At 74.2% G+C, this 57,142-nt stretch carries 47 protein-coding genes and 3 pseudogenes; 19 read left to right on the plus strand and 31 right to left on the minus strand.

Features of this window, described 5'->3' with window-relative positions:
* Positions 1-350: 350 nt before the first annotated feature.
* The gene (locus tag C3492_RS31295; protein WP_181140650.1) at positions 351-1,034 is read right to left on the minus strand and encodes a chaplin; all 684 of its coding nucleotides are present in this window, start codon (positions 1,032-1,034) and stop codon (positions 351-353) included.
* Positions 1,035-1,319: 285 nt separating this feature from the next.
* Here C3492_RS31295 and C3492_RS31300 point away from each other — a divergent pair, with 285 nt between their 5' ends.
* Both C3492_RS31300 and C3492_RS31305 read left to right on the plus strand, forming a co-directional pair.
* Positions 1,320-2,924 (plus strand): alpha/beta hydrolase, encoded by a 1,605-nt coding sequence (locus C3492_RS31300; RefSeq protein ID WP_103816015.1) that lies wholly within the window; start codon positions 1,320-1,322, stop codon positions 2,922-2,924.
* A gap of 180 nt (positions 2,925-3,104) precedes the next feature.
* Positions 3,105-3,629, plus strand: coding sequence for a DUF4232 domain-containing protein (locus tag C3492_RS31305; RefSeq protein WP_103816016.1), 525 nt, complete (start codon positions 3,105-3,107; stop codon positions 3,627-3,629).
* Positions 3,630-3,633: 4 nt separating this feature from the next.
* Here the strand turns inward: C3492_RS31305 and asnB are convergent, their stop codons facing one another.
* A complete protein-coding gene (gene asnB, locus C3492_RS31310; RefSeq protein WP_103816017.1) occupies positions 3,634-5,475 on the minus strand; it encodes an asparagine synthase (glutamine-hydrolyzing) in 1,842 nt (613 codons plus the stop codon).
* Between the two features lie 611 nt (positions 5,476-6,086).
* Between asnB and C3492_RS31315 the strand changes: the two genes are divergently transcribed.
* Positions 6,087-7,181, plus strand: a complete 1,095-nt coding sequence (locus C3492_RS31315) for a chemotaxis protein (RefSeq protein ID WP_103816018.1) — start codon at positions 6,087-6,089, stop codon at positions 7,179-7,181.
* Positions 7,182-7,247: 66 nt separating this feature from the next.
* Positions 7,248-8,273 carry a Gfo/Idh/MocA family protein gene (locus C3492_RS31320; protein ID WP_103816019.1) on the plus strand — a complete coding sequence of 342 codons (1,026 nt, stop codon included), beginning with the start codon at positions 7,248-7,250 and terminating at the stop codon, positions 8,271-8,273.
* A 72-nt stretch (positions 8,274-8,345) separates the two neighbouring features.
* Here the strand turns inward: C3492_RS31320 and C3492_RS31325 are convergent, their stop codons facing one another.
* Entirely contained in the window at positions 8,346-8,759 is a 414-nt protein-coding gene (locus tag C3492_RS31325) for an SsgA family sporulation/cell division regulator (RefSeq protein WP_103816020.1), read from the minus strand.
* 347 nt (positions 8,760-9,106) lie between these two features.
* On the opposite strand from C3492_RS31325, the gene C3492_RS31330 reads away from it, so the two are divergent.
* Positions 9,107-10,537 (plus strand): PP2C family protein-serine/threonine phosphatase, encoded by a 1,431-nt coding sequence (locus C3492_RS31330; RefSeq protein WP_103816021.1) that lies wholly within the window; start codon positions 9,107-9,109, stop codon positions 10,535-10,537.
* 47 nt (positions 10,538-10,584) lie between these two features.
* Here C3492_RS31330 and C3492_RS31335 read toward each other — a convergent pair whose 3' ends face one another.
* Entirely contained in the window at positions 10,585-12,081 is a 1,497-nt protein-coding gene (locus C3492_RS31335) for a hypothetical protein (RefSeq protein WP_103816022.1), read from the minus strand.
* Positions 12,082-12,425: 344 nt separating this feature from the next.
* Between C3492_RS31335 and C3492_RS31340 the strand changes: the two genes are divergently transcribed.
* The gene (locus C3492_RS31340; RefSeq protein WP_103816023.1) at positions 12,426-13,571 is read left to right on the plus strand and encodes an aminoglycoside phosphotransferase family protein; all 1,146 of its coding nucleotides are present in this window, start codon (positions 12,426-12,428) and stop codon (positions 13,569-13,571) included.
* A gap of 263 nt (positions 13,572-13,834) precedes the next feature.
* Positions 13,835-15,808: an N-acetylmuramoyl-L-alanine amidase gene (locus C3492_RS31345; protein ID WP_181140651.1), complete on the plus strand. Its 1,974-nt coding sequence runs from the start codon at positions 13,835-13,837 to the stop codon at positions 15,806-15,808.
* A 9-nt stretch (positions 15,809-15,817) separates the two neighbouring features.
* On the opposite strand, the gene C3492_RS31350 is transcribed toward C3492_RS31345, so the two are convergent.
* The 6 genes and pseudogenes from C3492_RS31350 to C3492_RS31375 form a co-directional block, all read right to left on the minus strand.
* Positions 15,818-16,315, minus strand: a complete 498-nt coding sequence (locus C3492_RS31350) for a hypothetical protein (RefSeq protein ID WP_014670824.1) — start codon at positions 16,313-16,315, stop codon at positions 15,818-15,820.
* Positions 16,316-16,373: 58 nt separating this feature from the next.
* The gene (locus tag C3492_RS31355) at positions 16,374-17,843 is read right to left on the minus strand and encodes a 3-hydroxybutyrate oligomer hydrolase family protein (RefSeq protein WP_103816024.1); all 1,470 of its coding nucleotides are present in this window, start codon (positions 17,841-17,843) and stop codon (positions 16,374-16,376) included.
* Between the two features lie 139 nt (positions 17,844-17,982).
* Positions 17,983-19,251, minus strand: a complete 1,269-nt coding sequence (locus C3492_RS31360; RefSeq protein ID WP_103816025.1) for a PHB depolymerase family esterase — start codon at positions 19,249-19,251, stop codon at positions 17,983-17,985.
* 371 nt (positions 19,252-19,622) lie between these two features.
* Positions 19,623-20,524: pseudogene (locus tag C3492_RS31365) on the minus strand (universal stress protein).
* Positions 20,525-20,641: 117 nt separating this feature from the next.
* A complete protein-coding gene (locus C3492_RS31370) occupies positions 20,642-20,884 on the minus strand; it encodes a DUF397 domain-containing protein (protein ID WP_103816026.1) in 243 nt (80 codons plus the stop codon).
* Between the two features lie 251 nt (positions 20,885-21,135).
* Positions 21,136-21,972 (minus strand): alpha/beta fold hydrolase, encoded by an 837-nt coding sequence (locus C3492_RS31375; RefSeq protein ID WP_181140652.1) that lies wholly within the window; start codon positions 21,970-21,972, stop codon positions 21,136-21,138.
* Positions 21,973-22,144: 172 nt separating this feature from the next.
* Here C3492_RS31375 and paaK point away from each other — a divergent pair, with 172 nt between their 5' ends.
* The 3 genes from paaK (at position 22,145) to C3492_RS31390 (ending at position 24,954) form a co-directional block, all read left to right on the plus strand.
* Positions 22,145-23,449, plus strand: a complete 1,305-nt coding sequence (gene paaK, locus C3492_RS31380; protein ID WP_103816028.1) for a phenylacetate--CoA ligase PaaK — start codon at positions 22,145-22,147, stop codon at positions 23,447-23,449.
* Between the two features lie 140 nt (positions 23,450-23,589).
* The gene (locus tag C3492_RS31385; RefSeq protein ID WP_103816029.1) at positions 23,590-23,922 is read left to right on the plus strand and encodes a helix-turn-helix transcriptional regulator; all 333 of its coding nucleotides are present in this window, start codon (positions 23,590-23,592) and stop codon (positions 23,920-23,922) included.
* Positions 23,923-24,072: 150 nt separating this feature from the next.
* Positions 24,073-24,954, plus strand: coding sequence for a TIGR03620 family F420-dependent LLM class oxidoreductase (locus tag C3492_RS31390; RefSeq protein ID WP_103816030.1), 882 nt, complete (start codon positions 24,073-24,075; stop codon positions 24,952-24,954).
* A 107-nt stretch (positions 24,955-25,061) separates the two neighbouring features.
* On the opposite strand, the gene C3492_RS31395 is transcribed toward C3492_RS31390, so the two are convergent.
* Positions 25,062-26,558, minus strand: coding sequence for an acyl-CoA synthetase (locus tag C3492_RS31395; RefSeq protein WP_103816031.1), 1,497 nt, complete (start codon positions 26,556-26,558; stop codon positions 25,062-25,064).
* A 194-nt stretch (positions 26,559-26,752) separates the two neighbouring features.
* On the opposite strand from C3492_RS31395, the gene C3492_RS31400 reads away from it, so the two are divergent.
* Positions 26,753-28,540 carry a serine hydrolase domain-containing protein gene (locus C3492_RS31400; RefSeq protein WP_103816032.1) on the plus strand — a complete coding sequence of 596 codons (1,788 nt, stop codon included), beginning with the start codon at positions 26,753-26,755 and terminating at the stop codon, positions 28,538-28,540.
* A gap of 15 nt (positions 28,541-28,555) precedes the next feature.
* On the opposite strand, the gene C3492_RS31405 is transcribed toward C3492_RS31400, so the two are convergent.
* The 3 genes from C3492_RS31405 to C3492_RS31415 all read right to left on the minus strand — a co-directional run bounded on the left by C3492_RS31405 (position 28,556) and on the right by C3492_RS31415 (position 31,578).
* Entirely contained in the window at positions 28,556-30,118 is a 1,563-nt protein-coding gene (locus C3492_RS31405; RefSeq protein ID WP_103816033.1) for an NAD(P)/FAD-dependent oxidoreductase, read from the minus strand.
* Positions 30,119-30,172: 54 nt separating this feature from the next.
* Positions 30,173-30,970 carry an oxygenase MpaB family protein gene (locus C3492_RS31410; RefSeq protein ID WP_258056018.1) on the minus strand — a complete coding sequence of 266 codons (798 nt, stop codon included), beginning with the start codon at positions 30,968-30,970 and terminating at the stop codon, positions 30,173-30,175.
* A 236-nt stretch (positions 30,971-31,206) separates the two neighbouring features.
* Positions 31,207-31,578, minus strand: coding sequence for a ferredoxin (locus tag C3492_RS31415; RefSeq protein WP_103816118.1), 372 nt, complete (start codon positions 31,576-31,578; stop codon positions 31,207-31,209).
* Positions 31,579-31,709: 131 nt separating this feature from the next.
* Here C3492_RS31415 and C3492_RS31420 point away from each other — a divergent pair, with 131 nt between their 5' ends.
* The gene (locus tag C3492_RS31420) at positions 31,710-32,075 is read left to right on the plus strand and encodes a DUF6479 family protein (RefSeq protein ID WP_258056007.1); all 366 of its coding nucleotides are present in this window, start codon (positions 31,710-31,712) and stop codon (positions 32,073-32,075) included.
* Positions 32,076-32,146: 71 nt separating this feature from the next.
* On the opposite strand, the gene C3492_RS31425 is transcribed toward C3492_RS31420, so the two are convergent.
* From C3492_RS31425 to C3492_RS31500, 16 genes and pseudogenes are all read right to left on the minus strand, one after another.
* A complete protein-coding gene (locus C3492_RS31425) occupies positions 32,147-32,602 on the minus strand; it encodes an RpiB/LacA/LacB family sugar-phosphate isomerase (protein WP_103816036.1) in 456 nt (151 codons plus the stop codon).
* A 96-nt stretch (positions 32,603-32,698) separates the two neighbouring features.
* Positions 32,699-32,893 (minus strand): hypothetical protein, encoded by a 195-nt coding sequence (locus tag C3492_RS31430; RefSeq protein WP_103816037.1) that lies wholly within the window; start codon positions 32,891-32,893, stop codon positions 32,699-32,701.
* 100 nt (positions 32,894-32,993) lie between these two features.
* Positions 32,994-34,202, minus strand: coding sequence for an ANTAR domain-containing protein (locus tag C3492_RS31435; protein WP_103816038.1), 1,209 nt, complete (start codon positions 34,200-34,202; stop codon positions 32,994-32,996).
* Positions 34,203-34,381: 179 nt separating this feature from the next.
* The gene (locus tag C3492_RS31440; protein ID WP_103816039.1) at positions 34,382-34,885 is read right to left on the minus strand and encodes a hypothetical protein; all 504 of its coding nucleotides are present in this window, start codon (positions 34,883-34,885) and stop codon (positions 34,382-34,384) included.
* A gap of 124 nt (positions 34,886-35,009) precedes the next feature.
* Positions 35,010-35,942 carry a glycosyltransferase family 2 protein gene (locus C3492_RS31445; RefSeq protein ID WP_103816040.1) on the minus strand — a complete coding sequence of 311 codons (933 nt, stop codon included), beginning with the start codon at positions 35,940-35,942 and terminating at the stop codon, positions 35,010-35,012.
* A 159-nt stretch (positions 35,943-36,101) separates the two neighbouring features.
* Entirely contained in the window at positions 36,102-37,043 is a 942-nt protein-coding gene (locus tag C3492_RS31450; RefSeq protein WP_103816041.1) for a glycosyltransferase family 2 protein, read from the minus strand.
* Positions 37,033-37,994: pseudogene (locus C3492_RS31455) on the minus strand (glycosyltransferase family 9 protein). The gene C3492_RS31450 and the pseudogene C3492_RS31455 overlap by 11 nt, the downstream one beginning before the upstream one ends.
* 610 nt (positions 37,995-38,604) lie before the next feature.
* Positions 38,605-40,026, minus strand: coding sequence for a PfkB family carbohydrate kinase (locus C3492_RS31460; protein WP_103816042.1), 1,422 nt, complete (start codon positions 40,024-40,026; stop codon positions 38,605-38,607).
* A gap of 341 nt (positions 40,027-40,367) precedes the next feature.
* Positions 40,368-41,009 (minus strand): annotated as a pseudogene (locus C3492_RS46175) (SIS domain-containing protein); the annotation flags it as partial.
* Complete coding sequence (locus tag C3492_RS31470) at positions 41,006-42,238, minus strand: glycosyltransferase (RefSeq protein ID WP_103816044.1); 1,233 nt, start codon at positions 42,236-42,238, stop codon at positions 41,006-41,008. The pseudogene C3492_RS46175 and the gene C3492_RS31470, both read right to left, overlap by 4 nt.
* Positions 42,235-43,197, minus strand: a complete 963-nt coding sequence (locus C3492_RS31475) for a glycosyltransferase (protein ID WP_103816045.1) — start codon at positions 43,195-43,197, stop codon at positions 42,235-42,237. Before C3492_RS31475 ends, C3492_RS31470 begins: the two co-directional genes overlap by 4 nt.
* Positions 43,194-44,204, minus strand: coding sequence for a glycosyltransferase family 9 protein (locus C3492_RS31480; protein ID WP_103816119.1), 1,011 nt, complete (start codon positions 44,202-44,204; stop codon positions 43,194-43,196). The genes C3492_RS31475 and C3492_RS31480 overlap by 4 nt, the downstream gene beginning before the upstream one ends.
* The gene (locus C3492_RS46700) at positions 44,201-45,052 is read right to left on the minus strand and encodes an HAD-IIIA family hydrolase (RefSeq protein WP_308461168.1); all 852 of its coding nucleotides are present in this window, start codon (positions 45,050-45,052) and stop codon (positions 44,201-44,203) included. Before C3492_RS46700 ends, C3492_RS31480 begins: the two co-directional genes overlap by 4 nt.
* The gene (locus C3492_RS31490; RefSeq protein WP_103816046.1) at positions 45,049-46,044 is read right to left on the minus strand and encodes a glycosyltransferase family 2 protein; all 996 of its coding nucleotides are present in this window, start codon (positions 46,042-46,044) and stop codon (positions 45,049-45,051) included. The genes C3492_RS46700 and C3492_RS31490 overlap by 4 nt, the downstream gene beginning before the upstream one ends.
* Complete coding sequence (locus tag C3492_RS31495) at positions 46,041-47,675, minus strand: carbamoyltransferase C-terminal domain-containing protein (protein WP_103816047.1); 1,635 nt, start codon at positions 47,673-47,675, stop codon at positions 46,041-46,043. The genes C3492_RS31490 and C3492_RS31495 overlap by 4 nt, the downstream gene beginning before the upstream one ends.
* A gap of 32 nt (positions 47,676-47,707) precedes the next feature.
* Positions 47,708-48,715, minus strand: a complete 1,008-nt coding sequence (locus tag C3492_RS31500; protein WP_103816048.1) for an NAD-dependent epimerase/dehydratase family protein — start codon at positions 48,713-48,715, stop codon at positions 47,708-47,710.
* Positions 48,716-48,998: 283 nt separating this feature from the next.
* Between C3492_RS31500 and C3492_RS31505 the strand changes: the two genes are divergently transcribed.
* Together C3492_RS31505 and C3492_RS31510 are read left to right on the plus strand one after the other, a co-directional pair.
* Positions 48,999-49,892, plus strand: a complete 894-nt coding sequence (locus C3492_RS31505) for a polysaccharide pyruvyl transferase family protein (RefSeq protein ID WP_103816049.1) — start codon at positions 48,999-49,001, stop codon at positions 49,890-49,892.
* 101 nt (positions 49,893-49,993) lie between these two features.
* Entirely contained in the window at positions 49,994-50,557 is a 564-nt protein-coding gene (locus tag C3492_RS31510) for a hemerythrin domain-containing protein (protein ID WP_103816050.1), read from the plus strand.
* A gap of 235 nt (positions 50,558-50,792) precedes the next feature.
* On the opposite strand, the gene C3492_RS31515 is transcribed toward C3492_RS31510, so the two are convergent.
* On the minus strand, positions 50,793-51,143 hold the full coding sequence (locus C3492_RS31515) for a DUF3040 domain-containing protein (protein WP_103816051.1): 351 nt from the start codon (positions 51,141-51,143) through the stop codon (positions 50,793-50,795).
* 295 nt (positions 51,144-51,438) lie between these two features.
* Between C3492_RS31515 and C3492_RS44845 the strand changes: the two genes are divergently transcribed.
* The 5 genes from C3492_RS44845 (at position 51,439) to C3492_RS31535 (ending at position 57,057) form a co-directional block, all read left to right on the plus strand.
* Positions 51,439-51,582: a hypothetical protein gene (locus C3492_RS44845; RefSeq protein ID WP_181140653.1), complete on the plus strand. Its 144-nt coding sequence runs from the start codon at positions 51,439-51,441 to the stop codon at positions 51,580-51,582.
* 210 nt (positions 51,583-51,792) lie between these two features.
* Positions 51,793-53,007 (plus strand): cytochrome P450, encoded by a 1,215-nt coding sequence (locus C3492_RS31520; RefSeq protein ID WP_103816052.1) that lies wholly within the window; start codon positions 51,793-51,795, stop codon positions 53,005-53,007.
* Between the two features lie 138 nt (positions 53,008-53,145).
* Complete coding sequence (locus tag C3492_RS31525) at positions 53,146-53,889, plus strand: HAD family phosphatase (RefSeq protein WP_103816053.1); 744 nt, start codon at positions 53,146-53,148, stop codon at positions 53,887-53,889.
* Positions 53,886-56,282 carry a glycoside hydrolase family 65 protein gene (locus C3492_RS31530; protein WP_103816054.1) on the plus strand — a complete coding sequence of 799 codons (2,397 nt, stop codon included), beginning with the start codon at positions 53,886-53,888 and terminating at the stop codon, positions 56,280-56,282. The genes C3492_RS31525 and C3492_RS31530 overlap by 4 nt, the downstream gene beginning before the upstream one ends.
* 121 nt (positions 56,283-56,403) lie before the next feature.
* Entirely contained in the window at positions 56,404-57,057 is a 654-nt protein-coding gene (locus tag C3492_RS31535; RefSeq protein WP_258056009.1) for a class I SAM-dependent methyltransferase, read from the plus strand.
* The last annotated feature ends 85 nt before the right edge of the window (positions 57,058-57,142 follow it).

The raw sequence follows: 57,142 nt of genomic DNA on the forward strand, positions 1-57,142 counted from the left end.
GTGTCGGTCGCGCCTCGCACTGCCCCACACGGCCCGCCGGGCCGAGATCCGGTGGGGCCGGACCCTCCCGGCCGGAAACCGGCGGATACGGCCCCTCCTCGGCGGCCGGCTGACCGGGCCCGGCATCCGGTGTCGGTCGCGCCTCGCACTACCCCACACGGCCCGCCGGGCCGAGATCCGGTGGGGCCGGACCCTCCCGGCCGGAAACCGGCGGATACGGCCCCTCCTCGGCGGCCGGCTGCCCCGGCCCCGCATCCAGCGTCGGCCGCACCCCGAACCGTCCCCGAGGGGGCGCACGGCCCCGCCGGGCCGGGGTCCGGTGGGGCCGTGTGAGGGGTGGGTGGGGTGGGTCAGCGGGGGCGGCCGGGGCGGAAGCGGCGGTACAGGATCGCGCCGGTGAGGAGGAGCGCGGCGCTGCCGGCGACGGCCGGGGCCGTCACGTCCGCTCCCGTGTGGGCCAGCGTGGAGGTCGCCGGGTGCGGAGCGGGGTGCGACCGGACGGGGGCCGGCGGCTTCGGGGCCCGGTGCGTCGGGGCCGGGGTCCGCGGGGGCCGGGTCGGCTCGTCGCCGGGGCCGTTGACCGACTGGTTGCCGTGGGCCGGGTTGCCGATGCCGACGACGTCGACGCTGTTCCCGCTGACGTTGACCGGCAGGTCGACGGGGAGCTGGACGCCGTTGCCCGAGAGCACTCCGGGCGAGTCCTCGGTGGCGCCGTGGGCGGACGCCCCGCCGGACGTGGCCGGTGCCCCGTCCTTCCCCGTGCCGCCGCTCTTCGCTCCGCCGGTGTTCGCGCAGGTGTTGCCCGCGGCCGGGTTGAGCAGCCCCACGACGTTCACCGTGTTGCCGCAGACGTTCACCGGCACATGCACCGGCAGCTGGATGCCGTTGCCGGAGATCAGCCCGGGCGAGTCGGCCGCCGAGCCGTGGGCGTCGGACCCGCCCGCCGCGAAGGCGGTGGACACCGGCAGCGCCACGGCCATCGCGCCGGACGCGGCGGCGACGGCGATCACACCGTTTCGGGTAGCCCGTCTCATAGGTTCCCTGCCTTCCAGACATCATCGCGAGCACTCACCCGCACCACCTAGAACGGAGTCGAACCAGTCGGAGTTATGGCTAATCGGTCTTTCACCCCATCGAGCGGCACGGTTATCGAACTGCATGTAAAGCCGCTGAAAGATCACCAACGGGGCACGGAGGGCGCGGCGGAGTACCCCGGCGGCAGCCGCCCCGCTCGCCCGGAGGCGGGCTGTCCGGTGCCCGCTTAACCTGATCCGAGGGCGCCGACCCCGGTCCGTGGCGGGCGCCCCGGGAGGCGAACGATGCTGGCCAAGCTGTCCACACGGTCCGCCGTCCGGCGTTGCGCGGGCGCCTCGGCCCTCGCCCTCGCGCTGCTAGGAGCCGGGCTGCCCGCGGCTGCCGCCGACCAGCCGCAGCCCGACCTGTCCCGTTTCTACCGGCAGAAGCTCACCTGGACGGCCTGCCGGGGGGCGGACATGCCGAAGGACCTCCAGTGCGCGAAGGTCACCGTCCCGCTCGACTACGCGCGACCACGCGCCGGCACGCTCGACGTGGCGCTGGCCCGCTACCGCGCCGACGGGACGCCCCAGGGCTCCCTGCTGCTGAACTTCGGTGGTCCGGGCGGTGCCGGCATCCCCGCCCTGGCCGCCGAGGGCAAGCAGTTCATGGACCTGACCAAGGGCTACGACCTGGTCACGTTCGACCCACGCGGGGTCGGCCGGTCCTCCCCCGTCAGCTGTGGCGAGGGCAGCGACGCGGCCTCGGCCGTGGCGGAGAAGGACACCGACATCGCCCGTCCCCAGACGCTGTTCAAGCGGTTGCGGCAGGCCGCCGACCAGTGCGCCCGGTCCTCCGGCCCGGTGCTGCCGCACATCGGCACCGTGAACGCCTCCCGCGACCTGGACGTCATCCGTCAGGCGCTCGGCGACGGCCGGCTCAACTACCTGGGCTTCTCCTACGGCAGCCGGCTCGGCGCGGTGTACGCGGCGCAGTTCCCCGGAAAGGTCGGCCGGGTCGTCCTGGACGGCGTGGACACGCTGACCGAGTCGCCGGCCGAGCAGGGAGTGGCGGGGGCCGAGGGGCAGCAGACGGCGCTGGACGACTTCCTGGACTGGTGTACGACGGATCTCGGCTGTCCGTTCGGGCAGGACCGGCGCAAGGCCGGAGCCGAGGTGATCCGGCTGGTGCGCTCGCTCGACGAGAACCCGGTGCCCACGGGCTCCGGTGGATCGTTCTCCGGCCAGGACCTGGTGGGGGCCATCGGACAGGCCCTGTACAGCAGGGAGCTGTGGCCCTCACTGGAGCGCGCGCTGGCCTCGCTGATCGACGACGGCGACACCCGGCGTGTCCTGGCGTTCACCACGGGCGGCATCGGCCTGCCCCACGAGCGGCACCGGTCGGACGGCGGACTGGTCGACGCCCAGGACATCCCGGCGGACAACCTGCCGGCCGCGCTGATGGCGATCAACTGCGCGGACGACCCCGACCGGCCCACCGCGGCACGGCTCACCGAGGACCTGAAGGACCTGCGGGCCGCCTACGACCGGGCCTCACCGGTCTTCGGCCGCTACCGGCTCACCCAGCTGCTGCTGTGCTACGGCCGCCCCAAGGGCACCGACTTCATCCGCGACCGGGTGAAGGACGTGCGCTCGGCGAAGATGCTGCTGGTCGGCACGCGCGGTGACCCGGCGACGCCGTACCGGTGGACCGTGGAGACGGCACACCGGCTCGGCCCGTCGGCGGTGGTGCTCGACAACAAGGGTGAGGGCCACACCGGGTACTCGTCCTCCGTGTGTGTGCACCGCAAGGTCAACGACTTCCTGCTGTACGGCTCGCTGCCCGCGAGCGGCAGCTCCTGCCCGGCCGACGCGACCCGCCCGAGTGTCACCCAGGACAGCACCGGCTGAGGGCCGCACGTCGTCGGCCGCCGGTCCACCCCGCGCCGGCCGGCACCGGACGTGACGCATCCGGGTGAATGCCGCGCACCGGGGCAACCTCCCGGCCGCGCCGGCCGTCCCACTCGACAAGGCGCGCCGAGGCCGCTGTATCCCGCCCCATCCGAACGTGACCGCGACAGGGAGCCCGTCATGCGCATGCGTGCCGTCATCGCCGTACCCGCCGCCTCGGCCGCCGTGGCGGCCCTGCTGCTGACCGCCCCGCAGAGTCAGGCCGCCGCCGGACAGGACCGGCCGGCCCGCTGCGCCGAGAAGGCGCTGACGATCCGGGCGAAGGCCGTGACCGGCCACCCGACCGTGCTGCGCACCAGCGTCACCAACCGCGGCACCCGCGCGTGTGTCGTCGACCGGGTGCCCACGGTGACCTTCGGGGACCTGGACGGGATCGCGCTGCCGGTGCCGGAGGGCGGCGCGGGCAGCTACCGGCTCGCGGCGGGCGGCACGGCCTGGGCCGACGTGCGGACCATCGCCGATCCGGCGGACCCGGAGGCCCGCCGGGTGGTGGGGGTCGGGGTGGCGGCGTCGGCCGCGCACTGGGGCCGCTCCTTCACCGCGGGACGGCTCGGCACCGGGCGCCGGGTGCTGGTATGGGAGCCGGTGACCACGTGGTGGCAGCGGTCGGCGGAGGCCGCGGACCGCGCCATCGGGCTCGGCTGACCGCTCAGTCGAGCACCAGCTCGGGCGAGTAAAGGTCCAGCCACCCCGCGAGGTCCAGGGTGCGTTCCAGGCCCCGCCGGGCCGCCTGGGTGCTGACCGGCGCCTCGCGTTCGGCGGCCTGCCGGACCCGGTCCCGGTCGACGAGGTCGAAGACGGGGTGGGAGGGCCGGGCGAGCAGGTCCTTGGTCTGCTCCTGGAGGGCGCGGGCGTACCGGGGGTCCTGCGTGGACGGGTACGGGCTCTTGACGCGCTCGTACACCGAGCGCGGCAGGACGTCCGCCGCCGCCTCCCGGAGCAGGCTCTTCTCCCGGCCGTCGAAGGACTTCAGGGCCCAGGGCGCGTTGTAGACGTACTCGACCAGCCGGTGGTCGCAGAACGGCACCCGGACCTCAAGTCCGACGGCCATGCTCATACGGTCCTTGCGGTCGAGCAGCATGCGCACGAAGCGGGTCAGGTGGAGGTGGCTGATCTGCCGCATCCGGTACTCGAAGTCGCTCTCGCCGTCCAGCCGGTCGACGCCGGCGACGGCGGTGCGGTAGCCGTCGGCGACATAGCTCTCCAGGTCCAGGGACTTGGCGAGGTCGGCGCGCACCACGCCGGCGTCCTCGCCGAAGTGGCGGCCCATGGTCGTCAGCCACGGGAAGGTGTCGGCGCGGCGCGCCTCCTCGTCGAAGAACTGGAGGTAGCCGCCGAAGACCTCGTCGGCGGACTCGCCGGACAGGGCCACCGTGGACTTCTCCCGGATGGCGCGGAAGAGCAGCAGCAGGGAGCTGTCCATGTCGCCGAGGCCGGACGGCACGTCGCGGGCCCGGATGACCTGGGCGCGGACGGCGGGGTCGGCGAGGGCGTCGGCGTCGAGCACGATGTCCTGGTGGTCGGTCCCGGCGAGCCGGGCCACGTCGTGCACGAAGGGCGTGTCGGGGGTGCCGCGCAGTTCGTCGGCGACGAAGTTGTCGGTCTGGCCGACGAAGTCGACGGCGAAACTGCGCACCTTCTCGCCGTGCGCGGCGAGTTGCCGGGCGGCCAGCGCGGTCATGGCGGAGGAGTCGAGCCCACCGGAGAGCAGGGTGCAGCGCGGCACGTCGGCGACCAGCTGGCGGCGCACGATGTCGTCGAGGAGCGAGCGCACGGTGGCGATGGTGGCGTCGCGGTCGTCGGTGTGCGGGCGGGTCTCCAGACGCCAGTACACGCGGGTGGACAGGCCGGAGCGGTCGACGGTGACGACCGTGCCGGGCTCCACCTCGCGCATGCCGTCCCAGAAGGCGTGGCCCGGCGTCTTGACCATGACGAACAGCTCGCGCAGGCCGTCCAGCGTGACGCGGGGCCGGACCAGCGGGTTGGCGAGGATCGCCTTGGGTTCGGAGCCGAAGAGGACGCCGTCGGCGGTGGGCTGGTAGTAGAACGGCTTGATGCCCATGCGGTCGCGGATCATGACCAGCTTGCCGACGCGGCCGTCCCACACGGCGAACGCGTACATGCCGTTGAGCCGTTCGGCGACGGCGTCGCCCCACTCCAGGTAGCCGTGCAGCACGACCTCGGTGTCGGAGTCGGTGGTGAACCGGTGGCCGCGGTCCGTGAGTTCCCGGCGCAGCTCGGTGAAGTTGTAGACCTCCCCGGAGTAGACGAGGGCGACGGTGCCCTCGGGGGTCGGCAGGGACATCGGCTGACGGCCGCCGGGGAGGTCGATGATGGCGAGCCGGCGGTGTCCCAGCGCGGCGGGACCCTCGGTCCAGGTGCCGCGGTCGTCCGGGCCCCGGCAGGCCATCGTCTCGGTCATCGCATGCAATGTGGTGGCCTCGGCCGTCAGGTCACGGTCGAAGGAGACCCATCCGGTGATGCCGCACATGCGCTACCTCCTGCCTCCGGCTGCCCGTCGGCCCGCGTTCACCTGCGCTTTCGCGGTCGCGGAGGACCGGCCGGCAAACCAGTTGTATCGAGCACCTATATGACGAGCGTCCGTCAGGCGGTCGGCCGAGTCAACGCGGCTGTAACACGGCGCGGGCGCCCGCCCCACGGTTTCGGCCGTGTTTTGCCTCAGCAAAATCCGCAGACCGGCCCGTCACCGAGCAGAGGACGACATGAACCGGCCACAGGCAAAAACTTCCCCAAGCAACCCGAGCGGTACGCCTCGCCACGGCTTCGCGGTCAGAAACGGGTCCGGCACCCCGGTCGGTTCGGCCGGCTCCTCCACCGGCAGTTCGCAGGCCGGCGTCCAGGACGCGGACGACCGCGTCGGGGTACGCCTTGGCGTGCCCTCGCGCGGGTGGCCCGGCGCGAAGGCCGCCGAGGGAGCTGACCGGCACCATCCGCTCCGGCCCCGGTCACTGGCGAGTCCGCAACCGGCCGCGGGGCCCGCGTCACCGCCGGGCGCCGGGAACGGCGGCGGTGGTCAGCACAGGTATCGATGACCGGATTACCCCGAATGCCGTAATGGTGAATCCGCCCTATCGTCGTGTCATGGAGCACGCACTGAGTCCCGTGACCCTTGCCGAACTGCGGCGCCCGCGCCCCTATCCGGCAGTCTCCGTACTGACCCCGACGCACCGCCGGGAACGCGGGAGCGGCCAGGATCCGGTCCGGCTGCGCAACGCGCTGACCGAGGCGCGCAGGCGTCTGGAGTCCGACCCCGCCGTCACCCGTGAGCGGCGCGCCGACGTCGTGGCGCAGCTCGACCGCGCCCTCGCGGAGGTCGACCTGACGCATGCCGAGGACGGTCTGGTGATCTTCGCCGCCCCGGGTGAGCACCAGGTGTGGTCCCTGGCCCGGACCGTCCCCGAGCGGGTGGTGCTGTCCGACACCTTCCTCACCCGCAACCTGGTCGCCGCACACACCGCCGAGCGCCCCTACTGGGTGCTGTCCGTCGCCGCGGACCGCGTCACCCTGTGGAGCGGCGGCGCGGACCGGGTCGTGGAGGAACGCTGGGGCGGCTTCCCGCTGGAGCGCAGACGCGAGAACTTCGACGCGGAGCGCCAGATGCGGATCGGCGATCTGCCGAGCACCTTCCGCGACGAGGGCACCCGCCAGTTCCTGCGCGAGGCGGACACCGCCATGGCCACGGTCCTGCGCGAACAGCCCCGTCCGCTCTACGTCATGGGCGAGCAGGCGGCGCTGTCACTGCTGGACGAGGTCGGCAGCGTCGCCAAGTCCGCCGTCCACGTCCCGCGCGGCGGTCTCGGGCACGCCGGCCCGGAAGCGGTCTGGCAGGCGCTGCGCCCGGTGCTGGCGGAGGAGTCCCGCAAGGACACCGAGGCCGTGGTCGACGAGCTGACCTCGGCGCGCGGGCACCGCACGTACGCGGCCGGGCTGGACGAGCTGTGGCAGAGCGCCCGGGAGGGCCGGGTCCGGCTGCTGGCCGTGGAGGAGGACTTCCGGGCCACCGTCCGCGATCTCGGCGAGCATCTGGTGCCGGCCGAACCCGGCGACCTGGACGCCCGCGACGACATCGTGGACGAGATCGTCGAGCAGTGCCTGGAGACGGGCGCCGAGGTGCGCTTCGTGCCCGACGGCGCGCTCGGCGACGCCCACGGCATCGCGGGAGTGCTGCGGTACTGACCCTGAGGGCCCGCCCTTGCGTCGGCGTACGCTACGGCGTGATCGTCGGCGTAAGGGAGCGCACACATGGGTGACCTGCTGGGTGTGGCGGTGCTGGGTGCCGGACACATGGGGGCCGATCACATACGACGGCTTGACCAGGTGGTCAGCGGAGCCAGCGTCGCGGCGGTGGCCGACCCCGATGCCGAGCGGGCCGCGTCAGCGGTGGCCGGACTCGACAGGGTCAGCGTGCACACCGACCCGGTGGCCGCTCTCGACGCGCCCGGTGTGGCGGCCGTCCTGATCGCCTCCCCCGGCCCCGCGCACGAGGAGGCGCTGCTCGCCGCCTTCGCCCGCCGGCTGCCGGTGCTGTGCGAGAAGCCCATGGTGCCGGACTCCGCCGGCGCCCTGCGGATCGTGGAGGCCGAGGCGGCGCTGGGCCGCCGGCTGGCCCAGATCGGCTTCATGCGCCGCTACGACGCCGAGTACCGGCGGCTGAAGGCCCTGCTGGACGGCGGCAGCCTGGGCCGGCCGCTGATGCTGCACTGCACGCACCGCAACGTCTCCTCCCCGGCCGGCTTCACCAGCGCCATGCTGATCAACAGTTCCGTCTCGCACGAGATCGACGCGGCCCGCTGGCTGCTCGGGCAGGAGCTGACGGCGGTCACCGTGCTGCGGCCCACGCCGTCCTCGGCCGCGCCCGAGGGCCTGCTCGACCCGCAGTTCGTGCTGTTCGAGACCGAGCGGGGCGCCCTGGTGGACGTGGAGGTCTTCGTGAACAGCCGCTTCGGCTACCAGGTGCGCTGCGAGGCCGTGTGCGAGGCGGGCAGCGCCCGGATCGGCGACGAGCACACCATGGTGGTCACCACCCGGGGCGGCGCCCGGGAAGAGGTGGCGCAGGACTACCTCGTCCGCTTCGCCGACGCCTACGACCGTGAGCTGCAGGCGTGGGTCGACGCGACCCGGCGCGGGGAGGTCACCGGGCCGGACGTGTGGGACGGCTACGCGGCGTCCGCCGTCGCCGAGGCGGGGGTCCGTGCACTGGAGACGGGAGGCCGGGTGGCCGTCGACCTGGCCCCGCGTCCGGACCTGTACGCCCCCGCGAGCCGCTGACCGGCGGAGTGGGCGGCCGGCGCCGTCCGGCCGGTCGACGACCGAACGGCCGCCGCTCCGGGTGTCCCCGCCTCACACCCCGCCGAACAGCGCGCTCAGCCCCCGCTCCACCACGTCGGCCACGTCCTCCTGCCCGCCCGCCACCACCTCGTACGTCCGCACCAGGAAGCGCCGCAGCGACGACGCCGGGAACAGCAGCAGGGCCATGCCGTGCGGCGAGTGGAACTCCATGACCGTCCGGGTACGGCCGTACGGCCATATCTGCACGTCCCCGTGGCCAGCCGGGGCCCGCAGCCCCTGGTCGAGCAGGGCGCGCGCGAAGGTCCAGGTGACCTCCTCGCCGTGCAGCGCGGCCTCGGCCGGGAAGTCCACGAACACGGCGAGGGGGTCGTCGGCGGTGTAGCGAAGAGTGGCGGACACCGGGACCTCCTGGTCCTGGGCGGTGACGAGCCGGGCCTCGGCGAGCTGTTCGACGGTGATGTCCATGCTCTTAAGGAGTCCGCGCGGCCCTGTCGCATGCCGTCAATTCCGGTCAGACTTCGGCAGGTACCGGCCGCTCCGCACCGTCATGGAACACACGGGCGTCGAACACACGCTTGAACACCGGGGCCGGACCGCACCAACTGGCTCAACTCGCGTATCGGTGCTACGACTTGGCCACCCCGGCGCGTACGTCGTTCGTACCCGTGGATCCCTCCGGGAAGACTCTGGCATATGCCGGAAGCACCACCGTATCGTGTGTTGCCAAATCCCTTACAGGGCGTCGCGGGCTGTGCGACAGTCGTAGCGGTCCCCCGTCGTCCCCGCCGTACCGTCCCGCATCGGAGTGCGTCATGCCGTCCCCAGTCTCCGCGGACCACCCAGCCGCCCAGCCGCCCGGGCGCGGCTCGGTCGAGTCGTTGATAACGCAGGCGCGGCGGCTCAAGGGTGACGTGGACGCCGTACGGCGGGACACCCGGAGCGACGGTGCGGACCCCGAGGAACGCTGGCAGCGCGCCCTGTACGACCTCGCCCTGCACCAACTCGACTATCTGGACGCCCACTTGGCCCAGCTGCGGGACGGCCCGCAGCCCGCCCCGGCCGAGCCCGCGGCGCCTCTCGCGGCACCGCCCGCGCCGGCCGCCGCCCCGAGCGGCTCGCTGCTCAGCCGCGTGGGCAGCGCCGAGTGGGATCTGCTGACCGACGAGGCGAGCTGGTCCGGCGAGCTGTACCAGATCCTCGGCGTCGACCCGGCCCGTCCGGCCCTCACCCTGGACGAGCTGCCCAGCCTGGTCCTGGACGAGGACCGGCCGAAACTCACCGCGATGGTCACGGACTGCCTGGTCGACGCCAAGCCGATCGACGGCGAGTTCCGTGTCGTACGGCCCGACGCCTCCGTGCGGACCGTGCACATGATGGGCGAGCCGGTGCTCGGCGCCGACGGCGGCACGACCTCCATGTGGGCCGTGCTGCGCGACGTCAGCGAACTGCGCCGCAGCCAGCGGACGGTGCGCGAGACCCGTGACTCGCTGCACCGTCACCGCCGGCGGGAGCAGACCGAGCACCGGATCGCGGCAGAGCTGCAGGAAGCCGTGCTGCCGCCATGGCGCGGCTCCCTGCGGCTCCCGCGCCAGGGGCCGGGCGCACTGGACCTGGCGGCCCACCGTCTCCCGGCCGCGACCCCCACGCTGCTCGGCGGCGACTGGTACGACGCCCTGGAACTGACCGACGGTCAGACGCTGCTCAGCGTCGGCGACCTCACCGGACAGGGCGTCGCCGTCGCCTCCGGTATGGCCACGCTGCTCGGTGCCGTACGCGGGATGGCGATGGCCGGCACGGAGCCCGGTCAACTGCTCACCCTGCTCAACCAGTTACTCGACACCACCGTGCAGCCCGCCCTCGGCAGCGCCGTCTGCTGCCGCTACCGGCCCGAGACCCGCACCCTGGTCTGGGCGCAGGCAGGACACCCCGCCCCGCTGCTGTACCGCGACGGGACGGGGCGCGTGCTGAACGCACCGGACGGCGTCCTGCTCGGCGCCTCCTCGGGCGCCGTCTACGGACAGTCCGTCGTCACCCTGCGACCGGGCGACCTGCTCCTCCTGCACACCGACGGGCTGCTGTCGGGCCACAGCAGGACGGCGGCTGTGGACCGGCTCGTCGGCCTCGCCCCACGGTTCGGCGCGGCGCGCACCGCGCAGGACTGTGTGCGAACGGTCGTCGAGGAGTTCGGTGGGGCCGGGCGCGAGGACGACGCGTGCGTGCTCGTCGTCAAGGTCACGACCTGACGCTCACCACATGACCGACCCTCCGGGCCGGACGGCGCACAGGACCCCTACGCCTGTGCGCTGTTGCCGTCCCCCTTGGCCCTCGGCTTGGGCAGGGCGAGCCTGATCTCCTCCCGCAACTCGTGGATCCTCGGATAGCCGGCGTACTCCGCGGTCAGCCGGTACATCTGCCGCAGCCGGTCCCAGGTGCGCCGGGAGGAGTTCGAGCCCATGGACATCAGGGCCAGCCGGGCGTAGCGGTCGGCCTGTTCGGGGTCGTCGGCGATGAAGCAGGCCGACGCCATGGACAGATGGTCGAAGATCTTCGACCGCTCCCGCCCGTCGACGCGGAGGGCGAGGGCCTTCTCCGCGTAGTACTGGGCGTGCGCGGCGGCACCCGGGTCGAACTCCGCCAGCGTGCGGTACGCGAGCGCCTGCATGCCGTACAGATCCTCGTCCTTGAAGGTCTGCATCCAGTCCGGCGGTTCCACGTCCTGCCGGTCGGAGACGAAGAGGTCCTCCGCCTGCCCGAGCGTGCGGCGCATCGCCTGGCCCTTGCCCATCGACGCCTGCGCCCAGGCCTCGATGGTGTGGAACATCGCCTTCGTCCGTGGCTGCAAGCGGTCCCCGGCGCCGGACTGGGCGAGCTTCATCAGGTCCAGGGCGTCGTCCGGCCGGCCGAGGTGCACCATCTGCCGGGCCGCCCGGGACAGCGCCTCACCCGCGCGCGGCCGGTCACCGCCCTCTCTGGCGGCGTGGGCGGCGATGACGAAGTACTTCTGCGCCGTGGGCTCCAGGCCGACGTCGTGCGACATCCAGCCCGCGAGGACGGCGAGGTTGGCCGCGACGCCCCACAGGCGCCGCTGGAGATGGGGTGGGTGGTGGTAGGCGAGCATGCCGCCCACCTCGTTGAGCTGGCCCACGACCGCCTTGCGCTGCAGCCCGCCGCCACGGGCCGCGTCCCAGGCGCGGAACACCTCGACCGAGCGCTCCAGCTCCTCGATCTCCTGGGACCCGATGGGGGCGGCCTCGTAGCGGTCGAACCCGGCGGGGTCGGCGTGCAGGAGGTCGTCGAGGACAGGGGCGTCGGCCTTCAGGGCCGGGTCGGTGTGCAGCCAGTCGCGCATGGCGCTGCTGAGTGTGGATCCCGCGGCGAGCGCGGCACCCGCGCCCACCAAGCCGCGTCGGTTGAGCATGAGGTCCATTCCCGTGAATTCGGTGAGGACCGCGGCGGTCCGTTCGGGCGCCCACGGCACACCGTCGGGATGTTCCTGTATCCCGTCGCTCTGCCGTTTCCCCGTACGCCCGTGCCGTACCAGACCTAGGTCCTCGATGGTCACGACACGGCCGAGACGCTCGGTGAACAGGGCCGCCAGCACCCGCGGCACCGGATCGCGCGGGATCTCTCCCATGTCGATCCACCGCCGCACCCGGGAGGTGTCGGTCGACAGTTGGGGGTGGCCCATGGCCGCCGCCTGCCGGTTGACCAGCCTCGCGAGTTCGCCCTTCGACCAGCCGGCCAGGCCGAACAGGTCCGCAAGGCGGGTGTTGGGTTGTCCGCTCACGTCAAGCCCCCAGGTTCTCGGCTGAGTTGACAGTAGCCCGGTGCAAGTTGCCGGGCGACTATTCGCCACGGTTCGCCAGGGTCCGCCAGATGGTGTGCCACCAGCCATCGGGTGTCAGGTAGGAACGCGCCACCCCGACCCGGTCGCCACCCGCATATGACGGCCGTATACGGCCGAGCACTGCGGGCGATGACGGGCACATTCCCCAGGGTGTACCCGGACGGCCGGGCCGGGTGGGCGCACGCTCCCGGAACCACGCTCACGGGGCACGCAACGTGAGCATGAGTTCGGGACGCGGACGTACAGGCAGGCACCGCAGGCACACGAAGGGATCTGTTTCTCCCATGTACGCAGCATCGTCCTCCGTGTCCGCCCCGCCCCGGCCGCTGCGCCCCCGCCCGGCGGGCGGCGGGCCCTACCTCGACCCGGCGCCGCGTCCGGGCGGTCCCGTGCCGGTCGCGGGCCGGGCCCGGCGGGTCCCGGGCCAGCCCGGCACCCAACCGCTCAGCGGGAGGCTGGACCTGTCCGGCCCCCAGGGCGCGCAGCTGCGCACCGCGCTCGCCTCGGTGCACCGGATCTGCCCGGAGTTCGCCCCGGTGCAGGTCCTGCGGCGCAGCGGACGGTCCGTCCTCCTCGTCGGGACGACAGGGCGCAGCACGGCCGTCGCGAAGTGTCTCCTGGACCACTCGCCGGCCTGGGCGGAGCGGAGCCGCCAGGAAATAGCCGCATACCGCTCGTTCGTCCGGCACCGGCCGCCGGTCCGGGTGCCGCGGCTGATCGCGGCGGACCCGGACAACTGCACGCTGGTGATCGAGCGCATGCCGGGCCGGACGGCGTCGTTCCAGCGGCATCCGGCGGAGGCGCCGCCGCGCGCGGACATCCGGGCCGCGCTCGGCGCGATCTGCCGGCTGAACGCCTGGCGGCCCCCGGCGGGCACCTTCGACATGCCGCTGGACTACGCGGCCCGGATCTCGCGCTACCACGAGCTGGGCCTGCTCACCGACCGGGACTTGGGTGACCTGCAGAAGCTGCTGCACGGCATCGCCCATGAGGTGGGCCGGCACGGCATGCTCCAGTTCTGTCACGGCGACGCCCTGCTGTCGAACATCCTGTTGTCACCGGCCGGTCCAGTGCTGGTGGACTGGGAGCACGCGGGCTGGTATCTGCCGGGGTACGACCTGGCGACGCTGTGGCTGGTCCTCGGGGACGCGCCGGTGGCCCGGCGGCAGATCAGCCAGATCGCCCAGTCGGCGGGCCCGGCCTCCCGGGACGCCTTCCTGGTGAACCTGATGCTCCTGCTGACCCGGGAGATCCGTAGGTACGAGACGGCCGTGCAGCGTTCGATGCACGAGGCGGCCCCGGCGGCACCGGTCGCGGCCCACCCCGGTGCCATGCCGACCGGCGAGGAACAGCGGCTGCTGCTCAGGCGGTTGCACGACGACTGCCAGATGGCCCGCAAGGCCGTCCGCGCGGCGGTGGGCACTCGCTGAGGGGGTGACGGCTCCGCGGTGCGCCCTGAGCGGCGGCGCACCGCGGACCTTCTCCGCACGCCCGGACTTCGAGATCCACTGGTGTATGCCAGTGACGCCCCGCAGGCCCGCGCGCCGCCGCCGCGAAACTCGCCGGAAACCCTCCGTGACATGGGAAATCGGCCTTCGAAAGGCATCATTGACGGATCGTCGGCAAGCCGGTACCACTGACCCAGCTCGGCCCCGCACGCCCCGCCACGCCCCGCCCGTCACAGGAGGCCGCATTGCGAGGATCCGCCACCGACCCCACGTCCACCCCCGGCCACAGACGGCTGCGGCGGACCGCCTTCCCGCTCGCCTCCGCGGCCCTGCTGCTGCCCCTGCTCGGCGCCGCCCCGGCCCCCACCGCCGCGGATTCCCCCACGGACCGGTTGCAGCACGCGTTCGCCACCGCGGCGGCCGACTACCACGTGCCGCAGAGCGTTCTGCTGGCCGTCTCCTACCTCCAGTCCCGCTGGGACGCGCACGGCGGCGCGCCGAGCGTGACCGGTGGCTACGGCCCGATGCACCTCACCGACGCCCGGACCGCGCTCGCCACCGCGGAGCACTTCGCCGAGGGAACGGAGGACGCCCGGGGCGACAGCGCTCGTGCCGCACGGCACCCCGTCGTCGCCGAGGTGCCGGCCGAGTCGGCGGTCCCGGCCCGTCTGAGGACGCTGCCGAGGGCGGCGGAACTGACCGGCATCCGCGCCGAGGAGCTGCGCACCGACCCGGCGGCGAACGTGGCGGGCGGTGCCGCCCTGCTCGCCGCCACGCAGAAGGAGCTGGGCGAGCCGCTGAGCGCCGACCCGGCCGACTGGTACGGCGCGGTGGCCCGGTTCTCCGGCGCCGACGACACGGCGACCGCCGCCGCGTACGCCGACGACGTGTACGACGTGCTGCGCACCGGCGAGGAGCGTGTCACGGACGACGGCCAGCGCGTGTCCCTGGCCGCCCAGCCGCGGCTGACCGCCGACACCGGCCGGCTGGGCCGGACGGGCCTGCGCACGCTGCCCACGGACGGCACCGAGTGCCCCACATCGGTGTCCTGTGTGTCGGTCCCGGCGCCGTACGAGGAGTTCGGGGACAACGACTACGGCAACCACGACCTCGGCGACCGCCCGGCGTCGCAGAGCGTCAAGTACATCGTCATCCATGACACGGAGGGCGCCTGGGACGGGGTCATGAACCTCATCAAGGACCCCACCTATGTGTCCTGGAACTACACGATCCGCTCCACCGACGGGTTGATCGCCCAGCACGTCAAGGGCAAGGACGTGGCCTGGCACGCCGGCAACTGGTACGTCAACGCCAAGTCGATCGGCATCGAGCACGAGGGCTTCCTCACCTCGCCGGACGCCTGGTACACGGAGGCGATGTACCGGTCCTCGGCGCGGCTGGTGCGGTACCTGGCCCGGACGTACGACGTCCCGCTGGACCGGCAGCACATCCTGGGCCACGACAACGTGCCCGGTCCGACCGCGTCCACCGTCCCGGGGATGCACACGGACCCCGGCCCGTACTGGGACTGGCGGCACTACTTCCGGCTGCTCGGCCACCCGTTCCGGCCCACGGCCGGCCGGCACGCCGAGGCGGTGACGATCCTGCCGGACTACACCTCGAACCGGCCCGTGTACACCGGCTGCACCACCAAGGGCGAGCCGTGCGCGGCGCACGGATCCAGCGAGGTGCGGCTGTACACCGACCATGACGAGAACGCCCCGCTGGTCAAGGACATCGGCCTGAAGACCGACCCGACCGACGGGGTGAACGATCTGTCCTCACGGGTGTCCACCGGTCAGCAGTACGCGGTGGCCGATCGCTGGGGCGACTGGACGGCCATCTGGTACCTGGGGCAGAAGGCCTGGTTCCGGAACCCGGTCAAGGACCCGACGGCCGTACCGGCGAAGGGCGTCCTGGTGCGGCCGAGGGACGGACTGGCGAGCATCCCGGTGTACGGCCGCGCCTACCCGGAGAAGGAGGCCTACCCGGCGGGCGTCCCCGCCCAGTCGGTAGTGCCGCTGCCCTACACGATCCCGGCCGGGCAGAAGTACGTGGCCGGTGACGAGGTGCCGGGCGAGTACTACTACGCGGTCACCTTCACCCCCGACTCGCACCGGGTCGTGGTGGGCCAGGACCTGTACTACGAGATCCAGTACGGCCACCGGGTCGGGTTCGTCCGGGCGGCGGACGTGACGGTCGAAGGGGCGGCGCGCTAGCCCGGTCTCTCAGCCCTGCTGGAAAAGCTCCGCCGGGAGCGGCTTCAGCAGGGCGTACAGGTCGTCGGTGATCGGGCGGTCCCAGGCGGCGATGGTGACGAGGACGCCGTCGCTGCGGTCGAACTGGACGCAGGAGATACGGCTCTCGGAGAGCTTGAGCCGCCGCACGATGAGGAGGTTGTCGCCCTGGAGCACCGGGGTGTCCTCGACACCGACGACGGTGACCTCCTCGTCGTTCTCCAGCGCCAGCAGCAGCTGCCCCACCTCGAAGGGGATCTCCCCCTCGGCGACGTCACGGGCCGGGGAGCCCTCGGGGAGGTTGCCGATGATCATGGCGGGGCCGCGTCCGCCGAACAGGTCGTAACGCAGGAAGACGCCCTGGCAGGTGCCGTCGGGGGCGGGCAGCAGACCCGCGCCGAGGTTGCCCGGCCAGTCGCCCGGGTCCATGGCCAGCACGTCGAAGTCGGGTCCGGCAGGGGTCGCGCTGCGGCGGCGGAGGAACGACATGCGGCCATGGTACGTGCCTGGGCTCCGGTGGGTGACCTGTGGGCGCCCGGGAGATCGGCTAGCGCACCCGGGAGATCGGCTGGCGCAGGGGGCAGCTGGTGAGCAGGGTGGCCGGGTCCGCGCCGGCCGGGCGGGCGACGGTGCGGTCGGCGGGCGGGCGGCCGGCTCCGTCGAGCCAGCGTTCCAGGGCGGTGAAGGCGGAACGGTGGCAGGGCACCATCGGGCGGAGCCGGTCGGGGAAGAGGTCGGCCAGCGAGTCGGTGTGGGTGCCGTCCTCGATACGGTAGTAGCGCAGCAGCGAGCCGCGGCCGGCCTGGTGGACCATGCGGGCGTAGACGTCGGAGTCCTGGCTGATCGGCAGCAGGACGTCGAGGGTGCCCTGGAGGGTGATCAAGGGCTTGCCGATGCGTCCGGTCAGGGCGATGCGGTCGACCGCCCGGTGGACGGCGGCGGGCCGGTCCGGGTAAGCGTAGTCGGCGTCGCAGGCGGGGGTGCCGGAGGCGCAGTACGGGGTGCCCGCCTCGGTGTCACCGTCGTAGCCCGGGTCGAGTTCCTCACGGTAGATCCGCTGGGTGAGGTCCCAGTAGACCTGGTGGTGGTACGGCCACAGGAACTCGGAGCCGGCCGGGAAGCCGGCCCGGTGCAGCGCCGCCCCGGCCTCGGCCGCCCCGGGGCCGCCCGCGGCGTAGGCGGGGTAGTGGCGCAGCGCGGCCGGCAGGAAGGTGAGCAGGTTGGGGCCGTCGGTGCGCCAGAGGGTGCCCTCCCAGTCGACTCCGCCGTCGTACAGCTCGGGGTGGTTCTCCAGCTGCCAGCGCACCAGGTAGCCGCCGTTGGACATGCCGGTGGCGAGGGTGCGGGCCGGGGGCCGCTGGTAGCGCTGGGTGACGACAGCGCGGGCGGCGCGGGTGAGCTGGGTGAGGCGGGTGTTCCATTCGGCGATGGCGTCACCGGGACGGCGGCCGTCGCGGTAGAAGGCCGTGCCGGTATTGCCCTTGTCGGTGGCGGCGTAGGCGTAGCCGCGGGCGAGCACCCAGTCGGCGATGGCCCGGTCGTTCGCGTACTGCTCGCGGTTGCCCGGGGTGCCGGCGACCACCAGGCCGCCGTTCCAGTGGTCGGGCAGCCGCACGACGAACTGGGAGTCGTGGTGCCAGCCGTGGTTGGTGTTGGTGGTCGAGGTGTCCGGGAAGTAGCCGTCGATCTGGATGCCGGGGACGCCGCTGGGCGTGGGCAGGTCCTTGGGGGTGAGTCCCGCGTAGTCGGCCGGGTCGGTGTGGCCGGTGGCCACGGTCCCGGCGGTGGTCAGCTCGTCCAGGCAGTCGGTCTGCTGGCGGGCGGCGCCGGGGACGTGCAGCCGGGCCTGTCCCGCGCAGTGGGCGTCCGCCGGATCCGGGCCGACGGGTGCCGCGGTGGCGGGGGTGACCAGGAGCGAGCAGGCGGCGGCGAGCGAGAGGGCGCCCAGGGCGGTGCGCCGGGCGGCCCGGGTGAGCCGTCCGGCGCGGCCGAGTGGTGGCGTGGGGTGGGGAAGCATGGGGTTCCTCCGGCGGGTTGGGGACGCGCTGGAGGCTAGGGCTGGTGTGGGGGTTCCGGACATGTGTGGGGCCGCCATGATGACGGCGCGTTCGGCGGCGCCGGGCACCATGGCGGCCCTTCCGGTCCCTGACCGGCTGTCAGGGGCAGCCGGTGTCGGCGAGGGTGAAGTAGCCCGGGGGTGACTCCTTCAGGGTGTGGGTGACGAACGTGTTGTAGAGGCCCATGTTCTGTTGCGATCCCTTGGCGTAGGTGTAGCCGCCGCTGGTGGTGGCCCGTCCCGCCTGTACATGGGCGTAGTTGCTCGCCGTCCAGCAGGCGGCGGTGCCGCCGCCCGGGTCCGGGTCCCCGCCGCCCGGGTCGCTGGTGTCCAGGCCGAAGAACCGGGCGATCCAGCGGCTGGAGCAGATCGAGTCGAGGAAGTACGGGGATGCGGTGCTTCCGCACTGTTCGTTGCCGGTGCCGGGGTCCACCGGGGTGCCGTGCCCGATGCCCGGGACCCGGTCGACCTCGACGGCGACCGTGCCGTCGGCCGCCAGGTACTGGTCCTGCCGGGTGGCGTCCGGCCCGATCGTCGTCGTGCGCGTGGGCGTCTGGGACAGGCCGTGCAGGGCCGTCCACTGGTCGCGCAGCTCGGTGGCGTTGCGCGGTACGACAGTGGTGTCCTGGTCGCCGTACCAGATGGCGGTGCGCGGCCACGGCCCGCCGTACGACGGGTAGGCGTCCCGCACCCGCTGCGCCCACGCGGCCGGACTCAGGTCGACGCCGGGGTTCATGCAGGTGTAGGGGCTGTTGTCCCTGGTGCAGTCGTAGGGCAGGCCGGCGACGACCGCGCCCGCCGAGAAGACGTCGGGGTAGGTGGCGAGCATGACCGCGGTCATCGCGCCGCCGGCGGAGAGGCCGGTGACATAGACGCGCTGCGGGTCGGCGCCGTAGGCGGTGACGGCCTGGCTCACCATCTGCCGGACGGACAGGGCCTCGCCCTGGCCGCGCTGGTTGTCGCCGGCCTGGAACCAGTTGAAGCACTTGCTCGCGTTGTTGGCGGTGCCGGTCTCGGCGAGTACGAGCAGGAAGCCGTCGCGGTCGGCGAGTTGCGGCAGCCCGGAGTTGTCGGCGTAGACCTGGGCGCTCTGCGTGCAGCCGTGCAGGGCCACGACCACCGGCGGGTGGGCCGGCAGGGTGGCGGGCCGGTACACGTACATGGTGAGGGCGCCCGGGTTGGAGCCGAAGCCGCTCACCCGGGTGAGCGTGACGGCGGCCTGGGTCCGGGCCTGGGCCTGGGGCGCGGGGCCGGCGAGCGCGGTGCCGAGGACGACGGCGAGGACGGCGAGAAGGCGGGGCAGGAGGCGGGGCAGCGGGCGGGCCCGTGGTGGCGCTCCGGGTGCCCTGCTGAACGGGGGCAGTGGCATGGCGGCTCCTTCGGTGGACACACGGTCCCGGCCGCTCCCCCACGGGGCGGCGCCTGGCGCGCCGAGCGCGGCGGAACCAGCCGGGAGTGCCGGAACCATAGGTTCGGGTGTGTCCGGGCACCATGGCGCGGCGCACCACAGCGGTGGGGTCGTCCGTCGGCACCGGACGGATTGCGGAGCGCGGTGGGGTCTGCTACGCCGATGTGACCCTGCATCACTTCGCGTGCGTCACGTCACTCCGCATGCGGCACTCCACCCGTGCCACTCGGCCCGCGCCACTCCGCCTGCATCGCTGAGCCGACCGCACTCCGCCGGCCTCGTTCCCCGACCGCACTCCGCCGACCGCACCCCCCTGTCGATGCTCCTCGGCCTCACTCCTGTGGTGGGGCAGGCGGCACCACCGCGATCGGGCTCGCCGCGTGCAGCAGTACGGCCTGGGTGACGGAACCCAGCATGCGGGCCGGGGCGAGCAGCCGCCGCCGGTGCCGGCCGACGACCACCAGGTCGGCGTCCTTCGAGGCGGCGACGAGGTGACCGGCCGCGTCGCCCGGCCGGGCCTCGGCGTCGGCGCGTACCTCGGGGTGCCGTTCGCGGTGGGGGGCGAGGAAGCCCTCGGCGAGGGTGCGGGTCTCGTTCGCCACGGCGTCCTGGTCGATCAGGGGCGGCACCAGTTGGCCGGGCGCCGACCAGGTCTGCACCGGCCACGGGTAGGCGGCGATCACCTGGAGCCGGGCATCGCGCAGGGCGGCCTCGGCGAACGCGAGGGCGAGGACGGACTCGTCGGGGCTGTCGACGTGCAGGCCGACGACGACCCGCGGCCCGGGCTCGGCCGGGCCCTCCCCGTGCACCTCCCGGCCCGGCCTGGGTACGACGACCACCGGGCACTCGGCGTCCCGGGCGGCGGCGAGGCCGTTGGAGCCGAGGAGCAGGTGGCGAAGCCGCCGCGGCCCCGCGAGCCGAGCACCAACAGCTGGGCGTCGCTGCCCAGTTCGGGCAGGACGGCCCCCGGTACGCCCTCCACCGCGAGGTACTCCACGGCCGGTGGCCCGGTGTGGTCCGCGAGCCGGCCGCGCACCTCGTCGAGCACCGGATCACCCTCCGCCTCGGGCGGCCCGGCGACCAGCACGTCGGCCTGGCCCCAGGCGGCGTACTGCCGTACGTGCACCACGCGCAGCGGTGCCGCGCGACGGCGGGCGGCGTCCAGGGCCCAGTCCAGGGCGCGCAGGCTGTCCTCGGAACCGTCGACCGCGGCGATGACCGGCGCAGCGTCCATCCTTGCCCCACCTCCGGAACACGACCTTCCCCTTGCTGGGGCCAGCCTGGCTCAGGTCCGGCCCCGACAGGGCCCTGCCGGTCGCGTGTCCGGAAATCCGGCCGGAACACCCCCGGTTCAGGTGAGGTCGAACTCGCCCTCCCGGGCGCCGGAGACGAAGGCGCCCCATTCCGCGGGGGTGAAGATCAGGGAGGGGCTCTCCGGCCGGCCGCTGTTGCGCATCGCGATGAAGCCCTCGACAAAGGCGATCTGGACATCGCCCAGACCGCGGCTGCTGGACTGCCACTCGGCCTTGCTCAGGTCCAGCTCCGGCTTGTCCCAGCCCGCCAGCGGCTGCTGCTGGATGGTGCTCTCGGCCACGTCCCTGCTCCTCCCGGTTCGTCGTCCGCGGGTCAGCCTAGCGACCGGTCGCTACGGCGGACAGGGCACGCGGGGAGAACCCTCCGGCAGGTCGGCCGGCCGCTCCGGCGGGACCGTCAGGAGTCGGGGGGCCCGGCGCCCACGAGCCACAGCGAGAAGAACGGGGAGCCGCCGCCGTACGGGTGCCCGAGCACCCTGCGGGCGCCGTCCACCGGGTGTTCCTGACCTCGTCGCCTCCGGCCGGGAACCCGTCACCGGTCGAGGAAGGCGTGCGTCCGGCCGACGAACCGCTCCGGGTCGTCCAGCCAGGGGTAGTGCCCGGCGCCGGGCTGGACGGCGCACTCGGCGTGCGGGAAGGCCTCGGCGGTGCGGCGGGCCACGGCGGGGCTCGGCCAGCCGTCGAGCGCGCCCGCGTACACGAGGACCGGCGCGGTCAGGGCGGCGAGGGCCTTCCGGGTCGCGTCCGGGGTGAAGGCGCCCTCGGAGAAGTAGTGCTCGCCGGCCTCCTCGTTGGTCTGGTGCAGTTCCGCGTCGGTGTGGGCGCGGGCGGTGTCGTCCCAGCGGCCGTAGAAGAACGGCAGGAACACGTCGTTGAAGTCCGCCTCGCCCACGAGCCAGGCGCGGAAGGCGGGGAAGGCCCGCCCGAACCACGGCTCGCCCGCACGCAGCCGGGCCGCGGCCAGCCGGTCCTCGGGCACGGCGCGCAGGCCCAGGGCGGACGGGTTGGGAGTGATCAGCAGCAGCCGCCGTATCCGATGCGGATGGCGGGCCGCGTAGAGCATCGCCAGGGCGGCGCCCGCGGAGTGGGCGAGCAGATCCATGTGCTCCAGGCCCATGTGTTCCCGCCATACCTCCAGGTCCTGGACCATCCGGTCGCAGCGGTACGTCGCCGGGTCCGCGGGCACCTCCGAGTCACCGGTCCCCCGCAGGTCGAGCAGGGCCAGGCGGCGGTGCGCGGTCAGCCCGCCCAGCTCCCCGAGGTACTCGGAGGCCCGCATGGGCCCCCCGGGCACCACGGCGAGCGGCTCCCCCTCCCCCCGCAGGTGGTAGGCGAGCCGTGTTCCGTCGGACGCGGTGAAGATCGGCATGTCGTCGATCATGGTGCGGTCCGCCGCTGAGCCGCAACGCGTTTGGGGCTCCCCGCGGAAATTCTCCGCCGCCCTCTTGCCTCAGGGTTCGTGACCTGCATTTACTGACCCGGAACACATCGACCGAATGATCGGTCGGTGGAACGAGGCTGCTGGTGAGGGAGACGTCGCGATGGCGGATGTGACGGACCTGCTCGACGCGGGCGAACGGCTCGGAGCCGAGGAGCTGCGGGCACTGCAGCTGGAGCGGCTGCGTACGTCGCTGCGGCACGCGTACGAGAACGTGCCGTTCTACCGTGAGTCCTTCGACAAGGCCGGCGTCCGCCCGGAGGACTGCCGCACCCTCGCCGACCTCGCGCACTTCCCCTTCACGACCAAGGCGGACCTCCGGGAGAACTACCCGTACGGCTTGTTCGCCGTGCCCCGGGAGAAGATCCGCCGGCTGCACGCCTCCAGCGGCACCACGGGACGCCCCACGGTCGTCGGCTACACGGACAACGACCTTTCCATGTGGGCCGACATGGTGGCGCGGTCGATCAGGGCGGCCGGCGGCCGGCCGGGCGATGTCGTCCATGTGGCGTACGGCTATGGGCTGTTCACCGGGGGGCTCGGTGCGCACTACGGCGCCGAGCGCCTGGGCTGTACGGTCGTCCCCGCGTCCGGCGGCATGACGGCCCGGCAGGTGCAGCTGATCCAGGATCTGGAGCCGTCCGTCATCATGGTGACCCCGTCCTACATGCTCACCCTGCTGGACGAGTTCGAACGGCAGGGCGTGGACCCGCGCACCACCTCGCTGCGGGTGGGCGTCTTCGGTGCCGAACCCTGGACCGAGCAGATGCGGCGGGAGATCGAGGAGCGGTTCGCGATCGACGCCGTCGACATCTACGGGCTGTCCGAGGTGATCGGCCCCGGTGTCGCCCAGGAGTGCGCGGAGACCAAGGACGGCCTCCATGTGTGGGAGGACCACTTCTACCCGGAAGTCGTGGATCCGATCACGGGTGAGGTACTGCCGGAGGGCGAGCGGGGCGAGCTGGTGTTCACCTCGCTGACCAAGGAGGCCATGCCGATCGTCCGGTACCGGACGCGGGACCTGACGCGGCTGCTGCCCGGCACGGCCCGGGTGTTCCGGCGGATGGAGAAGATCACCGGGCGCAGCGACGACATGGTGATCCTGCGCGGGGTCAATCTGTTCCCGACCCAGATCGAGGAGATCGTGCTGCGCACGCCCGGTGTGGCGCCGCACTTCCAGTTGCGCCTCACCCGTGAGGGCCGCATGGACGCGCTGACCGTGCGGGCAGAGGCCCGCCCCGACGCACCGCCGGAGGTGCGGGAGGCGGCGGCCCGCGCCATCGTCGCGGCGGTCAAGGACGGCATCGGGGTGTCGGTCGGCGTGGAGATCGTGGAACCCGAGTCGCTGGAGCGCTCGGTGGGCAAGATCCGCCGGATCGTGGACCTGCGGCCGCGCGACGCCGGGTAGGGGTCGGGCACACCGGGACGGCTCCGACCGCACGGGGCGGCTCCGACGGCCGGGGGCGACACCGGTCGCCGGGGACAGCCGCCCCGCGCGGTCGCATCGACGTACCTCGAAACGTCGAGCGCCGCTTATACTCCGGAGCCATGACGGACACCGCCCCCACCCCGGACCCGGACCTGGTCAACGCGCTGCGGGCGCTGTCCAACCCGATGCGCCTCCAGATGCTGCGATGGCTGCGCGAGCCCGAGCGGCACTTCCCGATGGAGGCGGCCATCGCCGACCCCGCCGAGGTGGGTGTGTGCGTGAGCCACATCCAGGCCAAGGCAGGGCTGGCCCAGTCCACCGTGTCGGCCTACATGGCGGAACTCCAGCGCGCCGGTCTGGTCCGGGCGACCCGGGTCGGCAAGTGGACCCACTACAAGCGGGACGAGCAGCGCATCGCCGACCTCGTCACCCGGCTGGGACAGACCCTCTAGACCCTTTCGTCTGGATCATCCCGGCGTCGCGGGGCCCACCCCCCCTTCCCGCTGGCCCGCCTCCCGCCTTCGGCGCTCCCCCTTGCGTGTCATATCGAGAATCTGCGATATTCCGAATCGACGAAGCATTGTCTGCGAGGGAGCACACCCATGGACCTGGGCACGTTCGGGATCTACACCTTCGACTTCGAGCACCAGCCGGCCGCGCGGATCCGGGACTCCGTCCAGCAGTTGGAGGACCTGGGCTGGCGGGCGCTGTGGATTCCCGAGGCGCTCGGCCGGGACGCGTTCACACACGCCGGCCTGCTGCTCTCCGCCACCCGGCGGCTGACCGTCGTCAACGGCATCGCCCGGATCTGGTCGCGCGAGGCCCGCTGGACGCACGGCGCCGCCCTGCTGCTGGCGGACGCCTACCCGGGCCGGCACGTGCTCGGCCTGGGCTTCGGCGGCGACCCCCGGCCGGGGGTGAAGCCGCTGGCCGCCATGTCCGCGTACCTGGACGAGCTGGACACCCTGGAGACGCCGAACCCCCGCCCGGAGACCCCGGTCCGGCGGCTGCTGGCCGCCTACGGGCCGAAGATGCTCCGGCTGGCCCGCGACCGCGCGGCCGGAGCCCACACCTACCATGTGAACACGGCCCACACCGCTCAGGCCCGGGAGATCCTCGGCCCGGACGCGTTCCTCGCCGTCGAGCACGCCGTGCTGTTCGAGACCGACCCGGTCCGGGCCCGCGGTCTCGCGCGCGAGCATCTGCGCGGCTATCTCCGGACGCCGTACAACCTCGCCAAGTTCCGCCGGCTGGGCTACACCGACGACGACCTGTCCGGCGGCGGCAGTGACCGCTTCGTGGACGACCTGGTGTTCTGGGGCGACCCGGACACCGTCGTACGCAAGCTGCGCGGGCACGTCGACGCGGGCGCCGACCATGTGGCGGTACAGGTGATCGGCGTGCGGCCGGGCGAGTCGGCGCTGCCGCACTGGCGGTCGCTGGCCGACGCCCTGCTCCCGGCGAAGGAATCGGCCGGCCGATGAGCGACCGGCCCGGTCGCGGTGCCGCGGGCCGAGCGTCGTACCACCGGTCCCGGGCACCGTACGCCCGGCCTGACACCGTACGCCCGGCCTGACACCGTACGCCCCGGCTAGCCGCCGAAGCGGTCGCGCAGCTCGCGCTTGAGGATCTTGCCGCTCGCGTTGCGCGGCAACTCCCCCGTGAACAGCACCCGTTTGGGCGCCTTGAACGGCGCGATCCTGGCCTTCACGTGCGCGATCAGCTCCTCCTCCGTCACCTCGCCGCGCGGGACGACGACCGCCGTGACGGCCTCGATCCACCGCTCGTCGGGCAGGCCGATCACGGCCGCCTCGGCGACCGCCTCGTGGGTGTAGAGGGCATCCTCTACCTGGCGCGAAGCCACCAGTACGCCACCGGAGTTGATGACGTCCTTCACCCGGTCCACGATGGTGAAGTACCCGTCGGCGTCCCGCACGGCGAGGTCCCCGGAGTGGAACCAGCCGTCGCGGAAGGCCTCGGCGGTCTCCTCGGGCTTGTCCCAGTAGCCCTCGCACAACTGCGGTGACCGGTAGACGATCTCGCCGGGCGTGCCCGCGGGGACGTCCTTGCCGTCCTCGTCGACCACGCGGGCGTCGACGAACAGGACGGGCCGGCCGCAGGAGTCCATCCGGCCCTGGTGTTCGTCGGGCGCGAGGACGGTGGCCAGCGGGCCGATCTCGCTCTGGCCGAAGCAGTTGTAGAAGCCGAGCTGCGGCAGCCGCTCGCGCAGGCGCTCCAGGACCGGCACCGGCATGACCGACGCGCCGTAGTAGGCCTTGCGCAGTCCGGACAGGTCGCGGGTCGCGAAGTCCGGGCGGCTCGCCAGGCCGATCCAGACCGTCGGCGGGGCGAACAGGCTGTCCACGCGCCCCGCTTCGACCAGGTCGAACAGCCGGTCCCCGTCGGGCGCGTCGAGGATCAGGTTGGTGGCGCCGACCGCGAGGTAGGGCAGCAGGAAGACGTGCAGCTGCGCGGAGTGGTACAGCGGCAGGGAGTGCGCGGGGCGGTCGCCGGCGCTGAGGTCGAGCGCGGTGATCGCGCTCAGGTACTCGTGGACCAGGGCGCGGTGCGTCATCATCGCGCCCTTGGGCAGGGCGGTGGTCCCGGAGGTGTAGAGGAGCTGCACCAGGTCCTCGGTGCGTGGCTCGGGGCCGTCGTACGGGGGTGTGGTCGCCAGGCGCGCCAGGAGGGAGTCGCCGGTGTCGCGCAGGGGCAGCGCGCGGACGCCGCCGGGGAGCCGGCCGGCGATACCGGGGTCGGTGAGCACCAGGGAGCTGCCGGACTGGCGGACGAGGTAGGCGAGGTCGTCGCCGGTGAGGTTGTGGTTGACCGGCACGTGCACCAGACCGGCGCGGGCGCAGGCCAGGAAGCCGATCAGGTACGCGTCCGAGTTGTGGCCGTAGGAGCCGACCCGGTCGCCGGGGGCGAGGCCCTGGCCGAGCAGGACCCCCGCCGCGCGGGAGACGGCCTCGTCGAGTTCCTCGTACGTCCAGGTACGGTCGGCGTACTCGACCGCGACCCGTGCCGGGGTGCGCCGGGCGCTGCGCCGCAGCACCCCGTCGACCGTGCTGCCCTGTCCCTGCGTCATGGCTCATGATCCTGGGTCCGGCGCCGGGAACGGGTCAAGCACCCGGACGGCGCGAACGCCGACCCGCATTGTTCCTGACACATCATCAGAGTCCTTGGAAGTCACGCGCCCCGTTGACACATCCCCTTCCTGACAGGAAAGTTTCACGGTGCATCGCAGGTGCCGAAAGATACTTTCACGCGGGAGGCCGCAGCATGACGGACGACGTGGCAGGCGGACGAGCGAGCGGGCCGACCCGCCGCCGGCTCGTCGCGGGCACCCTGGCCGCCGGCGGCGCACTCGCCCTCGGCACCCTCCCGGCGGGCCCGGCCGCCGCCGCACCCGCCTCCGGCCGCCACCCCACCCTGCGCCACGGCTCGCCGGAACGCGCCGGGCTGCTCCCCGCGCACCTGCGGCAACTCGTCACCGACGCCGAGGCGTTCCTCGCACCCTCCCCCCGGCACCCCTGGTACGCGGGCGCCGTGCTGCTCGCCGGGCGCGGCGCCACCGTGGCGCTGCACGAGCCGATCGGCATGGCGGTGCGCTACGCCCGTTACGACGAGAAGACCGACACCGGCGTCGAACTGCCGCCCGAACAGCAGCTCCCGATGACCCGGGACACCGTGTTCGACCTCGCCTCCGTCTCCAAGCTGTTCACGTCCCTCCTCGCCGTGCAGCAGATCGAGCGGGGCGCGCTGGCCCTGGAGGGGACGGTCGCCTCGTACCTCCCGGAGTTCGGACGCGCCGGGAAGCAGGCGGTGACCATCCGTCAGCTCCTCACGCACACCTCGGGCTTCCGCGCGTGGATCCCGCTGTACAACGCGCCGACGTACGAGGAGAAGCTCCAGCTCATCTGGGACGAGGCACCCCTCAACCCGCCGGGCACCGCCTACCTCTACTCGGACCTGAACCTCATCTCGCTCCAGCTCGTCCTGGAGAAGATCACCGGCCGCGCGCTGGACGTGCTGCTGCGTGACGAGATCACCGGACCGCTCGGCCTCGACAGCACCCGTTACAACCCGCCCGCCTCCTGGAAGCCGCGGATCGCGGCCACCGAGGACGCGCGCAAGCCTTGGTCAGGGCTGGACCGCGGGCTGGTGTGGGGCGAGGTGCACGACGAGAACGCGTACAGCCTGGGCGGCGTGGCCGGTCACGCGGGCGTGTTCGCGAACGCATGGGACCTCGCGGTCCTCGGCCGTACGCTGCTCGACGGCGGCCGCTACGGCCGGACCCGCATCCTGCGGCCCGAGTCGGTGGACCTGATGTTCACCGACTTCAACACGGCCTTCCCCGGCGACGAGCACGGCCTCGGCTTCGAGCTCTACCAGCACTGGTACATGGGGGCGATGGCCACCCCGCGCACGGCCGGCCACACCGGCTTCACCGGCACCTCGCTCGTGCTCGACCCCACGACCGACTCCTTCCTGGTCGTCCTCGGCAACTCCGTGCACCCCGTGCGTACCTGGCGGTCCGGTTCCGCCCCCCGGGTCGCCGCCGGCAACCACCTCGCCCGCGCGGTTCCGGTCCGTCCGGCGAACGGCCGTACGGCCTGGTTCTCGGGCATGGCGAACGCCACGGCCGCCACGCTCACCCTGCCGGCGCTGGACACCTCCTCCGGCGCGGCCCGGCTGCGCTGCGCCCTGTGGTGGGACACCGAACCGCGCTCCGACCTGGTGGCCCTGGAGTCCACCACGGACGGCGGCGCCACCTGGCACCCGGTCCCCTTCACCACCACCCGCCGCGGCGGGGACCCCGAGGACCACCCGGCGGGCACGGTCACCGGCTGGTCGGGCCGCGTCTGGCACCGGGTGGCCGCGGACCTGCCGGCCGACCCCCGGCTGGTCCTGCGTTGGCGGTACACCACGGACGCGCTCTACGTCGGCCGGGGCGCGTACGTCGACGCGCTGCGCGTCGAGTCGGGCGGGGCGGTGCTGTTCGACGGGGCGCGCCCGGCGGACGCGGCACGGATCGCGGCGGTGGGCTGGCAGGCCTCGGCCGACTGAGCCGGGGCCCCGCGGTCAGTTCCGCTCCAGCACCGCCATGGCCGCGTTGTGCCCCGGCACCCCGCTGACCCCGCCTCCGCGCACCGCGCCGGCCCCGCACAGCAGGACGTTGGAGTGCCGGGTCTCCACTCCCCAACGGCCGCTGTCCTCCTGGGCGTACGGCCACGACAGGGCCCGGTGGAAGATGTTGCCGCCGGGCAGCCGCAGGTCCCGTTCGAGGTCGAGCGGGGTCTTGGCCTCGATGCAGGGGCGGCCGTCGGCGTCGGTGGCGAGGCAGTCCGCGAGGGGTTCGGCGAGGTGGGCGTCGAGCTGGGCGAGGGTGGACTTCAGCAGTTCCTCGCGTACGGCGTCGTTGTCCCGGTCGAAGAGCCGGGCCGGGGCGTGCAGGCCGAAGAGGGTGAGGGTCTGGTAGCCGCGCCCGGCGAGGTCGGCGCCGAGGATGGTGGGGTCGGTCAGGGAGTGGCAGTAGATCTCCGAGGGCGGGGCGGCGGGGAGTTCGCCGGCGGCGGCCTGGGCGTGGGCGGTGGCCAGTTGCCGGTAGCCCTCGGCGATGTGGAAGGTGCCGGCGAACGCCTCGCGCGGGTCGGCCTCGGGGTCGCGCAGCCGGGGCAGCCGGGTGAGCAGCATGTTGACCTTGAGCTGGGCCCCCTCGACGGGTTCGGGCGCCGGGTCGCCGGTGAGGACGGCCAGTTCGTGCGGGGAGGCGTTCACCAGGACGTGGCGGGCGGTCGCGGTGCCCTCGCCGGTGGCGGTGCGGTAGACGACCTCGGCGGTCGTCCCGTCCGTGTCGATCCGGATCGCCTCGTGCCCGGTGGCGATGCGCGCGCCGGCCGCGCGCGCCGCGTCGGCCAGCGCGTCGGTCAGCGCCCCCATGCCGCCGACGGGCACGTCCCAGGCGCCGGTTCCGCCGCCGATGACGTGGTAGAGGAAGCAGCGGTTCTGCACGAGGGTGGGGTCGTGGGCGTCGGCGAAGGTCCCGATGAGCGCGTCGGTGAGGACGACGCCCCGGACCAGGTCGTCGGTGAAGGTCCGCTCGATGGCGACGCCGACCGGCTCCTCGAACAGGGCGCGCCAGGCGGCCTCGTCGTCGATGCGGCGGCGCAGTTCGTCGCGGGTGGGCAGCGGTTCGGTGAGCGTGGGGAAGACGCGCTGGGCGACGTGGCCGGTCATGCCGTAGAAGCGCTGCCAGGCCTCGTACTCGCGGTCGCCGCCGGTGAGCCGGGCGAACGCCTCCCGGGTGCGCTGCTCGCCGCCGCCGACGAGGAGACCGGTGGGCCGGCCCGCGCGCTCCGCCGGGGTGTACGACGAGATGGTGCGGGAGCGGACGCGGAAGTCCAGCCCGAGGTCGCGCACGATCTTCTCCGGCAGCAGGCTGACCAGGTAGGAGTAGCGCGACAGGCGGGCGTCGATCCCGGCGAACGGGCGGGTGGAGACGGCCGCGCCACCGGTGTGGTCCAGGCGTTCCAGCACCAGCACCGAGCGACCGGCCCGGGCCAGGTAGGCGGCGGCGACCAGGCCGTTGTGGCCTGCGCCGACGATGACGGCGTCGTACGCGCGGGTTCCCTCGTTCGCGGACATGGTTCTTCGTAGCACGCGGTGATCCACGACGGCCAGAGGCGGGCCGGGGCGGGATCAGGCCCTCACCTTGTGCGGTGCCGGACGCGCCTGCGGGCCGAGCCGCGCCATGGCCCGCAGGATGTGCTTCGGCGGGAGCTGCCAGCGCAGCCGTGCGGGGATCCGGCGGAGCACGGCCCCGGTGACGCGCAGCCGGCGGGTGACGACGGCGGGCGCGGGGGCGGGTCTGCCGTACAGCTCATGGGCGTACGGCGGCAGGGCCGCGTACGCCAGCAGTGCCACCCGCCGCCACAGCAGCTCGCGCGCCGGGACGAGCAGCGGGTGTGCCGGCGGCCGGAGGAGGAAGGCGTCCACGTCGTGGGCCTCGGGTCCGGCCGCCAGCTCCGGCCGGACCGCTTCGAAGTACGCGGCCAGCTCCGCCCGGCTCGCCGGCACGGTGTGCGGGTCGAGCCCCACCAGGCGGGCGCTGACGCGGTGTTCGGCTATGTACCGGTCGGCTTGGGCGTCGGTGAGCGGGAAGCCGGAGCGGCGCAGGACGTGCAGATAGGAGTCGATCTCCGCGCAGTGCACCCACAGCAGCAGCTCCGGCTCGTCGACGCCGTACCGCTCGCCGGTGTCCGGGTCGGTCGCGGTGAGCATGCTGTGGATCTTCCGCACCCGCGCCCCGGCCCGCTCTGCGGCCTCGCTCGTGCCGTAGGTCGTGGTCCCGACGAAATGCGCGGTCCGCATCAGCCGCCCCCAGGCGTCCCGCCGGAAGTCGGAGTTCTGCATGACGCCCCGGACCGCACGCGGATGCAAGGCCTGGAGGTACAGCGCACGGACCCCGGCGACCCACATCATGGGGTCACCGTGCATCTGCCAGGTCACGGAGGCAGGGGTGAACAGTCCGGGGTCGCCGTTGCCCGCGGATGTGCCCACAGCCACGTGACCTCACCCCTTGCCGCATCCCACCGGGCTTCTTGGGCGCAGCCTATTCGCCCACGTCCCGCGGCGGAATCGGAGCGTCGAAGACGTCGACGAGGAACTCCGAGGCCGACCGGGCCGCATCCGGTGACTGACGCGTGTGGCCGAGGTGCACGGCACCTCCGAAGTCACCCGAGCGTTTCCAGGAAGTCCGCGCAGGCGTCGGCGCAGGCCCGGCAGGCGGCCGCGGCGGACTCGGCACCGGGGTGCTCGTCGAAGGCGCGGGCGCACTCCAGACAGACCGAGCGGCACCAGTCCACCCGGACCCGGATCGCCTCCTCGTCCTGTCGGTTCTCCTCGCACAGCACGCGGCAGGTCGCGTCGCACACCTCGGCGCACATGATGCCCAGCCGGCGCGCCCGCTCCTGGTGCTCACTCCCGTCCGGGTCGACCAGGCTCGCGCGCACGGCACAGGCCCGGGCGCACTCCGTGCACGCCTGGGCACAGGTGAAACGGTCCTCCAGGAACCGGTAGAGCTGCTGCGAAGTCGGCGATGTCACACCGTGCGGGTAGCCGGGGCGGGCGGCCACAAACCACTGTCCCCCGGGACCGGATGGCGAGCACCGCCCGGCCGACCGCCGTAACCCACAGTGTCCGGGTTCGTCCGGTTCTGGCCGGGTATCCCTCTTCTATGAACACCGCATCGATGCAGCTGGCCGCGGCGAGCGGTCTGATGAGCCTCTTCCTGTTCATCGTGGCCGTGGCCGTTCTCGCGCTGCTGGCCGGCGGCTTCTGGATGACCTCGCGCGTCAGATACCGCGAGTCCCCGCGCCCCCGCCCCGAGGAACAGCCCAAGCTGCCGCCGGAGGGGCCGGTGCACGAGGTCCGGGAGAACCGGGAGTCCGCGGAGGTACCGCGGATCCCCAAGGGCGACCGCCCGCTCACCCCGTACGAGCTGACCAACATGGACACCCGGACCAACCCGTCGAAGGAGCGTCCGCGCTGGAGCAAGGGCTCCAGCGGCTCGTTCGGCGGCGGCGGACTCGGCGCCCACTGAGCTTCGGCCGCGCCGGTCCCGCCCCCCACCGATCCCCGGCAAGCCGGCCCGCGCCGGACCGCCGTGCGCCCCTAGGAGGACTTCCGGGCGGCGTCCAGGCGGCCGACGCGGGCCACGTTCTCCCGGTCCTCGGGATCCTGGCTGGGCTCGGCCGCGAACCAGGCGTCGAGGATCTCCTTCAGCACCGGTTCCGAGGTGAGCCTGAGGCTCAGCGCGAGGACGTTGGCGTCGTTCCAGCGCCGCGCCCCGTCCGCCGTGCCGGCGTCCACGCACAGCGCCGCGCGCACGCCCGGCACCTTGTTGGCCGCGATGGACGCGCCGGTACCGGTCCAGCAGCACACCACCGCCTGGTCGGCCGCGCCCTCGGCCACGTCCCGGGCGGCGGCCTGGGAACAGACCGCCCACTGCGCGTCGGCCCCGGGCCTCAGCGCGCCGTGTTCCCGCACCTCGTGGCCACGGCGTCGCAGCTCCGCGACCAGCAGACGGGCCACGGGTTCGTCCATGTCGGAGGAGACGGAGATCCGCATACCCCGGAGCGTAGCGCGTGGCGCCCGGACCCGGCCGGACATGCCGAACGGCCCCGCGGAGGGGCCGTCCGGCAGGCGTCGGGCAGGATGCGGGGGTCAGGGGTGGTCGGGCTGCTGTGCCGGAGGCACCCCGCCGCCCTCGCCCCCGCCCTTGCCGCCCTTGTCCGAGCCGTGCGGGCGGCCGCCCGCGTCCCGGCCGGCCGGCTGGCGGGCCTTCAGCTCGCCGCTGTCCTGCGGGGTGGCGCCACCCTTGTCACTGCGCCGCTGTTCGGGCTGCTGCGGATTGGACATGCGCCGGACTCCCTCCGGATGGTGCGTGATGGTGCGTGCTCCGTACGGAGCCCGGGTTCCCAGCGGGACGCGGGTGACGCACACCGGCGGTGGACCGGATTCACGGCGCCGGGTGGGTCAGCGTCCGGTGGAGGTGTTCGAGGGCGTCCAGGAGCACCGAGCGGTGGTACCAACTCAGCCAGGCCGACGTGTCCGCGGCGAGCAGGGCGAACGCCTCGGCCTGCGCGGCGGTCGTCCGGTGACCGGCGTCGGGCCAGTGCAGGGTGATCACGCCGGTGCACGAGCCGGCGGAGGAGAGCACCGGGACGCTGTGCACGGCCCGGGTGCCGGTGGCCAGCAGCACGCGCCGGCAGTCGTCGGAGAGCTGCGTGTCCGTCGCGACGTCGGGCACGCTCACCTGGCGGCCCCGGACCCGGGCCGCCGCGTCGGCCGTGCCGTCGCCCCGGCCGCGCACGAGCTGGTCCAGGAACGTCTCCGCACAGCCGTAGTGGGTCTCCAGCATCAGGGCGTTCACGGCCGGGTCCACGAACTGCACGTACCCGGCGGGTGCCTTCCCGATGGCCAGCGCCTCGTGCAGGACGGCGTCGATCATCTGCCGGCGGTAGCGCGGGTCCCGGCCGCCGCGGGCCAGCATCCGCAGCTGCGGCACCGGCAGTGAGCGGCGGCCCGGGAACCACACGTCGCCGTCCGGGGGCCGGGCCACCACCACGGCCGAGACCAGGACCCGCAGCGGCACGTTGAACCGCTGCGAGGCCTCGCGCAGCACCCGGAAGGCGCTGCCGGAGTCCGGCAGTCCGTAGCGGACCATGAGCGTGCCCTGCGCCATGCCGATCACCGGCGCGGTGCGCACCCGGGCGCGCAGCGCGCGGACCTCCTTGTGCAGGTCCTCGTACGAGGGCCGCAGCGGGTCCGCCATCTGCGACCGCCAGGCGGGCAGCTCCTCCACCCGGGAGGCGGCACGGGCCAGCTCGCGCAGCGCCTCGTCCAGGGTGGCGTACAGCCGCACGCCGTCCAGGCGGGCCAGGTGCACCGCCTCGCGGACCCCGGGGCGGGCGCGGACGATGATCAGGTCGGGGCGTCCGGTGCGTGCCCGGGTCGTCTCGCTGAGCGTGCGCAGCACGGCGGCGCCGCCGAGCTGGACGTGCGCCATGTCGAGCACGGGGCGCAGTCCGGCGCGGTCCGCCTGTTCCAGGTGACCGCGCAGCTCCTCCGACCAGGCCTGGGCGCCGTCGGCGTCGAGGCTGCCCGACATGCGCAGCAGGAGGGCGCCCTCGGCGGGCAGCCCCTCGACGACGGAGGACTCGATCACGAGGGGAGCCGGTGCCGCAGGTCGGCCGGAAGAAGGTTTCATCGCATCACCCAGACAGGACGTCCCAAAGAACTCGATCGGCCTCTTCCCGACCTGTGCGCCATTGCGCACGGTAGGCCCCGGGCCGTCGACCGCGCCATCCACCGCGCCGTGCGGCAGAGCGGCGGGCCGCGCGGTCGCTAGCCGAGGCCGCCGGGGTCCGGGCGGGCCGGTTCGCACGCCGGCTGGCACGCCCGTTCCCGTCCCGGTTCGCGGGACGTCAGGGCGTCCAGGGCCGACGCCAGGGTGGCGTGCACCCGGATGCCCGGCAGCCCGGCCGAGGTCAGGGCCTCCCGGACGTGCGGTCTGGGCTGTACGACGGACAGGGCGCGGCCGGTGTGCGCGAGGGCCCCGGTCGCCCGGTCCAGGGAGCGCACCGCGTCGGCACAGGCGAGATACGCCTCGCTCAGGTCCAGCAGGGGGTGTTCACCGGCCTGGCCGGCATGGGCCACGTGCTCGGCGAGGGCTTCGGAGAACAGCCGGGCGTTGGAGGCGTCGACCGTGCCACGGGTCTTCAGGACGCTGATGCCGCCGAGCCCCGGGCGGTGCTCGTGCACGGTCTGCAGGAGCAGCGGGGCGGGGCCGCCGGGGCGGACGCGGGCGGGTGACGGCTGACCGTCTTCCCTGGGTGATCGGGTTTCCACGGGGATCGGGCTTCCTGGAGGCGGGAGGAAGGATCAGCCGGCCGCGTCTTGACCGGGACATCACTGTGCCCGCGCGGTGCGGGGGATGCAACGACGTCCCCGGGCGTGTCGTACCGCCGTCAGGTCAGCCGACGTACCGCCGGGCGGGTGAGTCCCTGCGGGCTCTTTCGAGTGCGGCGAGCCGGCGTTCCAGGTCCGGCGGTACGGGGTCGCGCTGGCGCAGCACCCACGGCAGTCCGGCGGTGGCGTGGGCGAACGCGCGGGCGGAGGCGACGTCCCGGGGGACGGTCCGGATGAGGTGCCCGGTCCGGCGGAGCGCCGGCAGCAGCGGTCGGCGCAGCCAGGTGAACCACAGCGTGTTGCGCAGTCCGAGGACCCGCCGGGCCGTGCTGTCGCGCAGCCGGGAGGCGTGGTGGTGGACGGTGAGTTCCTCGGCGTAGGCGAGCCACCAGCCCTGGCGCAGCAGGTCACAGGCGAGCAGTTCCTCCTCGCCGCCGAGCCACAGGCCCGGGTGGAAGCCGCCGCCGGCGCGGAACGCCTCGGTGCGCAGCACGGTGGCGGCGGCGAGGAAGGAGCCGAGGGCGGGTCCGGGGAGCCAGTCGGGTCCGGACAGCGGGGACTCGCGCAGCTCGCGCACGACCGGGTCCTCGGTGCCCTCCGGTTCCACGAGGATCCGCGCGGTGACGCCCGCGAGCCGGGGACCGGCGTCCAGCAGGTCGGCGGCCCGGCGCAGACTGCCGGGCTCCCACCAGGTGTCGTCGTCGCAGAAGGCGACGTACGGCGTGCGCACCCGTTGCACGGCCAGGTTGCGGCCGATGGCGCCCAGGTTGCGGCCGGGACGCAGCAGGGTCATCTCCGGGAACTCCCGGGCGACCGCTTCGGCGGTGCCGTCGGTGGAGGCGTTGTCGGTGACGATCACGGGCGGCCGCTCGGGCAGCCGGCGCAGCAGGGTGAGGGTGCGCAGCAGTTCGTCACGGCGGTTGTGGGTGATCAGGACGACGGTCGTACGGCCGTCGGGGGCGGTCCTGGCAGAGGTCTCGGGGGCGGTACTGGTCATCGTCCGGCGCCTCCGGGTGGGGGGTGAGGGCGGGGTCGTCAGGGTCCGGCGCGTTGCGGTGGGGGTGAGGGCGGGTGGGGGGGCGTCAGCGTCCGGCGCGTTGCGGTGGGGGTGAGCGCGCCAAGTCGGTCCCGGGCACGGTTCTCGCGGCCGTCCCGGTCATTGCCCGGTGCCTCCGCGGTGGCGGCCGGCCGGCTCCCGGTCGAGCAGGCCCGCGGCGTGTTCGACGCGCGGGGGCAGGGGCCGGCGGCGGGCGAGGGCGGCCGGGAACCGGGCGACGGTCTCCTTCAGGGCGCGGCGCGCACCGGGGCGGCCGGCCGCGGCGGCCAGCGCCAGGTCGGCGCCGGCGCGCAGGACGACCGGCCAGGGGCGGCGCAGGCAGGTGGTCAGCACGTGGTTGCGCCGGACGAGGAAGGAGCGGCCGGTGCGGTCGTGGTCCTCGGGGTGGTGGCGGGCGCGCAGGGAGGGTTCGTAGGCGACGCCCCAGCCCGCGGCGGCCAGGTCGTAGGCGAGCAGGGTCTCCTCGCCGCCGAAGAAGAGCAACGGGTGGTAGCCGCCCGCGTTCAGGAACGCCTCGCGGCGGACCACGCAGGCGCAGCCGAGGAACCCGAGCACGGGGCGGCCGGGCAGGTCCGGTTCCAGTGGCAGCGGTGAGGCGGCGAGCACCGCGTTGAGGGGGTCCTCGGCGTCCTCGTCGCCGACCAGGGTGCGGGCGGCGAGCAGGCCGAGCCGGGGGTGCCCGTCGAGGAGGTCGGCGGCGCGGGCGAGGCTTCCCGGCTCCCACCAGGAGTCGTCGTCGCTGAAGGCGACGTAGGGGGTGTCGGCGTGCCGGACGGCCAGGTTGCGGCCGAGGGCACCGGTGTTGGCGGCGGGCCGCAGCAGGCGCGCGATCGCCGGGTGGCCGGCCACGGTGCGGCGGGTGGTGTCGTCGCGGGAGTTGTCCACGACGATGACCGGCGGCCGCTCGGGCAGCGCGGCCAACGCGTCCAGGGTGCGCAGCAGGCTGGCGGTGCGGTCGCGGGTGATGACGGCGACCGTGATGCGCGGGTCGCCCGGGGTCGTGGGCCGGTGCACGCGGCCCGGCGCCTGCTCAGTGGACATCCGCCACCTCCGGGCCCGTCCGCTCCTGCCGGCTGCGCACGTCCCGCAGGAGCGTCAGACAGGCCGCGGCGACCTCACCTGCGCGGATGCGCAGCAGACGGGCGTCGGGGGTGCGGCCGTGCGGGTCGCCGGGCGGGCCGGGTTTCCACAGGGCGAGGTGGTCCGGGCTCGGGGGCGGCCCCCACAGGCGCGGGGGGACCGGTCCGAACAGGGTGACGGAAGGGGTGCCGTGGGCCACCGCGAGATGGGCGAGGCCGGTGTCGCCGCTGAGCACCAGGGACGCCCCGGCGACCAGCGCGGACAGCTCCCCGAACGGCAGGCCGCCGGTCAGCACGTCGCAGCCCCGCCGGCCGCTGCGTTCGGCGACCGAGCGGACCAGGGCGTCCTCGCCGGGGCCGCCGGTGAGGACCACGTCATGGCCCGCGGCGCCCAGACACCGTACGACGGCGGCGAACCGCTCCCCCGGCCAGCGGCGGGAGCCCGAGGCCGCGCCGGGGTGCACGACGACCGCGCCCGGGGCGGGGGACGGTGTGGTGGGCCGGGGCAGCCGCAGGTCCAGGGGGTCGGCCGCGATGCCGTAGCCGTGCAGGAAGGCGCACCAGCGGTCCCGTTCGTTCGCCTGGGCCCGCCACGGCGGGCCGTCCGGGCACGCGTGTGCGAGCAGCCGGCGCGGGCGCAGGGCGACCAGGGCGTCGCGGCTCTCGGGACCGTTGCCGTGCAGGTCGATCGCCACGTCGGGGGGCGGCCGGGCCAGTGACCGAGGTCCGGCACCGCGCGGCCCGGCGCCTCGGCCGGGAACACGGCGTCGACCGCCCCGGTCGCCAGGGCGAGTTCGGTGAGCCCCGGCGGCTGGGCGAGGACGACCTGGTGGCCGGGGAAGGCCCGCCGGACGCCCCGCAGCGCGGGCACGCCGGCCAGCAGATCGCCGAGGCCCAGGGCGCGCAGGACCAGGACGGCCGGGGGGTCCGGGTGGGGATCGGGGTGCGGGTCACCGAGTGGGTCCTCCGTTGCGTGCGGAAGCCGGGGACGGGCGGCGGGCCGTGCTCCGTTCGCCGAGGCCGCCGATCCGAGCGGGCGGGACGCCTCGGTCGGGGGTGCGAGGCGCGGGCGGGATGTGCGCCGGGGCCGGGCCGGCGCACGTGCTCCGTTCGCCGAGGCCGCTCGCCCGAGGGGGCGGTACGCCTCGGTCGGGGGTGCGAGACGCGGGCGGGATGTGCGCCGGGGCCGGGCCGGCGGCCGGTTCCGGCTGGGGGCGCGCGGAGGCACGTCCCGCCCACCGACCCGCTTCCCCGGCCCAAGACCCGCACCGGACGCCCGGCACCAACGCCACACGCCGGCGCGACAGCCCGGCCCGAGGCGCGAGCCGACGCGACAGCCCGGCCGGAGGCGCGAGCGAGCCGTCCCTCGCTCAGCACCCCGCTTCCGCAGCCCGGAACCCCCGCCAGACGCCCGGCGGACGGCGGCCACCCCTTCTCCCGGGGCGGGGTGCGACGGGCCCGACCGGTCGGTGCCCGGTCTGCCGGAGCGTGGGGGCGGGGTCCGGCCAGGGGCCGTGCCGTGCTCACCTGGCGTCTCCTCCCGTGGGTGCCGGGGTCAGGGCCGCGCGGCGGGCGAGGCCGGTGGTGGAGCGGCCGTCGAGGTAGGGCAGCAGGAGGACCTGGCCGCCCCAGCTCTCCACGAGGGGCTGTTCGGGCAGCCGGGTCCGGGCGTAGTCGCCGCCCTTCGCCCAGATGTGCGGGCGGAGTTCGCCGAGGATGTGTTCGGGGGTGTCCTCGTCGAACACGGCCACGGCGTCCACGCACTCCAGGGCCCGCAGCACCCGCACCCGGTCGGCGGCCGGGACGAGCGGGCGGCCGTCACCCTTGCGGCGGCGGACCGAGTCGTCCGAGTTGACGCACACGACGAGGCAGTCACCGGCCCGGCGGGCGGCCTGGAGCAGGGCGACGTGCCCGGCGTGCAGCAGGTCGAAGCAGCCGCCCGCCGCGACCACGGTGCCGCCCGCGGCCCGTACCCGCGCGGCCGTACGTACGGCATCCGCGGTGGTGTCGCCGTCACCCGGCCCCTCCTCGGCCGTCTCCGGCTGGTCCGGGACGGCGACCGCGCGAGCGCCGCCCTCGGCGACGTACCGGGTGGCGGCGTGGACGGCGGCCTGTACGGCGGCCTCGGTGAGGGCGCCGTCGGCGAGCAGACCGGCCGCGGCAGCGGCGAACCGGTCGCCGGCCCCGCAGGGGTCGCCGGTGGCGGCGGCCGGGGTCGGCACGAGCAGCGGGGTCTCGCCGTGGGAGAGCAGGGCGCCGCGTTCGCCGAGGGTCACCGCGACGGCCTGCGCCCGCCAGGCCCGCACGAGGGCGCGGGCATCCCGGGCGGCGGTGCGCAGCCCTGCCGCGTCGCCGGGCTCGGCGTCGTCGAGCTGCCGGGCGAAGGCGCGGGCCTCCTGGGCCGAGGGCGTGGCCAGACGGACGCCGGGGACCGGGGGCCGGCCGCGCACGTGCGGGTCCCAGACGACGGGGGCCGCCGTGTGCGCGAGGGCGTCCCGGAGGACGTCGGCGGTACCACGGCCGTAGTCGGCGACGAGGACACCCCCGGCCGCCGCGATCGTGGACACCGCCTCCTGGGTCGCCTCGCGGGCCCGGCCCTCGCCGTCGTCGAGGCGGAGCAGTGGCCGGTCCCCGGCCAGGACGCGGGTCTTGCTGCTCAGGGTGCCCTCCAGCGGCACCTCGACCAGGCCGACGCGGCCGGACAGCAGCTCCCGCAGGGTGTCGCTGGCGGCGTCGGCGCCGAGGGCGGTGACCAGGGTGACGGGCCGCCCGTCGGCCGCCGCGAGGCAGGCGGCGAGCGCGGCGCCGCCCGGCCGGGAACTGCGCCGGGTGCCGTGGACGACGGGGACGGGCGCGTCCGGTGCCAGCCGCTCGGCCCGGCCGCACAGGTCGTGGTCGAGCAGGGCGTCGCCCACGACGACCAGGGGTGTCTGCGAGGCGGTCATGTGTGTCCCTTCCTGGGGGCTACGGGCGCGCCGGGCGCGGCCCGGCCGGCGCTGCGGGCACGGCCCACGAGCCGCCCCACGACACCGGGTTTGCCGTCGGCACCGGGCCGGCCATCGACACCCGGCCCACCGCCGGCACCCGGCCGACCATCGACACCCGGCCCACCGCCGGCACCCGGCCGACCATCGAGACCCCCTCGGCCATCGACAGCGCGCTTGCCTTCGGCGTGTCGCTCCCCTTCGGCGCGTCGCTCGCGCTCGCCGCCCGGACTGCCTCCCCGGCCGTGCCCGGCCGCGTCCGATCGGTCGTCGGCGCCGGGGTCCGCCGGCCCGTGGTCGGCCTCCCCCCGTTCGACGGCCTGGTCGAAGGCCTCGCAGAGCATGTGGACGGCGACCAGGTGCAGTTCCTGGACGGTGGCGCCGAGGGGGGCGTCGACGCACAGCGCGTCGTCCGCGCCGAGTTGCAGCGGGTTGGGGGCCCGTCCGGTCAGCGCCCACACCGTCAGGCCGAGCCGGTGCGCGCGGTCGGCGGCGGCCAGCAGGTTGGCGCTGGCGCCGCTGGTGGACAGCAGCAGGAGCACGTCGCCGGGGCGGCCGTGCGCGGCGGTCTGGCGGGCGAACACCTCCTGGACGCCGTAGTCGTTGGCGATCGCCGTGGTGGAGGAGGTGTCGGCGTGCAGGGCGACCGCGGAGAACGGCGGCCGGTCGTCGCGGTAGCGGCCGACCAGTTCGGCGGTGAGGTGCTGGGCCTGGGCGGCGCTGCCGCCGTTGCCCGCGACGAGCAGCCGTGCGCCCGCGCCCAGCCGCCGGGCGAGTTCGGTGCCCCAGCGCTCGATGAGCGGACCGTGGTCGCGGAACGCCTCCAGGGCCTTGGCCAGGTCGTCGCAGTGCGCAGTGGCGGTGCCGGGGCCGGTGTTCCCGTGCGCCGTGCCGGTGACGGTCTTCCCCGGACCCTTCGCCGTACCCTTCGTCGGACTCTTCATCGGACCACTCCCGAGAGCGAGCGGATGGAGGACACGGCGCCGTACACCCCGGCCACGCCGTCGGCCACCCGGTCCCAGGTGTAGTGGCCGAGCACCCGGGCGCGGCCGGCGGCCCCGTACCGGGCGAGCCGGTCGGGGTTGGCGAGGAGGGCGCGGACGACCGCGCCGAGGTCGTGGTCGTCGTCGGCCGGGACCAGGACGCCCGTGGTGCCGTCCACGACCGTGTCGAGCTGGCCGCCGACGGCGGTGGCGACGACCGGCGTGGCACAGGCCATGGCCTCCAGCGGGACGATCCCGAAGGGCTCGTACCGGGGCAGCGACAGCACCAGGTCGGCGCTGGACATCAGCCGGGGCATACGGGCCCGGCTGACCCCGCCGAGCAGGGTGACCCGGTCCTGGACGCCGTACTCGCCGGCGATGGCGTAGAGGCGGGCGGCCTCGGGTTCGGCACCGAGCAGGTCGGCCTCGGGGCCGCCGGCGATGAGGAGTTCGGCGTCGGGGACGTCGGCCAGGGCGCGGATGGCGCGGTCGAAGCCCTTGCGGGGCACGAGCCGGCCGACGGCCAGCAGCCGCCTGCGGGCGCCGGACGGGCGGGTGTGGGCGACGGGGGCGAACTGGTCGGGGTCGACCCCGCACGGCACGACGCTGATCCGGTCCTCCGGCAGCCCCATGGCCTTCAGTTCGGCCACCTCGTCGCTGCACGTGGCGATGATCCGGGCGCATTCGTGGCCGATGGCCTCCTCGACGGCGAGGCGCTGCGGCGGGCTGGTGTCGGCGGCACCCTGGTAGCGCTTCTTGACCGTGCCCAGCGCGTGGTAGGTCTGCACGACCGGGATCCCGAGGTCGCGGGCGCCCGCCAGGGCGGCCAGGCCCGACATCCAGAAGTGGGCGTGCACCACGTCGGGCGGGCTCAGGGCCCACTGCCGGGCCAGGAAGGTCCCGAACTCGGTCATGTGGGGCAGGAGTTCGTCCTTGGGGACGGGTGCGGGCGGTCCGGCGGGCACGTGCACCACCTGCACGCCGTCGATGAGGGTCACCCGGTCCGGAAGGCCCGCCGAGTCCCGCCGGGTGTACACCGTGACCCGGTATCCCTTTCTGGCGAGCTGCCGGGCGACCTGCGCCACGTACACGTTCTGGCCGCCCGCGTCCGGTCCGCCGAGCGCGGCCAGTGGGCTGGCGTGCTCGGAGACCATGGCGACGCGCCCGGCCGTGTGCGGAATGCGGCTCATCGGGTGACCTCCTTGATCAGGCGCTCCCAGTCGTCCAGGAAGCGCCGCTCTCCGTAGCGGTCCTGGGCCGCGGCCCGGGCCGCCGCGCCGGTGCGGCGCGCCAGTCCGGGATCGGCGAGGAAGGCCCGTACGGCGTCCTCCAGGACGTCGAGGCGGTTCGAGACCACCCCGGCGCCCTCGGGTATCGCCTCCCGGGCCTCCGTGGTGTCCAGGGCGACCACGGGCATGCCCAGGAACATGGCCTCCAGCAGGGACAGCCCGAGCGAGGTCCAGCGCACGGGGTGCAGGTAGACCCGGCACCGGGCCATCTCCCGGTGCAGCTCGTGCTGCGGCAGGTCCCGGGTGCGGCAGCGCTCGGGCGGCAGGCCGAGGTGCTCGGCGAGCCCCTCGGTGCGCATGCCGAAGACGTCCAGGGGCGCGGACCGGGCGAACCGGGGCAGCAGGTCGGTGCCGGTGGTACGGCCCCTGCGCACGGGCTCGTTGACCACGACGGCCGCGCGCCGCTCGGTGCCCGTCCAGAGCGCGCCGGGGTCGATGATGCCGTGCTCGACGACCTCGGTGGGGGCCTGGCCGTTGTCCCACATCAGCCGGTTGAAGTGGGTGACGTGCACGACGGGGATCGCGGACTGCCCGGCCAGCGGGTGGAGTTGGCGCTCGGGCGACTCGTCGGGGCTGTTGTGCTCGACGTACACGGCGGGCACGTCCACCCCGGGCCGGCGGCCGGTCCAGCGCAGGGCGAGGTCAAGTTCGTGCGGGCGTTGCAGGACCATGAGGTCGATGTCGCAGTCCCACAGTTCCTTCGGCGTGCGTTCCCGCACGCTCTCCGGCCAGTCCCAGGTCACGGCGCGGCCGAGGCCGTCGGGTCCGCGGTCGTCGGTGACCGGGACGAGGTAGGTGTGCGGGCCCTGCACGAAGGCGGTGAGCCAGGATCCGTGCACGTGCCAGACGAGGATGTTCATGACTGCCGCTCCTGGATGAGCTTGTGCACCGCGCGCACCACGTCCTGTCCGGTGACCTCGTCCAGACAGGGGTGGCCGGGCACCGGGCAGGTGAGGGCCCGGGTGTCCGCGCAGGGCGCCGACTGGTCGCCGAGCAGGATGACGGGGACGCCGTACGGCGCCCAGCGCTCGGCCGGTACGACGGGCGCGAACAGCGAGACGACCGGGGTGCCGACGGCGGCGGCGAGGTGGGCCGGGCCGGTGTTGGCGCTGATCACGACATCGGCCATGCGCAGCACGCCGGCGAGGGTGCGCGGGGAGGTCCGGCCGCCGAGGTCCACGGCCAGGTCCCCGCTGACCCGCCGGGTGAGGCCGGTCTCCTCGGGGCCGCCGGTGACGACCACGCGGTGCCCGGCGTCGGCGAGGAGCGTGACCGCCTCGGCGCAGCGGTGCGGGCTCCAGGCGCGCGCGGGGGCGCTGGCGCCGGGGTGCAGGACGACGTAGGGGCCGTAGCCGGTGAGGCTGCCGGTGTCCGGGGGCGGGAGGACGCGCAGCCGCCCGTCGTCCCCCGGCGGCGGCTGGAATCCCATGGCGGCGGCGGTGTCCAGCGCCGCCTCGGCCTCGTGCCGGCCCTCCAGCCTCCGGTGGCGTACGTCGAGGAGCCGGCCGGGGTGGTCCACGCTGTCGGCACCGATCCGGCCGACACCGGCGAGCCGGAGCAGCAGGGCGATGGGAAGCGGGCTCTGGTGGAAGGAGGTGAGGACGAGCGCGGTGTCGTAGGCCCCGGCGCGCAGCCGCCCCACCAGCCCGTCGATGTCCGCGGGGCTGACCGGGGGCGGGTCGAACCCCTCCCAGGGCGCCTCCCACACCAGCACCTCGTCCACCCCGGGCAGCAGCCGGGCGGCGTCCGCGCCGCGAGGGCCGCACAACAGGGTGACGTGCGAGGACCGGGCGGCGACGGCACGCACGGCGGGACCGGCGAGCAGCACATCACCGAAACTGTCGAGCCGGACGACGAGCGATTTCACGCCGACCACCTCCCGAGGGCCCGCGCCGTCGCCGACCGGGGCCGTTCGGGGGCGGACGGGTCGGGTGCGGACGGGCGGGGCCACTGCGGGGCCGCCGCTCCGGACGCGGGTGGCCGGCGTGTCCCGGCGGCCACCGCGGCACTCCGCCCGGACGGCCGTGGCCCCTCGGGTCCCTCCGCGTCCCGCCCGGAGGACCGCACCGACGACCACCGGCCCTCGGCGACCACCGCGGTGCCCTGGTGCGACCATCGCATCCCGTCGCCGGCCGGGGCCGTCCGCGCGGGTGGGGCGTGGGGGGGCCGGGGTCGCCTCGGCGGGGCGAGGCCCGCCTCCGTCAGGGCCGCGCGGACCGCGGTGAGGGGGTCGGGCGCACTCTCCGTGGCGAAACGTTCCACCTCCGCCGGCGCGGTGGCCGCGTTCGGGACCAGGACGCCCCGGGCACCGGCCGCGCGGGCGGCCAGGACGTCCGCGGCGATGTCGCCGATCACCAGGCACTCCGACGGCGGCACGCCCAGCCGGGCGGCGGCGGTGTGGATCAGGCCGGGGCGGGGCTTGCGGCAGGCGCAGCCGGCGTCGGGGGCGTGCGGGCAGAACACCCAGGTGTCCAGCCCGCCCAGCAGCTCGTCGGCGCGCTCGTTGACGCGGACCACCTGCTCCACGGTGAGCAGCCCGCGGCCGACGCCGGACTGGTTGCTGACCACCCCGGTCGGCAGCCCGGCGGACCGGGCCAGCGCCACGGCCGCGGCGGCGCCCGGCATCAGCCGCACCCGGCCGGGGTCGCCGTTGTACGGCACGTCCACGACGAGGGTGCCGTCACGGTCGAACAGGACGGCGGACAGCCTGCTCACTCGGCACCTCCCAGGGGCTCGGCGTGCCGGTGGCGGACGACTCCGCGCAGCCAGTGCCGGACGGCGAGCGGCGGGATGAGCACGCTGGTGCCGAGCATCCCGGCGATCTCGCGGGCGGTGCGCGGCCCGGGCAGGATGCGGGCGAGGGCGAACTCGGTGGTGCCGAGCGTCCACAGGGCGGCGCAGGCGGTCGCGGCCCGGCGCCGTCCGGCCAGCGCGCAGCCGGCCGCGGCGAGGGCGGCGCCGGTGACCACCAGGTGGCGGGGCAGCCGGCCGCGCGGCGCCTGCGCGCGGTCCCACCAGTCGCGGCCGTGCAGCCGGTTCATCAGGGCGTCGTCGGCGTTGCCGCGCTGCACGGGCAGCGAGGCCCACCAGTGGGCGGGGCGGACCGGGTGCCGGGTGACCCGGGTGCCCCGGGCCAGGGACCAGCCCGCCCGCTGGACGCGCAGGGCGAGGTCGGCGTCCTCGCGGAAGGCCCGCGGAAAGCGTTCGTCGAAACCACCGGTCCGCTTCAGCGCCTCGGTGCGGTAGGCCATGTCGGCGGTGGCCCAGGCGGCGTTCTCCAGGCCCTTGGTGGTGCGTTCCCAGTCGGTGGGCCGGCGGTCCAGGGGCAGGGGGACACGCAACCGCCCCTGGACACCGCCGACGTCGGGGCCGGCCTGCCGCAGGTCGTCGGCGAGCCGCCGGGACCAGTCCGGCAGCACCTGGACGTCGTCGTCCAGGAACACCGTCCACGGCGTGCGGACCGTCTGCCAGCCGGCGTTGCGGGCCGCGGCCGGCCCCCGGCCGCCGGTGCGCAGGGTGCGCACCCGGTCGAGCAGTTGTCCGGCCGGTTCCAGGGGCAGGTCGCCGTCGGGCGCGGGCCGGTCGTCCACGACGACCACCTCGTGCGGCGGATGGCCGTCGGCCGCGGCGAGCGCGCGCAGGCACTCGGCGAGGCAGGGGCGGCCGATCGTCGGGACGACGACGGTGTAGGCGGGGGCGTCGGTCATGCGAAGGCCTTCCCACGGCGGATCGCGAACGGGCCGAGCACCAGCAGGTCGACCGGGGCCGAGCCGAAGCACTCCAGGGCGTCCCGGGGGTCGTCGACCATGGGCCGCCCGGCGGTGTTGAGACTGGTGTTGACGACCACGGGCAGTCCGGTGCGCCGTTCGAAGCCCTCGATCATGCGGGCCACCAGGGGTTCCTGGGCGCGGTCCACGGTCTGGATGCGGGCCGTGCCGTCGACGTGCACCACGGCCGGGATGCGGGCCTTCCACTCGGCGGCCACGTCGTGCACGAAGAGCATGTGCGGGCTGGGCAGCGGCCCGTCGAAGATCTCGCCCGCGCGTTCGGCGAGCACCATGGGCGCGACGGGCCGGAACTCCTCGCGTCCCTTGACCGCGTTGAGCCGCTCCAGGTTCTCCGCCTTGCCGGGGTGGGCCAGCAGCGAGCGGTGTCCGAGCGCGCGCGGCCCGTACTCGCTGCGCCCCTGGAACCAGGCCACGATCCCGTCGTCGGCCAGCGCCTGGGCGGCGGTCTCGGCGATGTCGGCGGGTTCCTCGTACGGTACGGCCGCCCGCTCCAGCCACGCGCGCAGTTCCGCGTCGCTCCAGCCCCGGCCGAGCGCGGCGGTCGGCATTGGTTCCAGGGTGTCCTTCTGCCCGGCGACGTACGCCGCCGCGCCCAGGGCCGTACCGGCGTCACCGGCGGCGGGCTGCACCCACACGTGCCGGAAGCCGCTCTCCCGCCACAGCCGGGTGTTGGCGACACAGTTCAGGGCGACACCGCCGGCCATGGTGAGCGCGTCCTCGCCGGTGCGCTCGCGCAGCCACCGGGCGAGGGCCAGCATGGCCTCCTCCAGGCAGAGCTGGGCGCTCGCGGCGAGGTCGGCGTGGTCCTGGCTCCAGGCGCCGCCGGGCGGGCGGGGCGGGACGAACTCGGCCCAGGGCACCGGGCGGGCCCGGAAGCCGCCCTGGTCGTCGGCGTGGACGTACGCGCGCAGCCGGCCGGCGTGGCGCGGGGTGCCGTAGGAGGCGAGCGCCATGACCTTGAACTCGTCGCTGCTGCGCAGGAATCCGAGGTGCTGGGTGAGGTCCTCGTAGAACAGGCCGAGGGAGTCCGGCAGTCGCTGGGTGCCGAGGACGGTCAGTTCGCGGTCGGTGCAGCGGCCGGCCAGGTGGGAGCCGCATTCGCCGCGGCCGTCCAGGACCAGGACGGCGCAGTCCGGGTACGGCGAGACGGGCCCGGCGGAGGCCGCGTGCGCGACGTGGTGCGGGACGAACCGCACCTTGCCCGGATCGAGTCCGGGCAGTGCCTCGGCGAGGAAGTCCGGTGCCTCGCGGGCGTACTGCTGCCGCAGGTGGTCCCAGGGGTCGTGCAGCCCCATCTCGTCGGCGGGGCGGGCCAGCGCGGGGTCGTAGGAGTAGGCGACGGCGTCCAGCTCGGACGGGGTGAGGCCGGCCTGCTCCAGACACCAGCGGGCCGACTGTTCGGGCAGTTCCCAGGCCGAGAAGGGAACGGGCCGCTTGCCGTGCTTGCGGCGGGAGAACCGCTCCTCCTCCGCGGCCGCCACGACCCTGCCGTCGGTGATGAGGGCGGCGGCGGGGTCGTGGAAGAGTGCGTTGATACCGAGGACGTGCATGCGCTGTCTCCAGGGCCGGGGAAGGTGCGGGGTCAGGACCGCGGGGCCGGTTCCTCCGCGCGCGGGTCCGGATCCGGGGGCAGGGCCGCGAAGTAGGCGATGGTCTGCTTCAGGCCCTCCTCCCAGGGGACCTGCGGCGACCAGCCGAGCAGTTCGCGTGCGAGGGTCGTGTCGGGGCGGCGCCGGCCGGGATCGTCCACGGGCCGGTCTATGAACGCGATCGGGGAGCGGGAGCCGGTGAGGGCGACCACCCGGCGGGCCAGGTCCGCGACGGTGATCTCGTCGCTGCCGCCTATGTTGACCGGTCGTACGGACCTGCTCGCGGCGACCCGCAGGATGCCGTCGACGGTGTCGTCCACGTAGCACAGCGAGCGGGTCTGGCTGCCGTCGCCGGTGACCGTGAGCGGCTCGCCGGCCAGGGCCTGGCAGATGAAGGTGGGCACGGCGCGGCCGTCGTGGGCCCGCATCCGCGGCCCGTAGGTGTTGAACAGCCGGACGATCCCGGCGTTCGTCCCCCTGGTGCCGGCGTGTGCCGTGACCAGGGCCTCGGCGAACCGCTTCGACTCGTCGTAGACGCTGCGCGGTCCTACCGGGTTCACGTTGCCCCAGTAGCCCTCGTGCTGCGGGTGGACGAGCGGATCGCCGTAGACCTCGGAGGTGGAGGCGAGCAGGAAGCGCGCGCCGTCGCGTTCGGTGATGGCCAGCGCGTTGCGGGTGCCCAGACTGCCCACGTCCAGGGTCTCCAGGGGCATGCGCAGGTAGTCGGCGGGCGAGGCCGGGCAGGCGAAGTGCAGGACCAGGTCGTACGGCCCCGTCAGCCGCTCGGTGCAGTCGGGTGCGGAGACGTCGCATTGCGTGTACCGGAAACCGGGCCGGTCCTCCAGGTGCGCGATGTTCTCGCGTCGCCCGCAGGCCAGGTTGTCGGCACAGTCGACTTCGACACCTGAATCCAGCAGCCGCTCGCACAGGTGGGAGCCGAGGAAGCCGGCGCCGCCGGTCACGAGGGCGCGCCGCCAGGAGAACGGTGTGTCACCAGTCATGGGGCTGTTCCTTCGTCCACGCCGTGCGCGCCCGGGAACGCCTCTGCCTGGGCGTTCGGCGCGTACCGCGTCGCCGGGACCGACCTCGTCGGCCCGCAGGGAGGAAAGGGGCTCGGCCCGGGTCCCCGCTGATTCGGAGGACCGGCCTGGAAGGCCGCCGCTTGCTGGACGGCACTGGCAGCTGAGTTCCCCTGCCAGTTGGATTCACACGTTGGATTCTTATTCTCCGGTCTCAGGGGTACTCGCGCGACTCCTGCGCCCCTCTACCACGCTGGAGGCGCTGATGCACGACGACGTCGCGGAGGCGGTGCTGCGCTCCCTGCGCGGGCTCGCCCGGCCTCCGCAGCGGCTGCTGCTCACCGGCTGGTTCAGCTTCCGGGACGGGGAGGCGACGGCCGGGGACGTGCTCGCGCAGCAGCACATGTCGGCCTCGCTGACCAGGGCGGGCATCCGGCACGAGACGGCGTGGAGCCCCGGCTTCCGGCCCGGTGAACTCTCGCTGGAGACGGCCGACCCGCGGGCGTACGACACCCTGCTGTTCGTGTGCGGTCCCGTGCACGGTCCGCAAGTGGCCGCGCTGCATGAAAGGTTCGGGACGTGCAGACGACTGGCGGCCGGGGTGTCCGTGGTCGATCCGGCGGACCCGGCGGTCACCGGTTTCCATGCGATCGTCGCGCGGGACGGGACCGCCGTCCCGGCCCGGCGCGATCTCGCGGCCGACGCCCCGGCCGGCCCGCTGCCGCCCGTGGCCGGAGTGGTCCTCTCGCACGGCCAGGGCGAGTACGGGGCACGCCGCCGGCACACCGAGGTGACCGAGCGGATCACCGGCTGGCTGGCCGGCAAGGACTGCGCGCGGGTGCCGGCCGACTCCCGGCTGGCCGCCGACGACTGGCGGCTGTGCGCCACCGCCGAGCAGTTCCTCGCCCTCGTGGCCCGTCTCGACCTGGTCGTCACCACCCGGCTGCACGGCCTGGTGCTGGGCCTGCGCACCGGCACCCCGGTGATCGCGGTCGATCCGGTGGCGGGCGGCGCCAAGGTCAGCGCCCAGGCCCGCGCCCTTGACTGGCCGGCGCTGGTAGCGGCGGACGCGCTGACGCCGGACATCCTGGACCACTGGTGGGAGTGGGCGCTGTCCGGGGCGGGCCGGACGGCCGCCGCCCGCCACTCGATGCGCTGACCGGGCTCGGCGGGCCGTGTAGCGGGCACGGCCCGGGGCACTCGGCGCGGCGACGGCCGGCCGTTCACGGGCGGCCGCGTTCCACGCAGGAGGTAACGACCATGGGTCACGGCGGAAACGTCATCCAGGAGCTGACCACGGACCACCGCGAGGTCGAGGAGATCTTCGGCCGCATCGAGGCGCTGCCGCCCGGCTCCCAGGAACGCAAGGACCTCTGCGACCAGGCCACGATCGAACTGGTCCGCCACTCGGTCGCGGAGGAGGCCTACCTCTACCCGGCGGTGCGCCAGCACGTGACGGGCGGGGACGCCCTGGCGGACAAGGAGCTGGAGGACCACGCCAAGGCCGAGCAGATCATGAAGGACCTGGAGGGCTGCCAGGCGGACGACCCGCGGTTCGACTCGCTGATGGCACAGCTGATGAGCGAGATCCGGTCCCATGTGACGGACGAGGAGCAGAACCTCTTCCCGCAACTGGAGGCGGCCTGTCCCCCTGACGCGCTGATGGACCTCGGCGACAAGGTCCGACGGGCCAAGAAGATGGCACCCACCCGTCCGCACCCGTCGGCGCCGGACAAGCCCCCGGCCAACAAGCTGCTGGCACCGGGAGCCGGTCTGGTCGACCGGATGCGCGACGCGCTGACGGGACGGGGCAAGGAGAGCTAGGGCCGGGCAAGGAGAGCCAGGGCCGACGCAGAACGGCGCCGTCCGGGCCCGCGGGGGCTGGGCGGCGCCGGCCTGTTCTCACCCGTTCGGCCCACGCCGAGCGGCACCGGCCCGGACTCACCCGTTCGGCCCACGCCGAGCGTCCGGGCTCCGGCACCTCCCAACGCCCCGGACCAACGCCCCGGACCAACGCCCCGGACCAGCGCCCCTGGAGCAGCGCCCCGGAGCCGCGTGCTCACAGCCACGGTTCCGTGCCACGGGGCGTCCGGGCACCGGTGCGGGGACGCGCGCGGGTCGCCCGGCACAGCAGCCGGAACGCCTGGAAGAGGGTCAGCGGCCACAGGAGCGCGAAGCACCACAGCAAGGCCGGGTCCGAGGTGCGGATGCCCATGACGGCGACGAACACCGACGCGACCGTCAGCAGCAGCACCGCCACCGGCAGCCACACCTGGCGCGGGGTGGCGCCCATGCGGCGCGCGAACCGCCGGTCCCGTCGCAGGTCCGCCTCGATCCGCAACAGCGTCAGCCGCTCCCGCGGTGACAGCCGTACCTCGTCGCGCATCTCCCACATCTCCCAGTCGTCCACGGCAACGGCACCTCCTCCGCCGACCGGCGGCATTCCGGGCCCCGGGCGACCGAGTTCCCCTCTCCGCCCGGCCGATGCGGTGCCGCGGCGGGCAGGGCGGAGGAGGGAGTGAAGCCGCGGACGGAGACCCCGGGGTGGAGATAACTCCACCCCGGGTCCGGTGGACACCCTGACTGAAACGCGGCCCCGGCACGGTCCACGATGGAGCCGGTCCAGCCCCCGTGCGTCCGGCCCCCGCACGTCCGGCCCCCGTACGTCCGCCCGCCGTCCGCCGTCCGCCCCGCGAGGAGCCACCGTGTCCGAATCCACCGAAGTCCAGCCGCCGGTCCGGGCGGCGGTCCAGCCGGCCGAGGAACACGCGATGTGGCCCTGGGTGGTCGTCGCGGCCGTCGTGGCCGGCGTGGTCATCGTCCTCGTCAACGTGCTGATGACGGCCTGAGCCGGTGCGCCGGCCGGAGCGCCCGTGGTGCGGGAGCGGTCGGCGTACCGCATAGTGAACACAGCTCTCGCACCAGGTCGGCCGGGGAGGACCGGGGCTGCCCGCACCACGCCTTCGCCCCCGGGGCCGCCGCGACGACGCTGAGCGGCCGGCACGGGTAGGACCGGCCCCCCGGAAGCGACGCGCCCGGCGGCGCACAAAGGAGGCTGTATGTCGTCCCACGACCCGGCAGTGCTCGACTGCCCCTTCGACTTCGCCGACGCACTGGAGTACGACCCAGCGCTGGACGCGCTGGCACGGCGCGGCCCGGTCAGCCGGATCCGGTTGCCCTACGGCGAGGCGGAGGCGTGGCTGGTGACCAGCTTCGCCGGAGTGCGTCAGGTGACGTGCGATCCCCGGTTCAGCCGGGCGGCGATCGTCGGGCGCGACTATCCGAGGATGACGCCCGAGCCCATCGTGTCCCCCGAGTCGATCAACGTGACGGACCCGCCGCACGCCACCCGGTTGCGGCACGTGGCGGCCCAGGCGTTCACCCGGGAGCGGGTGGCGGCCATGCGGCCGGCGGTGGACCGGGTGGTGGCCGGGCTGCTGACGGCGATGGACGAGGCGGGGCCGCCCGCGGACCTGGTCACCCATCTGTCCGTACCGCTGCCCCACCTGACGATCTGCGAGCTGCTCGCCGTCCCCGAGGCCGACCGCGACGAGCTGCGCGCGCACACCATGCGGCTGCTGGCCACCTCGCCGGACGCGCGGCAGGACGCGGCCGACGCCAAGGCGTGCCTGCGGACGTACTTCGCCGAACTGATCCCGGCCCGGCGGAGCTCGCCGGGCGAGGACCTGCTCAGCACGCTGGCCACCGCCCCGGTGCCGGAGGGTGAGGAGCCGCTGAGCGACGACGAGCTGGCGGTCCTGGCGGTCACCCTCATCCTCAGCGGCAACGACACCGCGACCTGCCAGATCAGCGACATCGCCTATCTGCTGCTGACCCGGCCGGAGGAGATGGCCGCGCTCGCGCGCGACCCCGAGCGGTTCCCCGGCGCGCTGGAGGAGCTGCTGCGGTTCATCCCGTTCCGCAAGGGCGTGGGCATTCCGCGGATCGCGCTGGAGGACGCGGAGATCGAGGGCGTCCGGATCCGCGCGGGCGACTACGTGCACGTGTCCTACCTCGCGGCCAACCGGGACCCCGCCGTCTTCCCCGACCCGCACAAGCTCGACCTGGAACGGCCCGTGCGCCCGCACATGACCTTCGGCTGGGGCGGGCACCACTGCCTCGCGGCACCGCTCGCCCGCGCGGAGCTGGACAGCGCGGTCTCCGGCCTGCTGGCCCGCTTCCCCAAGCTGCGCCTCGACGTCCCCGCCGACGAGATCGAGTGGGACAACGGCACCATCCGCCGCTTCCCGCTGAGTCTGCCGGTCACCTGGTGAGGCCGGCCGGGCCACCGCGGCGACGCGGCCGGTGGCCCGGCCCCGGCGACGCTCCCGCCTCCACCGAGTGGGTGCCTTCCGGCCCGCCGGCCGGTGTCCTGCCGCCGCGGGCCGCGCCGGGCTTCTAGCCTCGGCGGCATGCTGGGGCTTCCTTCTCATGTCCGCGCCTGCCTGTTCGACCTCGACGGGGTACTCACCCAGACCGCGAAAGTGCACGCGGCGGCCTGGAAGGAGATGTTCGACGGCTACCTCCGCGAGCGCGCGACCCGTGAGGGGACCGCGTTCGTCCCCTTCGACGCGGTCGACGACTACGACGAATACGTGGACGGGCGGCCCCGTGAGGACGGGGTGCGCACGTTCCTCGCCTCGCGCGGGGTGCACCTGCCCGAGGGATCGCCGGACGACCCTCCGGAGGCGGAGACCGTGAACGGACTGGGCAACCGCAAGAACAACCTGGTCCTTCGGCGGATCCGTGAGGACGGGGTGGAGCCCTACGAGGGCTCGGTCCGTTTCGTGCACGCGGTGCGGGAGGCGGGACTGCGCTGCGCGGTGGTGTCGTCCAGCGCCAACTGCCGGGACGTCCTGGTCGCGGCCGGGATCGAGGACCTGTTCGACGAGCGGATCGACGGCGTGGTGACACGCGAGCGTCATCTGCGCGGCAAGCCCGCCCCGGACACCTACCTGGAGGCGGCCCGCGGGCTGGGCCTCCCACCGGAAGAGGCGGCCGTCTTCGAGGACGCCCTGGCCGGCGTCGAGGCGGGCCGGGCGGGACGGTTCGGCATCGTCGTGGGCGTCGACCGGGTGGGCCAGGCGCAGCAACTGCGCGAGCACGGGGCCGATGTGGTGGTCCGGGACCTGGCCGAGCTCCTGGAGTCGCGGTGATCACTCATCCCAGCTACACGGTCGAGCCGTGGTGCCTGCGCGAGACCGAGCTCAACCTCGATGTGCTCGCCCAGAGCGAATCGGTGTTCGCGCTGTCCAACGGGCACGTCGGATGGCGCGGCAACCTCGACGAGGGGGAGCCGCACGGACTGCCCGGGGCCTACCTCAACGGCGTCTACGAGCGGCACCCGCTGCCGTACGCGGAGGCGGGCTACGGATATCCCGAGTCCGGTGAGACGATGATCAACGTCACCGACGGCAAGGTCATCCGGCTGCTCGTGGACGACCACCCGTGCGATCTGCGCTACGGCCGGCTGCTGGCGCACGAGCGGGTCCTGGACTTCCGCTCCGGTGTGCTCAGCCGGACCGCGCGGTGGACGTCGCCCGGCGGCCGTACCGTCCGGATCACCTCCCACCGGCTCGTGTCCTTCACCCAGCGCGCGGTCGCCGCGGTCGTGTACGAGGTGGAGCCGGTCGACGGACCGACGACGGTCGCCGTGCAGTCCGAGCTGGTCGCCAACGAACAACTGCCCAGCATCCACGGCGATCCGCGCGTCGCGGCGGCGACCGAGTCCCCGCTGCTGCCGGAGGAGCACTTCGCGCAGCACACCCGGCTGCGGCTCGTGCACTGCACCGCCGGCAGCAGGCTGCGGGTCGGTACGGCGGCCGACCACCTCGTCGAGGGACCCGAGAGCACGAAGTGGACGGCACACAGCGAGCCCGACGTCAGCCGGCTGACGGTGACCGCGGACCTGGTGCCCGGTCAGCCGCTGCGGCTGGTCAAGTTCGTGGCCCACGGCTGGTCCGGCGAGCGTTCGCTGCCGGCCGTGCACGACCAGGTGGACGGGGCGGTGGCGGCCGCCGTCAGCACCGGCTGGGACGGGCTGGTCGCCGCCCAGCGGGCGTACCTGGACCGCTTCTGGGCGGGCGCGGACGTCGAGGTGGAGGGGGACGCGCAGATCCAGCAGGCGGTGCGGTTCGCTCTCTTCCATGTGCTCCAGGCGGCGGCCCGCGGCGAGAACCGGGCGATTCCCGCGAAGGGCCTGACCGGCACCGGCTACGACGGACACTCCTTCTGGGACACCGAGTCCTATGTGCTGCCCGTCCTGACCTTCACCGCGCCGGAGGCCGTCGCGTCGGCGCTGCGCTGGCGGCACCGGACGCTGCCGGCGGCGCGGGAGCGCGCGCGACAACTCGGGCTGTCCGGGGCGACGTTCCCCTGGCGGACCATCGACGGCGCCGAGTGCTCCGCCTACTGGCCCGCCGGTACGGCCGCCTTCCACGTCAACGCCGACATCGCCATGGCCGTCGTGCGGTACGTCATGGTGACCGGGGACGAGGAGTTCGAGCGCGCCGAGGGGCTCGACATCCTCGTGGACACCGCCCGGCTGTGGCGCTCCCTCGGTCACCACGACTCGGAGGGCGTCTTCCACATCGACGGGGTCACCGGTCCCGACGAGTACAGCGCCTTCGCCCGGGACAACCTGTACACGAACCTGATGGCCCGCCACAATCTCCTGGCCGCCGCGGACGCGGCGGTACGTCATCCGCACCGGGCCGCGGAACTCGGTGTCGACGACGAGGAGGCCGCGGTGTGGCGGGACGCGGCGGCCCGGATGGCGTTGCCGTACAACGAATCCCTCGGTGTCCACGAGCAGTCGGCCGGTTTCACGACGTTCCAGCGCTGGGACTTCGAGGCGACCCCGCCCGACAACTACCCGCTGCTGCTGCACTATCCCTACTTCGACCTGTACCGCAAACAGGTGGTGAAGCAGGCCGACCTGGTGCTGGCCATGATGGAGTGCCCGCACGCCTTCACCGAGGAGCAGAAGGCGCGCAACTTCGCCTACTACGAGGCGCTGACCGTCCGCGACTCCTCCCTCTCGGCGTCCTGCCAGGCAGTGCTCGCCGCCGAGACCGGTCATCTGCGGCTGGCCTACGCCTACCTCGGTGAGGCCGCGCTGATGGACCTGGAAGACCTGGAACACAACACCCGTGACGGGCTGCACATCGCCTCCCTCGCCGGAACCTGGATCGCCCTCGTCGCGGGCTTCGGGGGGATGCGCCGGTACCTCGGCGAGGACGGGAAGCCGGGGATGCTGTCGTTCACACCGCGCCTGCCGGAAGCGCTGTCCAGGGTGGCGTTCACCGTGCTGGTGCGCGGACGCAGGCTGAAGGTGGACATCGGCCGGAGCCGCGTGCGCTACCAGCTGGTGGAGGGTGGACCACTGGACGTACTCCACCACGGGGAGCTGACGCCCCTGACCACCGACGGGCCGGTCGACCGCCCGATGCCCCCCGCTCCCGAGCGCCCGGAACCCCAGCAGCCGCCGGGCCGCCGCCCGGTGGGCCTGCCTGTCGGGGAGGAGGACCGGGCCGGGACACTGGAGTAGCACGGCGAGCACAGCCCGGTGAGGGGGCGCGACGGATCACGACGGGCGGCGGCGCCGACCACCCCTGCGAGGAGACCTTCGGCACCCCTCCCCGCTCCTGGCCCAGGGGCAGGCCCTGCGGGTGCGCACCTTCGACGACGCCGTCAGGGCCTTCCTGCGGGAGCATCCGCGGGGCGACAACGGACGTGCGCACTGGCTCTGCGTCGAACTCCCGCAGACCGCGAGGGCACGGCGGGCGCTGCTGCCGGACGAGGAACGCCGCCGGACGACGGCGCAGTCGGCGCCGGACCTGTCCTGGCGGGACGAGGTGGATCCCGCACAGCGCGTGCTCGTCACCGCCCAGGGCCTGCTGATGTACCTGCGCCCGGCCGAGGTGCGGCGTCTGATCGCCGGCTGCGCCGAGGCGTTCCCCGGCGGAGCGCTGGTCTTCGACGCGGTGCCGCGGTGGTTCGGCGAACGCACCCGGCGCGGTCGGATGAAGACGGCGCAGGGCCATGTCGCTCCGCCCATGCCCTGGAGGCCCGACGCCGGTGAGCTACCGAAGATCCGCACGGCGCACCCGGCGGTCACCGAGGTGCGCGAACTGCCGCTGCCACGGGGTCGCGGCGCGTACTTCGGCGTGGTCTGGCCTGTGCTGCGGCGGCTGCCCGGGGCACGCAACATCCCGCCGGCCATGACCGTCCTGGCGCGGTTCGGCCCGACCGCCCGGATCGCACGGCGAGCACTGTCGGTCGAGAGGCCGCTACGCACCGTGAAGCGGCGCGGTCGCAGGTGACCTTCGCCGCCGCAAGGTCGATACTTCCAGTAGACGGGACGGGCGGCCTCCCCCCTCGGGCGGCCGTCGGCACCTGACGTCCTGT

Origin of the sequence: Streptomyces sp. Ru62 (assembly GCF_002920615.1) — a bacterium.
Lineage (GTDB): Bacteria > Actinomycetota > Actinomycetes > Streptomycetales > Streptomycetaceae > Streptomyces.

Coding starts and splice junctions, on each gene's coding strand:
- C3492_RS31495 (WP_103816047.1), bottom strand. CDS start 47,675: ATGCACGTCCTCGGTATCAACGCACTCTTCCACGACCCCGCCGCCGCC.
- asnB (WP_103816017.1), bottom strand. CDS start 5,475: ATGTGCGGCATCACCGGATGGGTCTCCTTCGACCGTGACCTGACGGCC.
- C3492_RS31470 (WP_103816044.1), bottom strand. CDS start 42,238: ATGAGCCGCATTCCGCACACGGCCGGGCGCGTCGCCATGGTCTCCGAG.
- C3492_RS31300 (WP_103816015.1), top strand. CDS start 1,320: ATGCTGGCCAAGCTGTCCACACGGTCCGCCGTCCGGCGTTGCGCGGGC.
- C3492_RS31315 (WP_103816018.1), top strand. CDS start 6,087: ATGGAGCACGCACTGAGTCCCGTGACCCTTGCCGAACTGCGGCGCCCG.
- C3492_RS31510 (WP_103816050.1), top strand. CDS start 49,994: ATGGGTCACGGCGGAAACGTCATCCAGGAGCTGACCACGGACCACCGC.
- C3492_RS31320 (WP_103816019.1), top strand. CDS start 7,248: ATGGGTGACCTGCTGGGTGTGGCGGTGCTGGGTGCCGGACACATGGGG.
- C3492_RS31410 (WP_258056018.1), bottom strand. CDS start 30,970: ATGCACGGTGACCCCATGATGTGGGTCGCCGGGGTCCGTGCGCTGTAC.
- C3492_RS31375 (WP_181140652.1), bottom strand. CDS start 21,972: ATGCCGATCTTCACCGCGTCCGACGGAACACGGCTCGCCTACCACCTG.
- C3492_RS31395 (WP_103816031.1), bottom strand. CDS start 26,558: ATGACGCAGGGACAGGGCAGCACGGTCGACGGGGTGCTGCGGCGCAGC.
- C3492_RS31475 (WP_103816045.1), bottom strand. CDS start 43,197: ATGAACATCCTCGTCTGGCACGTGCACGGATCCTGGCTCACCGCCTTC.
- paaK (WP_103816028.1), top strand. CDS start 22,145: ATGGCGGATGTGACGGACCTGCTCGACGCGGGCGAACGGCTCGGAGCC.
- C3492_RS31500 (WP_103816048.1), bottom strand. CDS start 48,715: ATGACTGGTGACACACCGTTCTCCTGGCGGCGCGCCCTCGTGACCGGC.
- C3492_RS31490 (WP_103816046.1), bottom strand. CDS start 46,044: ATGACCGACGCCCCCGCCTACACCGTCGTCGTCCCGACGATCGGCCGC.
- C3492_RS31420 (WP_258056007.1), top strand. CDS start 31,710: ATGAACACCGCATCGATGCAGCTGGCCGCGGCGAGCGGTCTGATGAGC.
- C3492_RS31295 (WP_181140650.1), bottom strand. CDS start 1,034: ATGAGACGGGCTACCCGAAACGGTGTGATCGCCGTCGCCGCCGCGTCC.
- C3492_RS31325 (WP_103816020.1), bottom strand. CDS start 8,759: ATGGACATCACCGTCGAACAGCTCGCCGAGGCCCGGCTCGTCACCGCC.
- C3492_RS31505 (WP_103816049.1), top strand. CDS start 48,999: ATGCACGACGACGTCGCGGAGGCGGTGCTGCGCTCCCTGCGCGGGCTC.
- C3492_RS31425 (WP_103816036.1), bottom strand. CDS start 32,602: ATGCGGATCTCCGTCTCCTCCGACATGGACGAACCCGTGGCCCGTCTG.
- C3492_RS31340 (WP_103816023.1), top strand. CDS start 12,426: ATGTACGCAGCATCGTCCTCCGTGTCCGCCCCGCCCCGGCCGCTGCGC.
- C3492_RS31460 (WP_103816042.1), bottom strand. CDS start 40,026: ATGACCGCCTCGCAGACACCCCTGGTCGTCGTGGGCGACGCCCTGCTC.
- C3492_RS31390 (WP_103816030.1), top strand. CDS start 24,073: ATGGACCTGGGCACGTTCGGGATCTACACCTTCGACTTCGAGCACCAG.
- C3492_RS31450 (WP_103816041.1), bottom strand. CDS start 37,043: ATGTCCACTGAGCAGGCGCCGGGCCGCGTGCACCGGCCCACGACCCCG.
- C3492_RS31405 (WP_103816033.1), bottom strand. CDS start 30,118: ATGTCCGCGAACGAGGGAACCCGCGCGTACGACGCCGTCATCGTCGGC.
- C3492_RS31400 (WP_103816032.1), top strand. CDS start 26,753: ATGACGGACGACGTGGCAGGCGGACGAGCGAGCGGGCCGACCCGCCGC.
- C3492_RS31385 (WP_103816029.1), top strand. CDS start 23,590: ATGACGGACACCGCCCCCACCCCGGACCCGGACCTGGTCAACGCGCTG.
- C3492_RS31355 (WP_103816024.1), bottom strand. CDS start 17,843: ATGCTTCCCCACCCCACGCCACCACTCGGCCGCGCCGGACGGCTCACC.
- C3492_RS31445 (WP_103816040.1), bottom strand. CDS start 35,942: ATGACCAGTACCGCCCCCGAGACCTCTGCCAGGACCGCCCCCGACGGC.
- C3492_RS31350 (WP_014670824.1), bottom strand. CDS start 16,315: ATGTCGTTCCTCCGCCGCCGCAGCGCGACCCCTGCCGGACCCGACTTC.
- C3492_RS31360 (WP_103816025.1), bottom strand. CDS start 19,251: ATGCCACTGCCCCCGTTCAGCAGGGCACCCGGAGCGCCACCACGGGCC.
- C3492_RS31520 (WP_103816052.1), top strand. CDS start 51,793: ATGTCGTCCCACGACCCGGCAGTGCTCGACTGCCCCTTCGACTTCGCC.
- C3492_RS31330 (WP_103816021.1), top strand. CDS start 9,107: ATGCCGTCCCCAGTCTCCGCGGACCACCCAGCCGCCCAGCCGCCCGGG.
- C3492_RS31430 (WP_103816037.1), bottom strand. CDS start 32,893: ATGTCCAATCCGCAGCAGCCCGAACAGCGGCGCAGTGACAAGGGTGGC.
- C3492_RS31525 (WP_103816053.1), top strand. CDS start 53,146: ATGCTGGGGCTTCCTTCTCATGTCCGCGCCTGCCTGTTCGACCTCGAC.
- C3492_RS31305 (WP_103816016.1), top strand. CDS start 3,105: ATGCGCATGCGTGCCGTCATCGCCGTACCCGCCGCCTCGGCCGCCGTG.